General features: G+C 66.4%; 52 protein-coding genes and 1 riboswitch (2 of these 53 running past the window's edge). Of the genes, 38 read left to right on the top strand and 14 right to left on the bottom strand.

Annotated elements, in window-relative coordinates:
- From tssC to M673_RS17550, 8 genes are all read right to left on the bottom strand, one after another.
- Positions 1-403 carry the start of a type VI secretion system contractile sheath large subunit gene (gene tssC, locus M673_RS17515; RefSeq protein WP_061978003.1) on the bottom strand. The gene continues 1,088 nt to the left of window position 1, outside the view, so 403 of the gene's 1,491 nt are visible here — the first part of the coding sequence; its start codon is at positions 401-403; its stop codon lies beyond the left edge, outside the window.
- Positions 403-918 carry a type VI secretion system contractile sheath small subunit gene (tssB, locus tag M673_RS17520; protein ID WP_061978004.1) on the bottom strand — a complete coding sequence of 172 codons (516 nt, stop codon included), beginning with the start codon at positions 916-918 and terminating at the stop codon, positions 403-405. Before tssB ends, tssC begins: the two co-directional genes overlap by 1 nt.
- Before the next feature lie 23 nt (positions 919-941).
- Entirely contained in the window at positions 942-2,213 is a 1,272-nt protein-coding gene (gene tssA / locus M673_RS17525) for a type VI secretion system protein TssA (RefSeq protein WP_061978005.1), read from the bottom strand.
- Positions 2,213-2,833: a DUF6931 family protein gene (locus M673_RS17530; protein ID WP_061978006.1), complete on the bottom strand. Its 621-nt coding sequence runs from the start codon at positions 2,831-2,833 to the stop codon at positions 2,213-2,215. Before M673_RS17530 ends, tssA begins: the two co-directional genes overlap by 1 nt.
- A 2-nt stretch (positions 2,834-2,835) precedes the next feature.
- Entirely contained in the window at positions 2,836-4,905 is a 2,070-nt protein-coding gene (locus M673_RS17535) for a type VI secretion system Vgr family protein (protein ID WP_061978007.1), read from the bottom strand.
- Positions 4,906-4,948: 43 nt separating this feature from the next.
- Positions 4,949-5,422: an Hcp family type VI secretion system effector gene (locus tag M673_RS17540; RefSeq protein ID WP_061978008.1), complete on the bottom strand. Its 474-nt coding sequence runs from the start codon at positions 5,420-5,422 to the stop codon at positions 4,949-4,951.
- A 40-nt stretch (positions 5,423-5,462) separates the two neighbouring features.
- Positions 5,463-8,150, bottom strand: a complete 2,688-nt coding sequence (gene tssH / locus M673_RS17545; protein WP_061978009.1) for a type VI secretion system ATPase TssH — start codon at positions 8,148-8,150, stop codon at positions 5,463-5,465.
- A 235-nt stretch (positions 8,151-8,385) separates the two neighbouring features.
- Positions 8,386-8,721 (bottom strand): STAS domain-containing protein, encoded by a 336-nt coding sequence (locus tag M673_RS17550; protein WP_148640173.1) that lies wholly within the window; start codon positions 8,719-8,721, stop codon positions 8,386-8,388.
- A gap of 134 nt (positions 8,722-8,855) precedes the next feature.
- On the opposite strand from M673_RS17550, the gene M673_RS17555 reads away from it, so the two are divergent.
- The 10 genes from M673_RS17555 (at position 8,856) to M673_RS23735 (ending at position 21,788) form a co-directional block, all read left to right on the top strand.
- Positions 8,856-9,893, top strand: coding sequence for an ATP-binding protein (locus M673_RS17555; RefSeq protein WP_187301348.1), 1,038 nt, complete (start codon positions 8,856-8,858; stop codon positions 9,891-9,893).
- A gap of 63 nt (positions 9,894-9,956) precedes the next feature.
- Entirely contained in the window at positions 9,957-10,340 is a 384-nt protein-coding gene (locus tag M673_RS17560; protein ID WP_061978012.1) for a PAAR domain-containing protein, read from the top strand.
- Positions 10,341-11,420 (top strand): methyltransferase domain-containing protein, encoded by a 1,080-nt coding sequence (locus M673_RS17565; protein WP_061978013.1) that lies wholly within the window; start codon positions 10,341-10,343, stop codon positions 11,418-11,420.
- A 248-nt stretch (positions 11,421-11,668) separates the two neighbouring features.
- Positions 11,669-12,301, top strand: a complete 633-nt coding sequence (locus M673_RS17570; RefSeq protein ID WP_187301349.1) for an FHA domain-containing protein — start codon at positions 11,669-11,671, stop codon at positions 12,299-12,301.
- Between the two features lies 1 nt (position 12,302).
- Complete coding sequence (gene tssJ, locus M673_RS17575; protein WP_187301350.1) at positions 12,303-12,812, top strand: type VI secretion system lipoprotein TssJ; 510 nt, start codon at positions 12,303-12,305, stop codon at positions 12,810-12,812.
- 70 nt (positions 12,813-12,882) lie between these two features.
- The gene (gene tssK / locus M673_RS17580; RefSeq protein WP_061978016.1) at positions 12,883-14,217 is read left to right on the top strand and encodes a type VI secretion system baseplate subunit TssK; all 1,335 of its coding nucleotides are present in this window, start codon (positions 12,883-12,885) and stop codon (positions 14,215-14,217) included.
- 3 nt (positions 14,218-14,220) lie between these two features.
- Positions 14,221-15,813 (top strand): type IVB secretion system protein IcmH/DotU, encoded by a 1,593-nt coding sequence (gene icmH / locus M673_RS17585; RefSeq protein ID WP_061978017.1) that lies wholly within the window; start codon positions 14,221-14,223, stop codon positions 15,811-15,813.
- On the top strand, positions 15,810-17,594 hold the full coding sequence (locus tag M673_RS17590; RefSeq protein ID WP_061978018.1) for a type VI secretion protein IcmF/TssM N-terminal domain-containing protein: 1,785 nt from the start codon (positions 15,810-15,812) through the stop codon (positions 17,592-17,594). The genes icmH and M673_RS17590 overlap by 4 nt, the downstream gene beginning before the upstream one ends.
- On the top strand, positions 17,591-21,085 hold the full coding sequence (tssM, locus tag M673_RS17595; RefSeq protein ID WP_061978019.1) for a type VI secretion system membrane subunit TssM: 3,495 nt from the start codon (positions 17,591-17,593) through the stop codon (positions 21,083-21,085). The genes M673_RS17590 and tssM overlap by 4 nt, the downstream gene beginning before the upstream one ends.
- Positions 21,086-21,644: 559 nt before the next feature.
- Positions 21,645-21,788: a DUF1127 domain-containing protein gene (locus tag M673_RS23735; protein WP_082639802.1), complete on the top strand. Its 144-nt coding sequence runs from the start codon at positions 21,645-21,647 to the stop codon at positions 21,786-21,788.
- A 195-nt stretch (positions 21,789-21,983) separates the two neighbouring features.
- On the opposite strand, the gene M673_RS17600 is transcribed toward M673_RS23735, so the two are convergent.
- Positions 21,984-23,156 (bottom strand): Gfo/Idh/MocA family protein, encoded by a 1,173-nt coding sequence (locus M673_RS17600; RefSeq protein WP_061978020.1) that lies wholly within the window; start codon positions 23,154-23,156, stop codon positions 21,984-21,986.
- 13 nt (positions 23,157-23,169) lie between these two features.
- Positions 23,170-24,093, bottom strand: a complete 924-nt coding sequence (locus tag M673_RS17605) for a sugar phosphate isomerase/epimerase family protein (protein ID WP_061978021.1) — start codon at positions 24,091-24,093, stop codon at positions 23,170-23,172.
- Between the two features lie 93 nt (positions 24,094-24,186).
- Between M673_RS17605 and M673_RS17610 the strand changes: the two genes are divergently transcribed.
- The 4 genes from M673_RS17610 to M673_RS17625 all read left to right on the top strand — a co-directional run bounded on the left by M673_RS17610 (position 24,187) and on the right by M673_RS17625 (position 30,536).
- Positions 24,187-25,200: a LacI family DNA-binding transcriptional regulator gene (locus M673_RS17610; protein ID WP_244493125.1), complete on the top strand. Its 1,014-nt coding sequence runs from the start codon at positions 24,187-24,189 to the stop codon at positions 25,198-25,200.
- Between the two features lie 271 nt (positions 25,201-25,471).
- Complete coding sequence (locus tag M673_RS17615) at positions 25,472-27,385, top strand: sigma-54-dependent Fis family transcriptional regulator (protein WP_061978023.1); 1,914 nt, start codon at positions 25,472-25,474, stop codon at positions 27,383-27,385.
- Positions 27,386-27,539: 154 nt separating this feature from the next.
- The gene (locus M673_RS17620) at positions 27,540-28,613 is read left to right on the top strand and encodes a zinc-binding dehydrogenase (RefSeq protein WP_061978283.1); all 1,074 of its coding nucleotides are present in this window, start codon (positions 27,540-27,542) and stop codon (positions 28,611-28,613) included.
- A gap of 81 nt (positions 28,614-28,694) precedes the next feature.
- On the top strand, positions 28,695-30,536 hold the full coding sequence (locus tag M673_RS17625; protein WP_061978024.1) for an NAD(P)/FAD-dependent oxidoreductase: 1,842 nt from the start codon (positions 28,695-28,697) through the stop codon (positions 30,534-30,536).
- A 56-nt stretch (positions 30,537-30,592) separates the two neighbouring features.
- Here M673_RS17625 and uppP read toward each other — a convergent pair whose 3' ends face one another.
- On the bottom strand, positions 30,593-31,465 hold the full coding sequence (gene uppP, locus M673_RS17630; RefSeq protein WP_061978284.1) for an undecaprenyl-diphosphatase UppP: 873 nt from the start codon (positions 31,463-31,465) through the stop codon (positions 30,593-30,595).
- Positions 31,466-31,758: 293 nt separating this feature from the next.
- On the opposite strand from uppP, the gene M673_RS17635 reads away from it, so the two are divergent.
- The 12 genes from M673_RS17635 (at position 31,759) to M673_RS17690 (ending at position 44,125) form a co-directional block, all read left to right on the top strand.
- A complete protein-coding gene (locus tag M673_RS17635) occupies positions 31,759-32,319 on the top strand; it encodes a sigma-70 family RNA polymerase sigma factor (protein ID WP_244493124.1) in 561 nt (186 codons plus the stop codon).
- Positions 32,309-33,079, top strand: a complete 771-nt coding sequence (locus tag M673_RS17640) for an anti-sigma factor family protein (protein ID WP_061978025.1) — start codon at positions 32,309-32,311, stop codon at positions 33,077-33,079. The genes M673_RS17635 and M673_RS17640 overlap by 11 nt, the downstream gene beginning before the upstream one ends.
- A 259-nt stretch (positions 33,080-33,338) precedes the next feature.
- Positions 33,339-34,094: a LysE family translocator gene (locus tag M673_RS17645; protein WP_274534681.1), complete on the top strand. Its 756-nt coding sequence runs from the start codon at positions 33,339-33,341 to the stop codon at positions 34,092-34,094.
- Positions 34,095-34,154: 60 nt separating this feature from the next.
- Positions 34,155-34,736, top strand: coding sequence for a curli assembly protein CsgF (locus M673_RS17650; RefSeq protein ID WP_082639804.1), 582 nt, complete (start codon positions 34,155-34,157; stop codon positions 34,734-34,736).
- A 35-nt stretch (positions 34,737-34,771) separates the two neighbouring features.
- Entirely contained in the window at positions 34,772-35,968 is a 1,197-nt protein-coding gene (locus M673_RS17655) for a CsgG/HfaB family protein (protein ID WP_061978027.1), read from the top strand.
- 839 nt (positions 35,969-36,807) lie between these two features.
- Positions 36,808-38,328, top strand: coding sequence for a hypothetical protein (locus tag M673_RS17660; RefSeq protein ID WP_061978028.1), 1,521 nt, complete (start codon positions 36,808-36,810; stop codon positions 38,326-38,328).
- Positions 38,329-38,395: 67 nt separating this feature from the next.
- Positions 38,396-40,084: a hypothetical protein gene (locus M673_RS17665; protein WP_061978029.1), complete on the top strand. Its 1,689-nt coding sequence runs from the start codon at positions 38,396-38,398 to the stop codon at positions 40,082-40,084.
- A gap of 79 nt (positions 40,085-40,163) precedes the next feature.
- Positions 40,164-40,664, top strand: a complete 501-nt coding sequence (locus M673_RS17670) for a hypothetical protein (RefSeq protein WP_061978030.1) — start codon at positions 40,164-40,166, stop codon at positions 40,662-40,664.
- A 39-nt stretch (positions 40,665-40,703) separates the two neighbouring features.
- Positions 40,704-41,435 carry a hypothetical protein gene (locus tag M673_RS17675; protein ID WP_148640174.1) on the top strand — a complete coding sequence of 244 codons (732 nt, stop codon included), beginning with the start codon at positions 40,704-40,706 and terminating at the stop codon, positions 41,433-41,435.
- Between the two features lie 10 nt (positions 41,436-41,445).
- The gene (gene csgH / locus M673_RS17680) at positions 41,446-41,814 is read left to right on the top strand and encodes a curli-like amyloid fiber formation chaperone CsgH (protein ID WP_148640175.1); all 369 of its coding nucleotides are present in this window, start codon (positions 41,446-41,448) and stop codon (positions 41,812-41,814) included.
- Between the two features lie 103 nt (positions 41,815-41,917).
- Positions 41,918-42,661 carry an SH3 domain-containing protein gene (locus tag M673_RS17685; RefSeq protein ID WP_061978033.1) on the top strand — a complete coding sequence of 248 codons (744 nt, stop codon included), beginning with the start codon at positions 41,918-41,920 and terminating at the stop codon, positions 42,659-42,661.
- A gap of 345 nt (positions 42,662-43,006) precedes the next feature.
- Positions 43,007-44,125, top strand: a complete 1,119-nt coding sequence (locus M673_RS17690) for an ROK family protein (protein ID WP_148640176.1) — start codon at positions 43,007-43,009, stop codon at positions 44,123-44,125.
- Between the two features lie 487 nt (positions 44,126-44,612).
- On the opposite strand, the gene adh is transcribed toward M673_RS17690, so the two are convergent.
- Positions 44,613-46,124 carry an aldehyde dehydrogenase gene (adh, locus tag M673_RS17695; protein WP_061978035.1) on the bottom strand — a complete coding sequence of 504 codons (1,512 nt, stop codon included), beginning with the start codon at positions 46,122-46,124 and terminating at the stop codon, positions 44,613-44,615.
- Between the two features lie 191 nt (positions 46,125-46,315).
- On the opposite strand from adh, the gene M673_RS17700 reads away from it, so the two are divergent.
- From M673_RS17700 to M673_RS17750, 11 genes are all read left to right on the top strand, one after another.
- Entirely contained in the window at positions 46,316-47,389 is a 1,074-nt protein-coding gene (locus tag M673_RS17700) for a sigma-54-dependent Fis family transcriptional regulator (RefSeq protein WP_061978036.1), read from the top strand.
- Positions 47,390-47,595: 206 nt separating this feature from the next.
- A riboswitch (SAM-I-IV-variant riboswitch) is annotated at positions 47,596-47,703 on the top strand.
- Positions 47,704-47,741: 38 nt separating this feature from the next.
- A complete protein-coding gene (locus M673_RS17705) occupies positions 47,742-48,653 on the top strand; it encodes a homoserine O-succinyltransferase (protein ID WP_061978037.1) in 912 nt (303 codons plus the stop codon).
- Between the two features lie 234 nt (positions 48,654-48,887).
- The gene (locus tag M673_RS17710; RefSeq protein ID WP_061978286.1) at positions 48,888-49,454 is read left to right on the top strand and encodes a YceI family protein; all 567 of its coding nucleotides are present in this window, start codon (positions 48,888-48,890) and stop codon (positions 49,452-49,454) included.
- 122 nt (positions 49,455-49,576) lie between these two features.
- Positions 49,577-49,969 carry a COG4315 family predicted lipoprotein gene (locus M673_RS17715; protein ID WP_061978287.1) on the top strand — a complete coding sequence of 131 codons (393 nt, stop codon included), beginning with the start codon at positions 49,577-49,579 and terminating at the stop codon, positions 49,967-49,969.
- A 6-nt stretch (positions 49,970-49,975) separates the two neighbouring features.
- The gene (locus M673_RS17720; RefSeq protein ID WP_061978038.1) at positions 49,976-50,482 is read left to right on the top strand and encodes a sigma-70 family RNA polymerase sigma factor; all 507 of its coding nucleotides are present in this window, start codon (positions 49,976-49,978) and stop codon (positions 50,480-50,482) included.
- Positions 50,483-50,487: 5 nt separating this feature from the next.
- Positions 50,488-51,249 carry an anti-sigma factor family protein gene (locus M673_RS17725; RefSeq protein WP_148640177.1) on the top strand — a complete coding sequence of 254 codons (762 nt, stop codon included), beginning with the start codon at positions 50,488-50,490 and terminating at the stop codon, positions 51,247-51,249.
- Positions 51,250-51,262: 13 nt separating this feature from the next.
- Positions 51,263-51,826, top strand: a complete 564-nt coding sequence (locus M673_RS17730) for a cytochrome b (RefSeq protein WP_061978040.1) — start codon at positions 51,263-51,265, stop codon at positions 51,824-51,826.
- Positions 51,827-52,487: 661 nt separating this feature from the next.
- On the top strand, positions 52,488-53,447 hold the full coding sequence (locus tag M673_RS24705) for a hypothetical protein (RefSeq protein WP_061978041.1): 960 nt from the start codon (positions 52,488-52,490) through the stop codon (positions 53,445-53,447).
- A 168-nt stretch (positions 53,448-53,615) separates the two neighbouring features.
- Positions 53,616-54,311 carry an EAL domain-containing protein gene (locus tag M673_RS17740; RefSeq protein ID WP_061978042.1) on the top strand — a complete coding sequence of 232 codons (696 nt, stop codon included), beginning with the start codon at positions 53,616-53,618 and terminating at the stop codon, positions 54,309-54,311.
- A gap of 362 nt (positions 54,312-54,673) precedes the next feature.
- Complete coding sequence (locus tag M673_RS17745) at positions 54,674-55,141, top strand: Rrf2 family transcriptional regulator (protein ID WP_061978043.1); 468 nt, start codon at positions 54,674-54,676, stop codon at positions 55,139-55,141.
- Entirely contained in the window at positions 55,131-56,027 is an 897-nt protein-coding gene (locus tag M673_RS17750; RefSeq protein WP_061978044.1) for an NAD(P)/FAD-dependent oxidoreductase, read from the top strand. The genes M673_RS17745 and M673_RS17750 overlap by 11 nt, the downstream gene beginning before the upstream one ends.
- A 214-nt stretch (positions 56,028-56,241) precedes the next feature.
- On the opposite strand, the gene M673_RS17755 is transcribed toward M673_RS17750, so the two are convergent.
- Positions 56,242-56,751: an Lrp/AsnC family transcriptional regulator gene (locus M673_RS17755; protein ID WP_443111189.1), complete on the bottom strand. Its 510-nt coding sequence runs from the start codon at positions 56,749-56,751 to the stop codon at positions 56,242-56,244.
- Between the two features lie 90 nt (positions 56,752-56,841).
- Between M673_RS17755 and M673_RS17760 the strand changes: the two genes are divergently transcribed.
- On the top strand, positions 56,842-57,249 hold the full coding sequence (locus M673_RS17760; protein ID WP_061978046.1) for a DUF2000 family protein: 408 nt from the start codon (positions 56,842-56,844) through the stop codon (positions 57,247-57,249).
- A 60-nt stretch (positions 57,250-57,309) separates the two neighbouring features.
- Here the strand turns inward: M673_RS17760 and M673_RS17765 are convergent, their stop codons facing one another.
- Positions 57,310-57,671: the 3' end of a LysR family transcriptional regulator gene (locus M673_RS17765; RefSeq protein WP_061978047.1), read on the bottom strand. 535 nt of this gene lie beyond the right edge of the window; only the last 362 of its 897 coding nucleotides appear in the window; its start codon lies beyond the right edge, outside the window; its stop codon occupies positions 57,310-57,312.

Below are 57,671 nucleotides of genomic sequence, written 5' to 3' on the forward strand. Positions count from 1 at the left end.
TCTGGTCGAACTCGGCCGCCTTCGCCAGATCCTTGCTCAGCTCCTTCTTGGAGATGTTGAGCAGGCGGATCTTCAGGTTGGCGCTCGTCTCGGTGTTCTTGACGAGATAATTCAGCCCTCGCCACGAGCCCTCGATCTCCTGGAACTCGGGATGGTGCATGATGGCGGAAAGCTGCTTGGAGATCTTGTCGTCGATCGCCGCGATTGCCTTCTGGAAGGTCACGGCGAGGTTCTTGTTGAACGTCACCGTGCCCTTCATGGCCTCCTGCGTCAGATTGCGCAGAAGATCCTGAACTTCGTTGGCGTCCGTGTTGCGCGTCGCGCCGATCGCCTGGTCGAGCAGGCTACCGGTCTCGACGGCGGCTTCGGCTCCAGTGGCAGACTTAAGCTGGGTCTCGCTCATCACTCGTCTCCCTTGCCGGAATCCGTGCCGAGCTGGCTGGCCAGGGCCTGGATCTGGTCCGTGTTCTTCAGAACTTCCTCGAGAAGGCTTTCCAGCTCCTCGGAGCGGTCGACCTTGGTCATGAGATCGCGCAGCTTGTTGCGCGCCTCGAGCAGCTTGCGCAGCGGCTCGACCTGCTGGACCACGGCGGCGGGCTCGAAATCGGCCATCGACTTGAACCGCAGATCGACCGCGATTTCCGAGCCGTCGTCCGACAGGGTGTTGTCGACGCGGAACTGCGCACCCGGCGTCAGGCGCTGGAGCGTCTCGTCGAAATTGTCGCGGTCGATCTGCGTGAACTTGCGGTCGCGCAAAGGCTTCTGCGGCTCATAGGACTTGCCCGAGAAGTCGCCGAGCACGCCGACCACGAAGGGCAGTTCCTTGCGGACCGCCGCACCTTCCGTCTCGACGTCGTAGGTGATGTGAACGCGGGGCTTACGCACCCGGTTCAACTTATGCTGCAAGCTTTCGGACATGGCCCTCTCCAATATTGAAGCAATTACCACCCATCGTTCGGCCTGGGATTGTTCTCGCTGTAACTGTTGTCGTAGCTGGGCGACGACGAAGAAGCGACCGGTTGAACGTGGGTAATCTCTTCCTTGCCTTCGATGCGCATGCCCGCGGCAAGAATAAATCGGCTGATATGCGATGCGTCGGTTGTAAGCTCTTGAAGCAATTCGGGCAACGACATTCGCGCCCGGCGCACCGCTTCGGTCAGCGTATAGGAAATAGGAGCTTGCGGTTCGGTCAGGCGGAAATACTCCGCCAGTTGCAGTACCGCGTTCAGCGCGTCTTCGCGATTGGCGAAACCGCCGGTTCTGGGCGCCGCCGCATGGCCAACGGCAAGCGGCGCGCCGCCCCCTGCGGGCGCGCCCCATCCATCGCTCCCAGCGCTGGCCCCGGCACCAGCCTCTGCGGGTGCCGGAGCCGCGACGGGCGCGGTGGCCTCCTGCCTTTCGCGGATCTTCTCCTGCGCGGCGAGCTTTTCGGCACCGAAATGGCGGATCGAGCCGGTTATGTGTTCCAGAAGCTCGCGCAGCGGCGTGAAGGACGGCGCGTCGTAGCCGGCCACCCGGTCGAGCGACGTGCCGAGCGCGGCCAGCGCGGCCAGCGCCTCGTCGATCGTCGCGAGCAGATCGGCGAGATCGCGCCCCGCCGTTTCGGCCAGACTCTCGCGGAACGTCTCCAGCGAAACCGCGCCTCCGGCGATGCGGGCCGCCCGCCGATCCGGGTCGGTCAGCTTGCCGAGTTCCACCGCCTGGTCGTAGTTCCAGATGGAGCGGGGCTTGGCGAGGCCGACGAGGGGGAGGGTGCGCAGCGTCTGGGCGAGCGTTCCGGCCGCGCCCGCTCCGCTCAACGCGCCGACCGCCGTCAATCGCCCCTCTATGCCATCCTCCTCGTCGGGCAGGGGATGGACCGTGTCCCAGAACCCATCCACCAGCGAGGTGAGCAGTCGCAGCCCGTCGCGGAGTCCGGCGAAACCTTCCAGCCGCACCAGGGCTTCCGTCGTCCAGGCGGCGACTTCGAGATCCTTGGCCTGCGAAGTCAGCAGCGCCAGCCCGCTTTGCAGGACGATGTCCCAGCTCTCGGGAGGCGGCGCATCGGCGTCTACATTGCCGCGCTCGGCGGCGCGGGCGGCGCCGCGCGCATCCTTGACGCGATAATAGAGCGACTGGGCCGAACCGTCGGCGCGCGGATCGCCGCCCGACGGAGCGTCTTCGCCGATCGGCTGCGAAAGGGCGTCGAGATCGATCACGGACGGAAGCGACATCAATTGGACCCTTTGGGGAAGAAGGACGGCGAGGCGGAGGGCTGGCGCCCGTCTCCGCCATTGCCGATGTCGATGCCTCGACCGATCGCGTCCCGGAAGAGTTGATCCGACCGCCTGGGATCGCCCGCCGCGACGGCGAGCAGGATCGAGGCCGCGATGCCCGTCGGCGCCAGAACCGGATCCGGCGGCACCTCGGGCAGGCCTTCCGGCGCCATGCTGCCGCCGGACCAGAAGGCCGCGAGTGCGGCATAGGCCCCCGGTGTTGCCGACTGGACGCTTTCGGCGGCCTGCAGGCAGAGGAAGCGGCGTTCGTCCGTGGGCTCGTAGACCCAGTCCTGCGCAGCGTTGTATGCCGGATCGGGATCGGCCGAGGCTGCGCCGGGAATGGCGATCCCCGTCATGCAGGCCCACCAGACGCCCTCGCGCACCGGAAGCGCGAAGGCCAGGAAGCGCACGGCGTCGGCGAACAGGCCGCTTCGGTCCAGGAGCGTCAGGAGGCCCTGCGGCGACAGGCTCGGCGTCAGATAGGCCTTGGCTTCGGCCGAGAGGGCGACGCGGCCGCAAATTTCGGCCGCCGTGGCGCCGCTGATCTTTCGGATGGGAGCGAGCGGAACGGCCATGGTCAATTGATCTTCACCAGGCCGCCATTGATCTGCGTCATGCCCGATCCCTTGACGTCGACCATCAGGCCGGACAGTTCGGCCTTCCCGGTCGCCTGCGCGGTGACCATAGGCCCCTTGATCATCACGCCCTGCGGCGTCACCTCGATCGTGCTCTGTCCGCATTTCAGCGTAATGCCTTGCAGCGCCTCGATCGTCACCTTGCCGGCGGCGCATGTCTGGGAGAGATTGCCGGCCTGCAACTCGACGCTCATGTTGCCGCCCTGCAGCGCGATCGAAAGATGGCCGCTGCCGAGTTTCAGTGCGTCGTTGCCCTGGGTCAAGGTCACGGTGCGGTTGCCCTGGGCGATGTCCAGCGTCTCGTTACCCTGCGAGAGGGTTTCGGCCCGGTTGCCCTTCGAAATCGTCAACGTGTCATTGCCGTCAGTGATGGTCGTGGTGCGGTCGTTCTTGATCGTACGGGTCTGGTCGTGACCGATATCGACGACGTCGTCGTTCTCCACCACGCGCTTGAAATCCTTTTGCGCGTGGAAGAGCACCTGCTCCTTGTCTTTCGTGTCGTCGAAGGACAGTTCGTTGAACGTCGCCGTGTCACCGGATTTCGTGCTGCGGGTCCGCAGCCCGCTCTTGTTCATCTCGCCCGGCAGGGCGAAGGGCGGCGTGAAATCGCCGTTGTAGAGAGCGCCGGTCACCAGCGGCTGGTCGGGATCGCCGTTCAAGAAATGCACGATCACCTCCATTCCGACACGCGGAATGAACTGCATCCCCCAGCCCTTGCCCGCCCAGCCCTGGGCGACGCGGATGAAGCAGGAGCTTTGCTCGTCCTTCTTGCCGAGCCTGTCCCAATGGAACTGGACGCGCACCCGGCCATGCTGGTCCGTGTAGATCTCGGAACCCGAGGGGCCGACCACCGTGGCGGTCTGCGGTCCATGGGCGCGGTGCTTGGCGGTGTGGATCGCCGGCCGCGCCGTCCGCCCGGCGGGAATGGCGCGGAAACGATTGGAATAGGTGGCAACGCCGTCCTGCTTCGGCCGACTGTTGAAATAGGACGGGTCGATCAGGCGATGCTCGATCGTGGTCACGACCAAGCTCTCGCCCGATAGCTGCGCGCCGTCTAGAAGAGCGACGTCGTCATGCGAACTGCTCTGGATGGAGAATTTGCGCCCGGGAACGAGCGAGACGGCTGTCGATTGCCCGTCGAGTTCTTCGGTCAGCGCGTCGGCCGCGTCGACATTGCGAGTGGCGGCGGCCTTCTGCTGCGCGTCCAGCGCCTCGCGCTCGCCATAGGCGAAATGCTCCCAGCCGCTCCAGGCGCTGGTAAGCGAAAGACTGGACTCGCTGGACCCGTCGATCGGCGTCGAGGGTGCCGTGAAATCGAACTGACGGAAACCCCATTTCGTGTCGGCCATCCGCCGATGAAGCGAAACGGACTGAACGAGGCGCTCTCCCTCGACGCTCCCTTCGGCATGGCGCAGCGCCGCGCCCGAGGCGGCGGCATACTTCACCGCGCTGTCGCTGACGACGAGCGTGTGCGCGCTGTCCGTATGTTCGAAGAAGAAGAAATAACCCTCTTCCTCGAAAAGGCGGGACACGAAGTCGAGATCGGTTTCGCCGAACTGGACGCAGTAGGGACGAGGCGTCTTGGCCCCCACCACATCGAAGCGGAAATCGTTCACCTTGCGCTCGCCGAAGATCGCGGTCGCGATGTCCACCACGCTCTTTTCCTGGAAAATTCGGTAGTTCGAGGAGTGGCGGAGAACGGCAAGGCTGGGCTCGACGTCGATCTCGCAGCGCCGATAGCCGCTTCGCAGCAGTGGGCCGAAGCGCAGGCCCGTGACGATCCCATGGATCTGCCGCGTTTCGCCCGCGAAGCGCGCAAGCGTAAGCCCCACCGCCTGACCTAACAGGTCGGCTGGAGCGAAGGTCCGGCTGCACAGCCCGCGAAGCCGGAACGAGAAGAGCCGCGACAAAGCTTCGCGACCCTCCATTTCCTCGACCACGAGCACATCCTGGCCGAGCGGCGTTTGCAGCCGCAACCAGCGCTGTTCCTGCGACAGGGAAACCGTCGACATGGAGACCTTTCAGGACGATGTCGGAGACGATGCGGGATCGGGATCAGGCGTTCTTGCGGGTAGACATATCGTAGGTCGTGGTCTGCGACTCGCCCGTGTTGTCGGCTTTGGCGACCGAGTTCTTCATCATGACCTTCGTGAAATTGAAGGATAGAGTTTCTTGCGGGCGGTCGCCGCCGGACGAGATGGAGTAGCCCGACGTCATCGTATTGCTCAGTTCATAGCGAAGAAACTCTTCCTCACCATCCTTCTTGGTGCGCGTAAAGGCGACCTCGACTTTGACAGGCAGGCCGTAGAGGGCCTCTTCCAGCATCTTATGGGAGATTTTGTCGAGTTGCTTGCTCACGGTAATTTCGCTGACCGAGGCAGCGGAGCTTTCGCGTACGCCCGAAGTACCGTCCGCTGAGCCGATGCCACGGCCGACGCCCCACTGGAAGCTATTCAGTTCGATCCATTTCTCGAAACCAACGGCGGTGACGTTGCCTTCGAGGGCGTCATATTTAAGATAGATGGCCATGAATGCGTTTCCTTGATGGAAGACTGTTTGGACGACGCGGTTATTCTGCCGCGACCGGTTCTTGGGCCGGGTGCGAGTCCCCCTCCGCCGCGTCGGCGGGGGTGAAGGTGAAACTGCCGTCGGAATCGAGCGCGATCCGCACGTCGGGCACCTCGCGATTGTCCGCGATCCAGGCGAGAACCTGGGCGGAGAGTTGCGGCAGGAGGCTGCGCGACAGAATGTATTCGATGTTGCGCGCGCCGCTCTCGACCTCGGTGCAGCGCGCCGCGATGGCGGCCACGAGGCCGTCGTCCCACACGAGCCGCGCCTTGTAGGTTTCGGCGAACCGCTTGGCGATGCGCTTGAGCTGAAGCTCCACGATCTGCCGGATCACGTCGTCCGCCAGCGGGAAGTAGGGGATCACCGAGCAGCGGCCGAGGAAGGCCGGCTTGAAGCTCTTCAGAAGTTCGGGCCGCAGCGCATCGGCCAGCTCTTCCGGGCTCGGCCGCGTCGCCGGATTGGCGCAGAGGCGATGAATCAGATCCGTGCCAGCGTTCGACGTGAGAATGATGACGGTGTTCTTGAAGTCGATGTCGCGGCCTTCGCCGTCGCGCAGCATGCCCTTGTCGAAGACCTGGTAGAACACGTCCTGGACGCCGGGATGGGCCTTCTCGACCTCGTCCAGCAGGATCACCGAATAGGGCCTCCGCCGCACCGCCTCGGTCAGCACGCCGCCCTCGCCATAGCCGACATAGCCGGGAGGCGAACCGACGAGCATCGAGACCTTATGCTCCTCCTTGAACTCCGACATGTTGATGACGGTGAGATTCTGTTCCCCGCCATAGAGCAGCTCGGCCACCGCGAGCGCGGTCTCGGTCTTGCCGACGCCGGACGTGCCGACCATCAGGAAGACGCCGATCGGCTTGCGAGGATCGGACAGCTTGGCGCGCGAGGTGCGGATGGTTTCGGCGATTGCCTCCAGCGCCTGCGGCTGACCGATGACGCGCTCTTCCAGCTTCGGCTTGAGGTTGAGCACGGTCTTGATCTCGTTGGAGATCATGCGGCCGACCGGAATGCCCGTCCAATTGGCGATCACCTCGGCGATGGCCTGGCTGTCGACCGTCACCCGCATGAGGGGATGCTCGCCCTGCAGCGCGGTCAGCTCGTCGCCGAGCTGGCGCAGTTCGGCGCGCAGCGCGTCCGGGTCGCTCGTCCCGGCCTCGCCGTCCGCCGCGCCGCCCAGGGTTTCATGCAGGGCGCGCATCTGATCGACGATCGCCTTCTCGCGCTCGAACTGGCCCTCCAGCTCCCCAAGCCGCTCCTGCGTCGTCGCGCGCCGCTCCTCGAGTTCGGCCATGCGTGCGGCATGGTCGGCACCGATGCGGGTCTCGCGGCCGAGAACCGCCAGATCGGTGTCGAGCATCTGAATCTGGCGCCGCGCGTCCTCGATCGCGGCGGGCGTCGAATTGCTGGCGACGGCGACGCGTCCCGCCGCCGTGTCGAGGAGGCTTACCGCCTTGTCGGGCAACTGGCGGCTCGGAATGTAGCGGCGCGACAGGCGCACCGCGTCCTCGACCGCTTCCGACAGGATGCGCACGCCGTGGTGCCGCTCCAGCGTCGGCACGAGGCCGCGCATCATGGCGATGGCCGCCTCGTCGCCCGGCTCCTCGACCTTCACCACCTGGAAGCGGCGGGTGAGAGCGGGGTCGCGTTCGAAATATTTCTTGTACTCGGCCCAGGTCGTGGCGGCGATGGTGCGCATCTCGCCGCGCGCCAGCGCCGGCTTCAGAAGGTTGGCCGCGTCGTTTTGGCCGGCCGCGCCGCCGGCGCCGATCAGCGTGTGCGCTTCGTCGATGAACATGATGATCGGCTTGGGCGAGGCCTTCACGCCCTCGATCACGTTCTTCAGGCGGTTCTCGAACTCGCCCTTCATCCCGGCGCCGGCCTGGAGCAGGCCGAGATCGAGCGAAAGCAGCTCCACGTCCTTGAGACTGTCGGGAACGTCGCCGGCGGCGATCTTCAGGGCGAAGCCCTCGACCACGGCCGTCTTGCCGACGCCCGCCTCGCCGGTGAGGATCGGGTTGTTCTGGCGACGGCGCGTCAGGATGTCGATGATCTGGCGCGTTTCGGCGTCGCGGCCGAGAACGGGATCGATCTGTCCGTCGCGAGCCCGCGCCGTGAGGTTGACGGTGTATTGGTCGAGCGCCGCGGAAGCGGCCCCCGTCGGCGCTCGCGGCCGGGGCGTCTCGCCCGTCGCAACCGATCCCTGCGGCGCTTCGGAGCTGGAGGCCGTGATCGTCGCCAGCGTGGCCTTCAGGTCTTCGCCCTTGATCTTGGCGAGTTCGCGGGAGGCGTCCCTGGCGACGGCCGAGAGCGTGTCGTCATCCATCAGGGCGGCGAGGAGATGTCCGCCGCGTACGCTCGCCTCTCCCGATTCCAACGAGGCCAGGAGCCAGGCTTCGCGCATCAGCCGGACGACGTTCGGCGCCAGCGAAGGTGCGCGGCTATTGCCCGTCTTGAACCGATCGAGGACGCGGGTCAGATCCGCCTGCAATCGCGCGAGATCGACCCCGAAATGACGAAGGATCGCCGCCGCATCGGTGTCGGCGGGCTCCACCAGCTTCGTCAGCCAGTGTTCGATCTCGACATTGTAGTGGGTGCGCGAGAGGGTCAGGCCCACCGCAGCTTCAAGGGATGCGCGGGTGGGCGCATTGAGGCGCCCAACCAGAACCTGCAGATCCACGGCCAATGAACTCTCCCCATGCCTTCGCGAGGCGTGCGGGCTGGTCTTTTCCGGTTCGTTGGAACCGAAAGTCCTGCACCGCGTTTGCAAGAGACGTACACCGAGATTACGTCTTGGAGCGAGCCCGACGAGGCCCCGAGACTTGGCTCAGAGTCTCAGAAGCCTCTGAATTGTCCAACGGCTTCGAATGGGCGATTTTTGCGGGTCGCACGCCGTGCGCTCAGGCCGCAATCCCGAGGCGTCAGGGCTGCGCCACCGCCTCGTCGACATGGGCGAAAATCGGAAACAGACGCAGAAATCCGCTCATCTCGAACACGAGGCGGATGCGGCTGTTGAGCCCCGAGAGGGCAAGCGAGCCGCCGGGGATAGCCTTGATCTTCTTGGCGGCGGACAAAAACACCGATAGGCCCGTGCTGCTGACATAGTCTATGCCGGAGAGGTCGAGCACCAGCCGCGCGTCGCCCCGCTGGATCACCGCCGACAGATGCCGGTCCAAAAGGGGGGCGGTGTTGCTGTCGAGGCGACCGACGGGCGCCACGACAAGCCGATCGCCGCGCCGAGCTTCAGTGATATTCATGGCCTGATCCTGGAAAAACGCGCCCCGATGGAAAGTCGTCAAGGCTTCGTCAATGCAATTTCTATGTTCTATTCATCGGACAGCTCTCTTACAAATGCGTTTCCATGACCGCTCCGCCGCCGACGTCGCATTCCATGTCGCCTGATGACCGGCTCGCGGCCGAGGTCGCGCGCATGTTGCTGCCGCAGCGGTTTCCCCACCGGCGCGACCTCGAGCTTTCGGGTCTCGCCGGGACTTCGGCGGAGGCCTGTTCCTTTTATGATGTCTTCTGGCCGCCGGGCGGTCTTCTGGCTCTGTGCGCTGCTTCCGTCCCGCGCGCCGGGGCATCGGGCGCCTTGCGGGCTGCCGCCTTGCAAAAGCTCGTGAGGGCCGGGCTCGGCTTGTCTCTTTCCGCTGACGAGACGCTCGCGCTGGTCGGGCGGGCCTACGCGGCCGAGTTCGAGGAGGAGCCCTTCGATCTCGCGCTCCTGACGCTGGACCCGGCGAGTGGCCGGTTCGCCGGCGCCGGACAGGGGCGTCATATCGCGGCAATCGGCGCGCGGGTCTCGCCCGGCGACGGCGTGCTACCGATCGGCTCGGTTCTCTGGCTCGCCGCCGGCGCGCAGGCGCTGGGCGAACCGGCGGGAGAGGGGCCGGACCTTGGGCTTGACGATCTCGCCGCGCGTCTTCTCGATACGATGGCGCCGGGCGTCGCCCTGGTCGGAGTGACGTTGCGGGCGACGGGCCGGAAAGCCTCGTACGATTTCTCGATGGCGAACGAACTGGCCGCGATCGCGGGCCTCGTCTCCGGCGTGGAGGCGACCCTGGCGCGCGAGGGCGTACCCGAGCCGGTCGCCGCAGGGCTGGGCCTCGCGCTCGACGAGTTGCTGACCAACACCGTGAGTTATGGTTATCTCGACGGCGGTTGGCACGAGATTCTTGTGGAACTGGACGTTGCCCCCGGCTGCGTCGACGTGTCCGTGCGCGACGACGGCCGTGCCTTCGATCCGCTCCTCGCGCCCGAACCCGATCTCGCCGTCGAGCTGGAGGAGCGTCAGGTCGGCGGGCTGGGCATTCACTTCGTTCGCACGCTCGCGGACGAGATCAGCTACGAGCGTGAGAGAGGATGGAATGTTTTGAGACTGAGGAAACGATTCGACCCCGAAGCCGGTCTTGAATCGTCTGGCGGTTGAGCCCACGGGCAGGTAAACAGAAATCCTTCGTTCTGGCGGTCTTCGCCTGCCCAAGGTCTCCCTATGCCGCCAGCCGCCCGAATGACCGATATGGTGCTGCAGGATGCACCGCATTGTCATGCGCCCATTCATCCGGCGGCGCCTGTGCCCACCGCCGTTCCCCACCCCGCCATGCCCCTGCCCATCGTGAAGGGCCAGCCCAACGTCATGATCGGAAACCTGCCGGCGGCGCGGCTGACCGACATGACGCAGCCGTGTCTTCTGGCCGGCTGCGTGCCGGGCGGGCCGGGGATGCTGGCCAAAGGGTCGGCGACGGTGATGATCGGCGGTATGCCGGCGGCCCGCGTCGGCGATCTGACCATGCATCCGGCCTGTGTCGCTCCGATTCCTAGCCCCACGGGAAAGGTGCTTCCGCCCGGCTGCGCGACCGTCATGATCGGTGGCTGAATGCGGCTCGGCCATTTTCATGCCCTGAAACCGGTCTGTGTGGCGTGCCGCCTGAAAGGGGTGCTGGCGCCGCTTTCGCTCGCCTGTGTGGAAGAAGAACGGCACGACGACGTTCGCGCCGGGCAGCTTCATTGCGACGCCTGCGGCCTGCGCTATCCCATTCTGGACGGCCTGCCCATCCTGGTGCCGGAGCTCGGCCGCTTCCTGTCCGACAATCTCTTCTACCTGACGATGCGCCGCGATCTTTCGCCTGGCGTCGCCGATCTCCTGGCCGAGGCGACGGGACCGGGCGCCGGGCTCGACGCGATCCGCCAGCACGTCTCCTCCTATGGCTGGGATCACTGGGCCGGCCATGATCCGGCCGAGGCAGGCGGCGAGCAGGTCGAACCGGGGCAGGCGGCGCGGCTCATGGCGCGGCTTCTGGACGCCCTGCCGGCGGCGCCTCCGAGCGGGCCGGTGCTCGATCTCGGCTGCGGAGCCGGACGCACCGTGGCGGAGCTCGCCGAGCGCACGGGACGGCTGGTGCTCGGCCTCGATCTTTCCGTACCCTTAGCGCGCATCGCCCAGGAGGCTGTGATCGGCGGGCGGGTGGTCTACGACCGGCGGCGCAGCGGGCTGCATTTCGAAAGACGGGCCTTCGCCGTGCCCGCCCATCCCCAGGCCGACATCTGGATCGCCGACGCGATGGCGCTGCCCTTCGCGGACGAAGGTTTCGCGCTTCTCACGGCTCTCAATCTTCTCGATTGCGTGGCCGATCCCAAAGGAGCGCTGGCCGAGTTCGGCCGCGTCCTGTCACCGGACGGCGCCTGTGCCCTGGCGACCCCGTTCGACTGGAGCGGCGCGGCCACGCCGCTGACGCATTGGCTCGGCGGACGCTCCGCCCATGCAGCCCATGCTGGCCTGCCGGACCGGGCGCTGGATGCGCTTTTGTCGGACGGACCGCAAGCCGCCGGCCCTTTGCTTCGCAGCCGCGCGAGCGAGGAGGCGGATTGGGAGATCCGCCTTCACGACCGCTCCGCCATGCGCTACCGCACGCATCTGTTCTGGTCCGCCAAGCGCCGCTCGGAGCTGGCGGCATGAGCGGCTCGCCCGCGCGCTTGGCGCGCCCCGCCGCCGTCCGGCGCAGCGCTTCGGCTGCATCCGGCGCGCGCGTCCGCTCCACGGCGCTCCGCCGCACCCCTTCGTTTCGTCTTTCTTGCCACAAGCCTGTTCGGGTGGGCCTGACCGCGCCTTGGCCCGACCACGATCGCCGGGCGGCACGCACCATGCGTCTCACGTTGACCCTTCAAGGACCTGCGCGCCTGATGGGCGCCGCGCCGACTCGAGTCTTGACCACGGGGAGCCTTCTGATCGGCCGGTCGCCGGTCTGCGACTGGGTCCTGCCCGATCCCGACCGGGTCGTGTCCGGTCGCCATTGCCGGATCGATAGCGAGACGAACCGCTTCGTCCTGACGGATCTGTCCACCAACGGGACGTTCGTGGACGAGGCGAGCGAGCCGCTCGGCCCCGGCGCTCATGTCACGCTGCGCGACGGTCAGGCGCTCCGCCTGGGAGACGCGCGCGTTCTCGTCCAGCTCACGGGCGCGGCGTCCTCCGTTTCGTCCGCCCCGGAGACGGAAGCACAGAGCGCTCTGATCGCCGATGATTGGTTCGCGTCGCCCGGCACCTCGAGTGCGGCTTCGCCCGTCGGCCCGGACTTCGGCGAGCTTCTGACGTTGGAACTGGCCGAGCCCGCCCTTCAGGGCGTAGCGGTTCCAGCCTTCGCGGGCGAGCCGCCGCCAAGCCTCGCCTCGCTCTGCGAGGGGCTGTCGGGTCGTGACGTGCTGGCGGCGTTGGAGGAGGTGGCGGCGCGCTGGGAGCCGGAGCTGGCCGCCCGGCTGAAGCGCGATCTGGCGTTTCGCCTCGACCTCGCGCAGCGGCAGGACCCCGCATTCCGTGACCGCGAGGCCGGCGGTGCGTGACGTGACTCTCAGCCGCCGTTCCCTTCTCGCGCTTGGGCTCCTCCTGCCGGTGGCGGGCTGCAGCCTTCTGAAGAAGGACCCGCCGCTCGCCAAGGAGATCGAGATCAAGAAGCCGGCCGACGGCGCCAAGATCGATTTTCTCGCCACCGCCTCGCCCCTGGTCAATCCAGGCCGGGACGGCGTGCCGTCGCCGATCTCGGTGCGGCTTTACATCCTGTCCTCGCCCGACCTCTTCACCGAGGCGAATTTCTTCGAATTATGGGAAAAGGACGAGGCGACACTGGGGGCGACGCTGCTCGGCAAGAAGGAGCTGTTCATGACCCCGAGCGACGTACAACGCATTTCCGCGCCCTTGGCGCCCGATGCGCTGGCCGTCGGGGTCACGGTCGGCTTCGAGGAATTCCAGAAGGCCAAATGGCGCGCGATCATTCCGCTGCAGGGCGAGAAGACTTTGAAAATCCGCGCGAAGATCGATAGCGAATCGGTCACGCTCGGACCGCAGGACGATTGAGAGCAGAGCCTTCCGTTGCGCGGTCAGGGCCGCGACATCCGGGGGCGAAGAGGGTTGGGACCGGAACGTCATGGCATTTGCGAACAGGGTCGTCTGGTCCGAGGGCATGTTCATTCGCGCCCAGCATTTCCAGCAGGACGCCCGCTACATGGAGCGGCTCGTGCGCGGCCGCGCGGCGGGGCTTCGTGGCTATGGCTGGGGGCTGCTTGAACTCAAGCTCAATCACGAACTGCTGTCCACCGGCCGGTTCGCGGTGGAGCGCGTGGCGGGCGTCTTCGAGGATGGCACGCCCTTCGTCCTTCCCGACGATACGCCCCATCCCGAGCCGCTGCATCTGACGGAGGCGACGCGCAACTGCATCGTCTATCTCTCCGTGCCGATCAGCCAGCCGGGCGGCTTCGAGGCCGCCGGCCCGAACGGCGAGGCGACGACGCGGTTTCGCGTCGTGGAGCGGGACGTGCCCGACTCCAACGCCGGCGAAACCGCGCTCGCACCCATCCAAGTGGGCGAGCTGCGCCTGTCCTATACGCTGGAGAGTTCCGAGCGCAACGGGTTCCACCATATCGGCCTCGCCCGAATCCTGGAGGTGCGCGCCGACAACAGCGTCGTTCTCGACAACAACTACATTCCGCCGCTCCTCGACAGCGCCGTCTCGCCCTATCTCGCGGCGCTGCTGAACGAGGTGGTGGGCCTTCTCAACCATCGCGGCGAGGCGATCGCCGGACGGCTCGTTGCGGGTGGCGGGGCAGGGACCCTGTCGGACATGACCGACACGCTGATGCTGCAGGTGGTCAACCGCTGGCAGCCGGTCTTCGAGCATCTGGCCAGTGCCTCCATCGCCCATCCCGAGACCGTGTTCACGGCGGTCGCCTCGCTTGCGGGGGAGCTTTCCACCTTCACCAGCGCCGAGCGGCGGCCGCGCTCCTTCCCGGCTTATCGTCACGATCAGCTCCAGCTGACCTTCATGCCCGTGGTGACGGCTCTGCGACAGGCCTTGTCGACCGTCCTCGACCAGGGCGCCATGGCCATCGCGCTGACGGAACATCGCTACGGCATCCGCGTCGCGCAGGTGCCGGAGCGCTCGATGTTTTCCAAGTACAGCTTCTTCCTGGCGGCCAAGGCCAACATGCCGGCCGATGTGCTCGTGCGCGGTCTGGTCGGGCAGGTGAAGATCGGCCCGGTCGAGCAGATCCGCGAACTGGTCAACACGGCCCTGCCGGGCGTGCCGCTGCGAGGCCTGCCCGTCGCGCCCCGGCAGATCCCGTATCACACGGGCAAAGCCTATTGCGAACTCGATCGATCCTCGCCGCTCTGGCGTCAGTTCGCGACCTCGAGCGGCATGGCGCTGCATGTGGGCGGCGACTTTCCGGGTCTGGAGCTTGAACTCTGGGCGGTGAAGGACTGAGCCGTGCAGACGAGGCCGCCCAATCCTTTCGCTCCCGATCCGACGGAAAGCTCGGGGTTCGATCCCGACGCGACGGTCCGCCGTCCGCTGCCGGGACCATCGCCCTATGGCGCGCCGGGCGGCTCGTCTGCCTATCAACCTCCCTATGGATCGCCGACCGGCGGGGCGGGCTTCGGCGCGCCCCCGGCTTGGGATGCGCCGGGTGCGGGTTTCGCGCCGTTCGGCGGCTCGCAGAAGCCCGATCCGTTCGGCTTCGCCGGTGGCGGTCGCGATCCCCTGGATTTCGGCTTTTCCCCCGATACGTCTTTTGGCGGTGCGCCCGCCATGGCGCGGACTGATTTCGGCTCCCTGGCCGGCTCGATCCGCCTTGGCCCCGACTCGCACGTGGAACAGGCCTTCGAACTCGCCGCGCTCAATGCGCTCGTGGCGGTCGCCTCTCCGCTCCTGTGGCTGGCCGCGCGCTTGAACGAGAGCCTGCCGGTGGACGACGTCGCGCAGTTTCGCGCCCGCGTAATGGAAGACGTCTCGCGCTTCGAGACCCGTGCGATGACGCGCGGCGTCGCGCCGCGCCTTGCCCGTGTCGCGCGCTATGCGCTCTGCGCGACGCTCGACGACATTATCCTCAACACCAGTTGGGGCGGACAGTCGGACTGGCCGATCAAGGGCCTCGTCAGCACCTTCTATCAGGAGACCTGGGGCGGCGAGCGCTTCTTCGATCTTCTCGGCCAGCTCTATGCGCAGCCGGAGGAGAATATCGACGCCCTGGAGCTGATGGCGCTCTGCCTGTCCATCGGCTTCGTCGGCAAGTACCGCGTGATGGAGGGTGGTCTGGCCCATCTCGCGCGCCTGCGCGCGGAGCTGTATCGCACGATCCGCCGACTGCGGGGGCCCCACGAGCGGCGCCTTTCGGCCGCTTTCGCCCCGGTGGATGCGCCCTATCGTCCGCCGGCGCGGATGATCTGGTTCTGGGTGGCTTCGGCCGCCGTCCTGGCCGCGCTTCTGGTTCTCTATCTCGTGCTCGGGTTTCTCCTGTCGTGGCGGGTGGACGCGGCGGCCGAGCGCATCGCCGCCCTGCCGCCGGCCATGCCGGTCTTCGTCGGAGCGCCGGACGTGCCCGCCATTCCCGAACCCTTCGCGCCGCAGGCACAGACCCAGCTGCAGCGGATCCAGAGCGCCCTGACGTCGGACATCACCAATGGCGAGTTGGAGGTCGTGGCGGATGGCGGCGACATCGTGGTGCGGCTGCTGCGCGCCTCCTTCCCGACCGGCGGAACGGCCTTGAGCGAGAGCGAGGCGCCCATGCTGCGCCGGATCGCGGCCGCGCTGAATGCGGAACCCGGCCCGATCACGGTGATCGGCCACACCGACAATGTCCCGATCGCCAATGCGTCCCCGACCCGCAACAACGACACGCTGTCGCGCGATCGCGCCGCCTCGGCCGCCGCCATGCTGCAGCGTTTCCTCGGCGAGCCCGCACGCATTTCCTTCCTTGGTCGGGGGGATGGTTCGCCCATCGCGTCGAACGCCACGCCCGAGGGCCGGGCCCGCAATCGGCGCGTCGAATTCCGCATCCCGACGGAGGACGTCGCACCGTGACGCCGCGCCACCTCGCGGCCTGGAGCCTCGGCCTCGTTCTCGCGCTCGGCGCCGGGCTCGTCGTCTGGCGCCTCGCGCCGGTGGCCTCGGACGATGCGCGCTTCGTCCTGTCGGCGGTGCCGGTCGTCGTCTGGGCCATTCTCCTGTTGCTGTTCGGCGCGCGTCCGGTACGGCCGAATGCGCCCGCCACCGTGCCCATTTCGCAGGAAGGCGCGCGGGAATGGCGCTCGGCTCTGGCGGCGCGCCGTCTGGCGGGGCCTCACCAGCGATACCGGCTGCCGCTCTTCGTGCTTCTCGGCCCGCCCGGCATGGGCAAGTCGCAACTCCTGGAGCGCTCGGGCCTCGATCTCGATGCGCCGGTGGAGGCGGATGGCGCCCGCTGGTGGCTGGGCTCGGAGGCGATCTTCGTCGAGATCGCGAGCGAGCCCACCGCCGTGGAACGCTTGGCGGCGTTTCTCCAGCGTTTTCGCCCGGCCTGTCCGCTGAACGGCGTCGTCCTGGCCGTCAGTCCGGCCGATCTGACGCTCGCCGATGCGCTGGAGCGTCGCGAGATCGGGGAGGGGCTGGCTGCAAGCCTTGGCGCGCTGGAGGCCCGGAGCCGCTCGCGCCCGCCCGTCTATGTCGCACTGACCAAGATCGACCTCGCACCGGGTTTTCTCGAGGGGTTCGAGGCGCTGGAACCGGGCGAGCGGCACCAGTCCTGGGGCTTCTCCTTTCCTCTTTCGCTGCGCGACGGAGCCAAGACCGCCGAGGTGGTGGACGCTTTTCATGCCGGCGTGCGCAGCCTCGTGGAGGCGACCCGGGCGCGGCTTCTGGACGCGCTGGCGCGGGTGAACGATCCGTTGCGCGGCGGTCGGCTCATCGGCTTCGGCGCCCAGGTCGCCGCCATGGACCCGATCGTGGATACGGTTCTGCGGCCGATTCTCCCGTCCGATGTCCGCCGGCGTAAGGGCGCCTTCCTGCGCGGCATCTATCTCACCAGCTCGCAGCAGGATGCGCTGACGATCGACGCGCTTCTGCCCGAGTTGGCGGCGCGATACGCAATGCCGCGCAGCGGCACGCTGCCCGATATCGACATGGGCGATGCCGAACACGGCTTCTTCGTCGCCGGCATGCTGCGCGACGCGGTGATCCGCGAGGCGGGCCTAGTGGGCATGGCGCGTCCGCCCTGGTATCGCCGCCCGGTCTTCGGCCTTCTCGTTCTGGCCGTCTGCCTTTGCTTGTCGCTTCTCGGCGCGGCGGCGCTGCGCCTCGGCTTCGACCGGGCCGAGGCGCAGATCGAGCGCCTGGAGACCCAAGTCTCCCATCTCGACACGGCGGCGCTTTCGTCGCGCGAGGCAAGTCTCGACGCTTTGAGCCGCGTGGCGGAGGCGACGGATCGCATTGGCCGACTGGAGGCCGAGGATGGGTTGGGAGGGGTCTTTCGCCCGTCTTCCGCCACCGATCTTCGTCAGGCGATCGAGGCGGCTCACGACACCGCTCTGCGCAACAGCCTGAGCCCGCATCTGACCGCCCGTCTGGCGGCCGATCTCACCGATCTCGACGCGGAGCGGGACGCCATCGCGACCCGACTGGCGGCCGCCGCTCCCGAGGCGAGCGACCACGCCGAGGCGCTCGCAAGGTGGCTTGAGGAAACGGTCACGCGCCTGCCGGAGGCGGGCGCCCGGGCCTCCCTGCTGCACGAGGCGCCAAGGGCGCTGACGCTGATGCCCGCACGGCCGGAGCCTGTCTATCTCGACGCGGCGCGGCGCATTCTCGCTTGGGAGGACAGCCAGCCATGAGCGGGCCTTCCTCTCCCGGCCGCCTCCGGCGCTTCCTCGCCCATCCGCTCACCTGGATCACGGTCGCAGCGCTCGTCGCCGCCGCTCTCGTCTGGTTCGTCGCGCCGCTTCTCGCCTTCGGCGACATCCGCCCGCTCGGCGACGCGACACCGCGTCTCGCCCTTCTTTTGGGAATCGTGCTCGCCTGGGGTGTCGCGGCGGCAGTGCTGGGATGGCGCAAGGGGCGGGAGGACCAGCGCCTCGTTTCGGCCCTCAGGGTGCAGCAGGTGGAGAGCCACGCCAACCAGGATCGGCACCGGTCCGAGGTCGAGCGCCGCTTCGCCCTGATCCGTCGCAAGACCGACGAGACGCTGGCCCGGCTCGGGCGCGATGGCGGCCGGGGCCGCATCGGACGGCGCGCCTTTCGCCTGCCCTGGTATCTCGTCATCGGGCCGGAGGCGTCCGGCAAGACGGCGCTGTTGCTCAACGCCGATCTCAGCCTTCCCTTCGGCCCGCCGCAGGGCGCGGGCGGCCCGACGGAGGATGTCGACTTCCTGTTTGCAGAGAACGCCGTGTTCCTGGATCTGGCCGGCCGCCTGACCGGGGCGGGGGGCGAGGTGGCGGACGGTCAGGTCTGGTTGCGGCTGCTGGACCTCGTGCGGCGGCTGCGCCGTCGCCAGCCCGCCTGCGGGATCGTTCTCGTGCTCGATGCGGCGAATTTTTCGCGAATGGGCGAGGAGGCGCGACGCTCGCTCGCCAAGACGCTGCGGCTGCGGCTGGACGAAGCCGGCGAGCGGTTTCGGGCCCGGCCGCCCGTCTATCTCGTCTTCTCCAAGCTCGATCGGCTTCTCGGCTTCTCCGCCTTTTTCGAGACCACCGACCGCAGCGAGCGCGAGGCGGTCTGGGGCATGCCCTTCCTCGCCTCGGAGGACGAGCGCGAATTCACGCCGGACGAGCGGTTCCGCATCGGCTTCGCGGAGTTGGCGCGACGGGCGGCCGAATGGCGCCTGCCGCGCCTTCAGGAGGAGCCCGACGCCAGACGCCGTGCCCTTGTCTACGAGTTTCCCGAGCAGTTCGCCGCGTTGGGCGATCTGGCCGCACCCTTCGTCCAGATCCTCGCGGTGCCGCATCGATTCGACCGTCCGCCCTATCTGCGCGGCGTGTTCTTCGCCTCGGCCCGGCAGGGCGGGCCGGTGATCGATCTCGTCGGCCTGGCGGCGGGCGAGGGCTTCGCCGCGCCGTCCGGCCTGCCGCGCCCCGGCGAGCCCGACCCCACCCGGTCACGGCCCTTCTTCCTGCACGAACTCCTGGCCTCGCTGGCACCCGGTGAAGCGCTGCGTGGCGGCCTGTCCGCGACGGCACGGCGCGTCACGCAAAGCTGGCAAATGGTGGCGGCCGCCCTTCTCGTTCTCCTGGCGCTCGGCCTGACCGCCCATTGGATCGCCCGCCATCAGGCGGCCTCCGCCTATGCGCAATCAATGCAAAACGACGCGGCCGCTTTGCGGGATCGGTTGTCGGGCACGCGGTTCGGCCCCCGTCTACCGCCTTTCCTCGATATCCTTCCGACGCTGAACGGCTTGCGCACGCTGGAAGGGCGCGAACCCGGGAAGGAGGCGGAGCGCGTCGCCGATGTGCCCATGCTTCAGAGCGAGGCCGGGCGCGCCTATGCGACAGGCCTCGACCGGCTCTTCATGCCCTATCTCACCGAGGGGCTGCAGGCGACCCTGGCGAGCGAAGCGACCAGCGCGGCCGATCTCTATCGGGGTCTCAAGCTCTATCTGGCGCTGTCGGGCCAGCGGCCGCTCGATACGCTCGACCTGCCGCACCTTGGCGCATGGCTGGCCCAGGTCTGGTTGCCCAGCTATTCCGAAGCGGACCGGGCCGCCTTCGCAGCGCATGTCGCAGCGCTCGGCAGCCATGACGTCGCATCCCGATCCGCAGACGCTTCCCTCGTCGCCGACACGCGGCGGCGCATCGCCGCCTACACGCTGTCGCAACTGGCCCTCGATCTCGCGAAGGCGCGTCCCGAGGTCGCGGCGCTCGCCCCCTGGCGGCCGAGCGACCATGCCGGTCCTTCGGGACCGCTCGCCTTGGCGAGGCTAGACGGCGGCTCGCTCTGGGACGGGCTCCCGGCCTTCTTCACCGCTGGTGCGTTCCGGACCGTGGCCTTGCCGGCGCTGCAAGCCGGGGCCGCGGAAATCGAGCGTGACGCCTGGGTGCTGGGGTCGAGCGATGGCACGGCCTCGCGCGACATTCTCGACGGCACGCTCGGCCTTTATTCCGCCGAGGCGATCCGCCTGTGGGATGGGCTCCTGTCCGACCTGACGGTCCGCCCCATGCCGACGGCCGCCGATGGCGCCCGGCTCCTGTCGCTTCTCGTCACCGCACCCTCGCCCGTCACCGACCTCCTGGCAGCGGTCGCGATGGAGACCGACTTCTCGCCCCCGGCGGCGCAGGCCGCCGTGGCGGGCGCCGTCGCCTCCGCCCTGGCACCGGCCGCCGCTTCGCTCGGCCTTGCCGCGCCTGTCGATCCCGGCCGCGCCGTCACTGAGGCTTTCGCTTCGCTGCGCCGGGCGACATCCGCGGCGGAGGGAAGCGCCTCCCAGGTGGCCGGCGTTCTGGCGGCCTTCGAGCCGCTCTACCGCCAGCTCAACCACATCGCCAAGGGCGGCAACGTTCTCGAACTCGGCACCGAGCCGCAGACTGTGTCCGCACAGATCGACCTTCTCGTCGCGGCTCTTCCGCCCTCGCTGCAACCGTTCTTCAAACGTCTGCAAACCGCCGCCATGGATCTGATTCAGGGCGCGTCGGGCGAGCGGCTGCGCGAGGTCTGGAACACGACGGTCCTGCCGGCCTGCGAAGCGGCGACGGTCGATCGCTTTCCGTTCAGCGCGCGCGCCGCCCGGGACACGCCGTTCGAGGATTTCAAGTCGGTCTTCGGTCCTCAGGGGCAGATTGCCAGCTTTCGCGACGCCTATCTGAAGCCCCTGATCGACACCAGCGCGCGACCCTGGGCATGGCGGCCGGGGCGCCCGGCGGATCTGTCGATCGACGAGACGGCGTTGAAGGGTTTCGAGCAGGCGGACGCCATCACGCAGGCTTTCTTTCCCGGAGGCGAAGGCCCAGCCGCCCGGTTCTCTCTCTTGCCCATCAGTCTTGATCCGAAGGCTCAGGCCGCGCGCTTCGATATCGGCGGCCAAACCCTGCGGTTCGCCCATGGGCCGGCGGTGCCGGTCAGCGCGCAGTGGCCCCCGGCTTCGCCCAATGCGCCGGCTGCCTTGACCATGACGCCGGAAATCGACGGCGCCCGCAACATGGCGATGGGCGAGGGGCCATGGGCTCTGTTTCGTCTGGTGGACCAAGCCGTCTCCCGCCGTCTCGTTGACGGCAACGCGCTCCTTGCCAGCTTTTCCCTCTCCGGTCGCAGCTTCGTCGTCAAGTTGACGCCGGCCAGCACTCGCAATCCGTTCGAGCTGAAAATGCTCGACAACTTTCGTTGTCCGCGTCTTTAAAATTTTCGAGCTCTGGCTTGGAGAGGTCGTCTTGTTCGCCGTTCCACGATGGGCGCAATCATTGATGTCGACGCCGACGGGGATCTGATCGCCACGGCTGACAGCACCCTTCATCTCGCCCAGAAACGAGGTCGCAACCGTTTCATGGTGGAGAAAGGGGCGTCCGATCTGGCGCGAAACGGCGCCTGGCGGGAGGCAGGTGTAGAGCCTGCATCCAGAAAAACCCAACGAATCCGAGGTGTTTCAGCAGATTGGAGCTTCTGTCATCGTAGCGACCCTTGTTCTCGCATTGTAGTCGCCTCGGCGTGCTCGGAGGATCGAAACGCCCCGATCGACTTACCCGAGGAACACTCAGGTTCGCCTTTGTCTCCATCGCGCCTCCAACCTATGCGCTTAGCGCATGCCGCCGCTGCGAGCCGCCGATAGCGAAGCGGCGCAGGGCTCCCCTTCAAGCTTTGCGCTCCTCATCTTTGCTGACGGAGCCTATGGTCCGGTCATCGAAAGAAAACGATTACGCCGGCCGCCACCGACGAGAGGCCGGACCCGAAAGGAAACTCCCATGAACATCGCTCGCTCCTTCAACGCCTGGCGCCAGTATCGCAACACGGCCACCAAGCTGAACCGCCTGTCGCAGCGCGAACTCTCCGACCTCGGCATCTCGCGCTCCGAGATCCCGGCTCTCGCCCGCCAGTCGGTGCGCTAAGCTTCTGGTTTTGTCGCATTGTCCGACGGCAAAGCGTATCCGCTTTGCCTGGAAATGCTCTGACCCATTCCCCATCCGTCCCGGCCGGTCCTCCCCCGGTCGCGACGTGAGAGCCGAACGGTTCCTCCCAACCTTCGGCTTCCCCATGACGCCCTTGCCGGTCCTCCCCCGGCAGGGGCGTTTTTCGTTTGCGGCTCAGGCGTAATCGACCCAAACGCCGCCCCGGTCCGCCGAGCGCACGCAAGCTTCCACCCAGCGCACGCCTTCGACCCCGGCCCGAATGTCGGGATAGCGCAGGCCCGCGAGGCGATCGGCGTCCCCTTGGTCGGTCGCTTCCATCGCGATGGCGAAGCGGGCATAGAGGTTGGCCCAGGCTTCGAAGAGACCTTCGGGATGGCCCGCGCCGATGCGGTCGTCCGCCAGGGCGGCCGGATGGAGATAGGGCATGCCGCGCTCGATGATCCGCGCCGGTTCGCCCTGAACCTCGAAGGAGAGCTGGTTCGGGCGCTCGTCCCACCACTCGATGCTGGCCCGCGAGCCGACGATGCGGACCTTCTGCCCGTGCATGGAGCCGGCGTTCACCGCGCTCGACCAGACCGTGCCGAAGGCGCCGTTGTCGTATTCCATCAGTGTCACCGCGTTGTCCTCCAGCGGCGCGCGGCTCCGGACGAAGCTTTGCCGGGCGCAGAGAAGCCGCTTCACCTTCAGATGCGGCAGGATCACCTCTGAAATGTAGAGCGGATGCGTGCCGACGTCGCCGAGCACATAGCTCGGCCCCGCGAAGGCCGGCGTCACGCGCCAGCGGGTGGCCGGGTTGGTTTCTTCCACGGCATCGGAGTGGAAGCCGTGGGCGAACTGGAGATTGACGATCCGGATCTCGCCAAGCTCGCCCGCCGCGACCATGGCCCTCGCCTGCTCGATGAGCTGGTGCCCGGCATAGCCATAGGTCACGCCGACGATCTTGCGCCTGGCAATCGAGAGCCGTTCCAATTCTTCGGCTTCGGCGAGCGTGAAGCAGAGCGGCTTCTCGCAGACGACATGGAGCCCATGCGCCAGTGCGGCCTTGGCGATGGGATAGTGGGTGTTGTTCGGCGTCGCGATCGAGACGGCCTGGATACCGTCCGGCAGCAGGGCTTCGGCGGCGAACATCGCGGCGTAGTCGGAATAGCAGCGGCGGGACTCGAGCCCGAGCTCGACGCCGAAGTTTCGCCCGCGCTCGGGATCGAGATCGAAGGCGCCGGCCACGAGGTCGAAGGTCCGATCGCGAAGCGCGGCCGATCGGTGGATATAGCCGATCTGGCTGCCCCGCCCCCCGCCCACCATCGCCCAGCGGATCGGGGCCGCCGTCCTGCGTTCGCCATTGATCATCGCTCGTCCTCCCTTAAAAATCGACGCTCGTCAGATAGTCCCGGCTCGCCTTGACGTCGGCGAGACTGCCGCCGGCATGGCGCGGGTCGCGCTCCTGCTCGACCGTGATGAAGCCGGCATAGCCGAGGCGCGTGAGAACCGATCGGATGGCGGGATAGTCGATCGCGCCGCGACCGATCGGGCACATCACGCCCTGCGCGCAGGCCTCGAAGAAGCGGATGCGCTGGCCCATGACGCGGTCGAACACCGCGCGGTCGATATCCTTGAAATGGAGATAGTCGAGCCGGTCGGCGTAGCGCTCCAGTGTCTGCGCCGGGTCCATGCCGGCATAATAGAGGTGGCCGGTGTCGAGGCAGAAGCCGGCCACGTCTTTGGGAATGTCCCTTGCCATGCGCGCGATTTCGTCTTCGAATTCGATAAAGCCGCCGGCATGGGGATGGATCACCGCGCGCACGCCGTGGCGCTCGCGCGCGAGGTCGGCAATCGCCCGAATGTTGGCGACCATGCCGGCCCAGGCCTCCTCCGAAAGGCGCGGCGCCCGGTCCGAATGGCCGGCGGCATAGTCGCGCTCGTCGTGCCCCCAGTCCATAACGGTGAGGTAGGGCGCGGGAAAGCGCTGGCCCGGCGCCTGGGGCGGGGGCGGCAGGCGGGTGATCAGGGCGCAGATCTCGTCGGTCTGCCGAAGCAGGTTGTCGCGGTTTCCGGGCGAGATGAGATCGTCGAAGATCGTGCCGGCCACGATGAAGAGGCTCCGGCTGCGAAGAGCTTCGGAGACGCGCATCTGGTCCAGCGGCACATAGCCGTAGGGACCGAGCTCCAGCCCGCCATAGCCCGCGGCCGCGGCCTCGTCCAACACCTGCGTCCAGGGCGGCAGGTTGGGATTGGCGACATCGTCGACGCCCCAGCAGCAGGGCGCGGTCGTGATGGTGATCGTCATGCGGATGCCTCCTCCCGGCCTCCTTGCATAAGCCGGTGCAAGCCTCTTCCGTCAGCGTGGATTTGATGGGATTCCATCAAGGAGGGATGCATCATGGCGCGCAAGACGACGATGACGGACGTGGCGCGGGCGGCGGGGGTCTCGCCGGCGACGGTCGACCGCGTCCTCAACCGGCGCGGCGGCGTCGACGCCGCCAAGGAGGCGCGGGTTCTGGCCGCCGCGCGCCGGCTGGGGCTCGACCGCGCGCTGTCCTTTCGGCCGCACAGGATGCTGCGGGTCGCCGTGCTGATCCAGGCGCCGCGCAATCCGTTCCACGCCGCGCTGCGCGAGGGGATTGAGACGGCGGCGCGCCTCCATGCCGACCTCAACATCCAGTTCCTCGTCCACCATATCGACCCGAACGACCCCAAGGCGATCGTCGCGCTTCTCGCCCGGCAGGGAGCGAAGGCCGATGGGCTCATTCTCACGCTGCCGGACGAGCCGCGCATCGCGGCGGCGGTCGGGGCGGTCGCCGCGAGCCGGCCGGTCGTCACGCTGGCGACCGATCTGCCGGCAAGCGGGCGGGCCGCCTATGTCGGGCCGGACGATCGCCGCGCCGGCCGCGTCGCGGGTGATCTCATGGGCCTGTTTCTCGGTCCGCAAGGCGGACGGGTGCTGCTCATCGCCGGCCGCAGGGACATCGCCGGCCAGCGCGCCCGTGAGAAGGGCTTTCGGCAGATCCTGGCGGAGCGCCATCCCACGCTCGCCGTCGCGCCCCTCGCGGAAAGCGGCGAGGATGGCGAGCGCGCAGGCCATATCGTGCTGGAAGCCCTGGCGGCGGACGCGTCCATCCGGGGCGTCTATCATATGTCGGCGGGCGCCCGGCCCGTGGTGGATGCGCTGCGCAAACTCGGTCGCACGGGCGACACCGCCTTCGTCACCCATGAACTGACGGAGGATCGGCGCGCCCTCCTGCGCGAGCGGGCGATCGCCGCCGTGATCGACCAGCAGCCCGAACTCGAAGCGGGGATCGCGGTGGAAACCCTGGCTCGGCTGCTCGGCCGCCTGGAGGGTCCGACTGGCTCCACGGAGACGAAGTTCGTGATTCACATGCCGGAGAACGCCTGAGCGGTATGCGGACTGAAGCGGCCGCCTGCTGCGGCGTTGCTCCGCGCGGTCGAAGCATCGCAGCGCAAATTCCTATCGCATCGCAGCAATAGATAGGGTGGATGGCAGGCGGTTACTGCAAAGCAGGCGATTGAGGAGATAAGTTTCCAAAGGAATGCTGCAAGCCGCTTCGATGGACATAGGATCGGCCAAGTGCAAGACTTTGCTTGGGATGGAAACGGGACGGCCGACCGACGATCGAGGGCGGTGCTGGACGTCGGAAAAGGTCGTCATGTCACTGGCAGCTCCACATCGGCACATCCGCGAGATCGAGACCGTGGCTCTCGGGGCCCGGTCCGATCGCGATCCGGCGGTGCACCGGTCGTGGCTGCGCTGCGTGGAGACCTATCGGCTCGATCCCGCGCGGGCGGTGGAAGCCTATATCCTGCCCGACACGCGGCTGCGCGAGCACCGGCAGCGCTCGGAAGGGCTGATCCGCACCGCGCGCTCGGGGCTCGAGGCCCTCTATCGCCAGATGGCCGGGCATGGATACGTGCTTCTGCTGTCGGACGAAGCGGGCGTCACCGTCGACTTCGTGGGCGATCCGACGCTGAATAATCGCCTCCGCAGCGCCGGTCTTTATCTTGGCTCGGAATGGTCGGAGCCTCGGGCCGGCACCTGCGCGGTGGGCTCCTGCATCGCCACCGGCGAGCCCCTGACCATCCACCAGGACGACCATTTCGACGTCACCCACACGCCGCTGACCTGCTCGGCGGCCCCGATCTACGACACCGACGGTCGGCTCGCCGCCGTGCTCGACATTTCCGCGCTGCGCTCGCCCGATGCCAAGCGGAGCCAAAGTCTGGTCCTGCATCTGGTGACGGAGACCGCACGGCGCATCGAACTCGCCAACCTGATGGCCAAGTCGCGCGGGGAGTGGGTGGTGCGTTTCTCCCGCTCGTCGGACTTTCTCGATGTCGATCCCGACGGGGCGATCGCGCTGGACGCCTCGGGCCGTGTGTCGGGCCTGACTCATGCCGCGCAAAAGCTTCTGGCGAGCACGATCGGCGCGGACTGGCGCGATCCCGCCCCGCTTCTGGGGCGGCCGATCTCGGACTTCTTCGATCTCGACCTCGATGCCCTGCCACGGCTGACGCGGGCTCAGCCTTGCGAAAGCCGGCTGCTCACCGCGCGGGACGGTCTCAGCGTCTTCGCCCATGCGATCGCCCCGCCGAGCCCGGCACCGCGCGCCCAGCGGCCGGCCGAAGGCGCGCTGCCCCAGGCCCTCGCCGGCCTGACGGGGGGAGACCGCACCATGGCCGCGCTCCTCGGCAAGGCCGCGCGCCTGGCGCCGACCGCCATTCCAATCTGCCTCCATGGCGAAACGGGAACGGGCAAGGAGGTTCTGGCGCGCGCCATCCATCGCTGCGGCGGCACCGAGCGCCCCTTCATCGCCCTGAACTGCGCGGCGCTGCCCGAGAGCTTGATCGAGGCGGAACTCTTCGGCCATGCACCGGGCGCGTTCACCGGCGCTGGGCCCAAGGGCCGGCGCGGGCTCATCGAAGCGGCCAATGGCGGGACGCTGTTTCTGGACGAGATCGGCGACATGCCGCTGGCGCTCCAGTCGCGCCTTCTTCGCGTTCTGGCGGAGCGCGAGATCGTACCCGTCGGCGCGCATCGCCCCGTCGCCCTCAATCTGCGGGTTCTCTCGGCCTCGCATCGCGACCTCGCGGCGCTGGTCGCCAGCGGGGCGTTCCGGGAAGACCTCTTCTACCGGCTGGCCGGCGCGACCTTGCATCTTCCGGCGCTGCGCGAGCGCTCCGATCTCGGCTGGCTTCTCGACCGCCTCCTCGGCGAGACGAGCGGCGATCTCCGGATTGAGCCGGCGGCCCGCGCGCGGCTTCTGGCCCATCGGTGGCCCGGCAACGTGCGCGAACTCAAGAACGTCGTCGAACTTCTCGCGGCGCTCGCCGAGGATGGTGTGATCCGCCTGGGCGACCTGCCGGACGCGTTCGCCCCCGTGGCGCCGGACCGGCAGGACAGCGCGGTGCCCGCGATGGCCGACGCCCCGCCCGAGGCCGCTGAACTGCGCGCGGTCTTGATGGAATGCCGCTGGAACGTGTCGCACGCGGCGCGGCGCCTCGGCTGCGACCGCACGACGGTTCACCGGCGCATGCGTCGCTGGGACGTGTCGCAGCCGCTGTGATGTGTGGCGCCTCACCTGCGGCGGCGCCGCCACAAGTGCGGCGCCTCGCCGGGGCCCGGGGCTAGGCTCTATCCGAAGACCTGCGGTCGCCGAAGGGGCTGCATGAATTGGCATCGTCCTTGCAGAAGTCCGAGCGGGAGGACCATCGATGACCATGCAAGCACTGCGTTTCCACGCCGCCAAGGACCTGCGTCTGGAAACGGTCGAAGAACCCGGCCGTCCGGGGCCGGGACAGGTCCGCATCCGCAACACGCGCGTCGGCATCTGCGGCACGGACCTTCACGAATATGCCTATGGCCCGATCTTCGTGCCGACCGAGCCGCACGCCTTCACCGGCGTCTCGGGCGTGCAAATTCTCGGCCACGAGTTCGGCGGCGTCGTCACCGATGTCGGCGGGGGGGTGACCAAGGTCGCGCCGGGCGACCGGGTGTCCGTGCAGCCGCTGATCATGCCGCGCGAGAACGAATATTACGCCGATCGCGGCCTGTTCTTCCTGTCGGAGAAGCTGGCGCTGGCTGGCCTCTCCTGGCCTTGGGGCGGCATGGCCGACTATGCCATCCTCAACGATTACAATGTCTACAAGATACCGGACGCGATGAGCGCCGAGGAAGCCGCGCTGGTGGAGCCGACGGCGGTCGCCATCTATGCCTGCGACCGGGCGGGCGTGCGGGCCGGCTCCAGCGTCCTCGTGACGGGCGCGGGGCCGATCGGTCTCCTCACCGTCCTGGCGGCGCGGGCGGCGGGCGCGACGCGCGTTTTCCTGTCGGACCCCAACCCGACGCGGCTCGAACTCGCTCGCTCCATCGACCCCGATCTCGTCACGATCGACCCGACGAAGACACCGGTGGGCGAGCGCGTGCGCGAGGGAACGGACGGACGGGTCGGCGCCGACGTGGCGATCGAGGCCGTTGGCAACGAGCGCGCCTTGGGCGACTGCGTGGATGCCGTGCGTCGGCAAGGCGTCGTGGTGCAGGTCGGCCTTCATCCCGGCCCGTCCAAGCTCGACTGGTTCGCCGTGACCTGCAAGGACATCGACGTTCGCGGCTCCTGGGCCTACCCCACCACGTCCTGGCCGCGCGTCATGGATCTCATCGCCTCCGGCCGTCTGCCGGCCGCGAAAGTCGTGACCAAGCGCATTCGCCTCGCCGACGCCGTGCACGAGGGCTTCGACGCACTGCTCGATCCCGCCGGCAACCATCTCAAGATCATGATCGACCTCGAAGGCTGACGAGGCCGAGCCGACCATCCGGCGGGCGCGCCGGCTTCTGCGCCCCGCCGTCCGACGAACTCTGGGAGGAGACCTGACAGCATGAGCGAGACCCTGGAACGCCCCGTCCCCGCGAACCCGGCCCCCGGCGAGGCGCCGAGCCCGGCTCGGCAAGCCGCGCAAACCTGGCTGAACACGTTCGAGGCCGCCCTGGCGGCGAAGGACGCGGGCGCCGCCGCCGCCCTTTTCGGGCAGGAAAGCTACTGGCGCGATCTCGTGTCCTTCACCTGGAACCTTCGCACCGTGGAGGGGCCGGACGGCGTGCGGGACATGTTGGAGCATCAGCTGCCCCATGTCTCGGCATCCGGCTTCGAGCTGGACGAGGAGCCGACGGAGGAGGGCGGCGTGGTCACGGCCTGGTTCCGCTTCGAGACCGAGGTCGGGCGCGGTCGCGGGCTGGTGCGGCTGCGCGACGGCAAGGCCTGGACCTTCCTGACGACGCTGCACGAGCTGAAGGGCTTCGAGGAGCCGATGAACGAGCGCCGCCCCAAGGGCGCCGAGCACGGCACCGCCGCCAACCGGCGCTCCTGGCTCGAGAAGCGCGAGGCGGAAGCCAGGGAGCTCGGCTACACGCGCCAGCCCTATGTGCTGGTGATCGGCGGCGGCCAGGGCGGCATCGCCCTTTCGGCGCGGCTTGGCCAGCTCGGCGTGCCGACGATCGTGATCGACCGGCACGAGCGGCCGGGCGACCAGTGGCGCAAGCGCTACAAGTCCCTCTGCCTGCACGACCCCGTCTGGTACGACCACCTTCCCTATATCGATTTCCCGAAGAATTGGCCGGTCTTCGCGCCCAAGGACAAGATCGGCGATTGGCTGGAAATGTACGCCAAGGTCATGGAGCTCAACTACTGGGGCTCCAGCACGGCGAAATCGGCGCGCTACGACGCGAGCAAGGGTGAGTGGGAGGTCGTGGTCGATCGCGGCGGCGAGGAGGTGACGCTTCGGCCCCAGCAGCTCGTCCTGGCGACGGGCATGTCCGGCAAGGCGAACTGGCCGAGCTTTCCCGGGATGGATCGCTTCAAGGGCGAGCAGCACCATTCCTCGCAGCATCCGGGGCCGGACGGCTACCAGGGCAAGCGCGTTGTCGTCATCGGCTCCAACAATTCGGCGCACGACATCTGCGCCGCTCTGGCGGAAAACGGCATCGACGTCACCATGGTCCAGCGCTCGACCACTCATATCGTGCGCTCGGAATCCCTGATGGAACATGGGTTGGGCGATCTCTATTCCGAGCGCGCGCTGGCCAATGGCGTGACGACGCAGAAGGCCGATCTGATCTTCGCCTCCTTGCCGTACCGGATCATGCACGAGTTCCAGATCCCGGTTTACGAGAAGATCGCGGAGGTGGACGCCGACTTCTACCGCGACCTGGAAAAGGCGGGGTTCCGGCTCGACTGGGGTGCCGACGGCTCGGGCCTGTTCATGAAGTACCTGCGCCGGGGCTCGGGCTATTACATCGATGTCGGCGCCAGCCAGATGATTATCGACGGGCGCATCAAGCTGAAGGCCGGTCAGGTCGACGAGATCACCGAGGACGGCGTCAAGCTGGACGACGGGACCGTGCTCCCGGCGGACGTCATCGTCTATGCCACGGGCTACGGCTCGATGAACGGCTGGGCCGCCGATCTCATCAGCCAGGAGGTCGCCGATAAGGTCGGCAAGGTCTGGGGCCTCGGCTCCGACACGCCGAAGGATCCCGGCCCCTGGGAAGGCGAGCAGCGCAACATGTGGAAGCCGACCCAGCAGGATGCTTTGTGGTTCCACGGCGGAAACCTGCACCAGTCCCGCCACTATTCGCTCTATCTCGCGTTGCAGCTGAAGGCGCGGATGGAGGGCTTGGCAACCCCGGTCTACGGGCTGCAGGAGGTCCATCACCTGCGATAGCATGGTTCGTCGTGGCGCTCTTTGCGAGGGGCGCCACGCCATGCCGCGCGATGGCGTCAGTTCATGAAGCCCGTCGCCGCGCTGGCGAGAAGGAAGAGGCCGAGCGCGAGGCGGTAGTAGACGAAGGGCCAGGCCGAGAAGCGCTCCATGATGCGCATCAGGCTCCAGATCGCGACGAAGGCGGAAAGGGAGGCGGTGACGAGGCCGACGCCAAGCACCATCCAGCCCTCGGCATCGAGGCCGGCATGGTGCAGTTCCACGACTTCCTTCAGACCGGCGCCCAGAATGGCGGGCAGGCCGAGAAGAAAGGAAAAGCGCGCCGCGTCGTCCCGCTTCAGGCCGAGAAACAAGGCCATGGTCAGGGTCGAGCCCGAGCGCGACACGCCGGGGATCAGCGCGCCGACCTGCGCGAGGCCGACAAGAAGGGCGTCCTTTAAGGTGATCTGGCTGAAGTCGCGCGCGTGTCGGCTGGTCCATTCCGTCGCGGCCAGAAGCACGGCCATGACGACACAGGCGAGGCCGATCACCCAAAGCTCGCGCAGCGACGAGCCGCAGGCGTTCAGGACATCCTTGAGAAGAAGGCCGCCAACCACGATCGGCAGCGTGCCGAGGAGAATGCCAAAGCTCAGCCGAAGAGGCGGCGCATCGAAGCGCCGCTCGCGCAACGCCGTGAGCGATCCGAACACGAGGTCCAGAACGTCCCGCCGGAAATAGGTAACGACCGCCACCAGAGCTGCCATCTGCATGGCGGCCGAGAAGGCGGCGCCCGGGTCCTGCCATCCGAGCAGGGCGGGGATGATGCGCATATGCGCGGTCGAGGAGATCGGCAGAAGCTCGGTGATCCCCTGGAAAACCCCGAGGATCGCGACCTTGCCCATGCCGAGGGCGGTGAAGCCGGTATCGATGCCATTGGTGCAGACGGCCGCCAAATTCACCTCCTGATCCAGCCGACCCGCTCGCCCGACGCTCTCCGAGGGAAAGGAGGCGAGGCGAACGGACGGCTGAATGTTCACGCGTTCGTGAGACGGGGTTTGGTGCAGGGCGCGTCGTTATGCAACGCCGCATCGCCTTCGCCCGGCTTACAAATTCGTAAGGCTCCTCGAACGCGGCTTGCGCTTCGCTCGGCTCGCCGCAGGTAGAACCTGGGATCATAGAGCGGCCATTGTCTTGCGGCGCTCGGTCCGCTTAGATGGCGGCGTGTGCGAGGCCAGAGCGGTGCGCCGTGGATGATCCCGTGACCGCGGACAGGGCGGCAAAGTTCGATCGTCTGGTTCTACCGCGCCTTGGCGACGGATTCCGGCTGGCCCGGTGGCTCACCGGCAACCAGGCCGATGCCGAGGATGTCATGCAGGAGGCCGCGCTGCGCGCCTTCCTGGCGATGGACCGGCTGGTGGAGGACAATGTCCGCGCCTGGTTCCTGACGGTTGTGCGCAACACCTGCTATTCCTGGCTCGCCAAGAACCGGCCGGGAATAAACCTCTCGGTCGAGGAGTTGATACCGCAGGACAAGGATTTGATGGAGCGCGGAGGCCTGATCGCCGAGCCCGTGGCATCGATCGAGGAGGCGTTGATCGCGAAGGATCGGGCCGCGTGGCTGACACGCGCGATCGACCGTCTCCCGCTGAGCATGAAGGAGGTCGTGGTCCTTAGGGATTATTACGACCTCTCCTATCGCGAGATCGCCGAGGTCAGCGGCGTGCCCATCGGCACCGTCATGTCGCGGCTCGCGCGCGCTCGCCAACATCTTCTCAAAGCGATCGAACTGGCCGACGATGACACCTGACGACAGCGATCATCTCATGTTGGCGGCCTATCTCGACGGCGAGCTTTCGCCGGGGGAAACGATCGCCATGGAACGCAGGCTGGAGGCCGATCCCGAGCTTCGCCGGTTGCGGGACGCCTTGTCGAACCTCTCCGGCACCGTCCACGACCTCGTGGCCGAAACGCCCGTTCCCCCCGACCTTTCCGCGCGGGTTCGCGGGCAGATAGCCAAGGCGCAAAACCTCCCCCCGCAGCGGGAGACCCCGTCATGGCAGCGCATCGCAGCGGCGCTCGTCGTGGGGCTTCTCGTCGGCGGACCGCTCGGCTACGGCCTTTCCCAAGTCGCCGCCCCGCCGAGAAGCAACGCCATCGAGGACGCGATCTTCGCCGGCCATCTCCGGGGCTTGGCTGCGCCGCAGCCCTTCGACATCGCGTCGTCCGACCGCCATACGGTGAAGCCCTGGTTCAACGGGCGCACGGCGATCGCGCCGGATGCGCCGGACCTCGCCGCGCAAGGCTTTCCGCTGGTCGGCGGGCGGGTCGATATCGTCGCCGGCGAGCCGGTTCCAACGCTCGTCTACCGCCGGCGGCAACATGTCATCAGTGTGACCGTCGTCCCCCGCAGCGAGGTCGGCGCTCCCGGCCGGGATCGGCGCAAGGGGTCCGGCATCGAGCGCTGGACCACCGGCGATCTCGGCTATTTCGCGACGTCCGATCTCAATTCCAAGGAACTCGGCGAATTCGCCAACGCCTTCCGTGCCGCAACGGCGCCCGCAGGCTGACCGCCCCTTTCCCTGCCTCTGAAAGTTTCCCGAGCGCCGTGGAATAAACGCCCCTGCGATCCGGTTCCCATTCCAGCGATTTCACGGTTTGGGAGGGGAACGTGGGAGGTAGAGCGCTTGTCGCGAAAGGTCGAACGCGCCGGATGCGAAGCACCTGCCAGAGCGGTGCTCGGACTTTGCCGACCTGCCCTGCGCCGGCCGCGTTCGTCGTCAGGCCATGACCGTCGCGCAGGCGTTCTGCCTTCTCTCCTCGGAGGTCATGCTCCGCTTCCTCCTAAGCGTGCTGGTGCTTCAGCTCTCGCCTGGGCCGGACATGCTGTTGATCCTCAACAGAGGCATGGTCCATGGCCCGAGGATCGCGTTTTCCACCATTGCTGGGATCGTGGTTATCGCCGGCGCGGTGCAGCTCGGACTTCTGGTCCTGGGCCTTGGAACGCTCGTCGCGACGCATCCGGCGGCGATGCCGATGCTGCAGGTCTTGGGCGCTCTCTATCTCCTGTATCTCGGCATCCGAATGATGACGACGACGCTTTCGCAGAGCCAGCCCGGAACGGCGTGCTCTCTAGGAGCCAGGCGGGCGCTCGTGGAAGGGGCGTTGAGCAGCCTGACCAACCCGAAGTCCTTCCTGTTCCTCTTCGTCGTTCTGCCGCATTTCGTCGATCCGTCCGTCGGGCCGGTCGGGGCGCAGATGTTCGTCCTCGGTTTCCTGCACAAGCTCGCCGGTCTGCTGACCTTGAGTTCCGTCGCGCTCGCCGCCAGCCGGATCGGTGTCTGGACGCGCCGCTGGCCCGCGCTCCTCTCGCATCAGCGCCGGGTCTGCGGCCTCCTGATGGTGGCGATCAGCCTCTCGCTTGCGGGCTCGTCCCTGTTCGACGCATCGCATGTCACCACGTCGAACCGAGACAAGACTATTGCTGCGATGCAAAAGAAAGCTTGTAAGGAAATAGATACGATATCGACGGAACCGTGGCGGGAAGGTCGCAGTGGACATGTTTCCGCAAGGTCCGGTCCGTAAGTTCTTGCGATGATGCCGGCGGGATGGCTAGCGTTGCCCACGTTTCCTAAAGGGAAAGCTATGTCCATTAACAGTTTTAGAACCTTAGCATTCCTTTCGATTGCTTCGCTCAGTATTGGATCAGCCGCTGCGGGTGATCTCGTCTACACGCCGGTCAATCCCTCGTTCGGCGGGAGTCCGCTGAATTCCGCCCATCTCCTGTCCATCGCCGGCGCGCAGAAGAACGCGACGGCAAGCGACTACAAGAAACCGGTGGACTCGACCTCCGCCGGCACCACGGGCTCGGGCACGAAGACGCAGTCCGATGCCGACCTGTTCGTCCGCCAGCTTCAGGGGCGCCTTCTGTCGGCGCTCGCCAGCCAGGTGACGGATGCGATCTTCGGCGAGAACCCGCAGGATTCGGGCACCGTGCAGTTCGGCGACACAAAGGTGACGTTCGACCGGACGCTGACCACCATCCGGCTGCGCATCGAGAACGCGACCGATGGAACGGTCACGGACATCGTCGTTCCCCAGCTCGTCACTTCGAAGCCCGCCACCACCACGGCATCGACGGCGTCTTCTTCGGCCTCCGCCAGCCAGTTGAGCACCGCCACGCCCGTTCTCAGCGGATCGGCCCTCACCCCGTTGAGCATCAATTAAGCCAGGCGTTGAACCGGCTTTGTAGGAAGAGTCTGATGTCCCTGCGTTTCCGCTTGGCGCTCATCTTGCGCGCGTCCCTTCTTGGCGCCAGCGCCGCGGCCTTGTCCGGCTGCGTCACCAACGAGTCCGCGCTCGATCCCGCGCCCGTTGTGGCGCCAGTGTCGAAGCAGAACGACCTGCTGCGCGACCTTCCGCCGCCGCGCGAGAAAACGGTGGTCGCGGTCTATGACATCGAGGATCTGACGGGCCAGTTCAAGGAACGCGAGAACGTCCAGTCGCTTTCCCGCGCGGTGACGCAGGGCGGCGCGGCTATTCTGATCAAGGCGCTTCAGGATGCCGGCGAGCGGCGCTGGTTCACGGTGCTGGAACGCAAGGCGCTGGAGAACCTCCTGCGCGAGCGCCAAATCCTCACGGAAATGCGCCGGATCTACAAGAACGAGAACACGATCAACGCCTCGGCGCTGCCGCCGCTTCTCCATGCCGGCATCATCATCGAAGGCGGCATCATCGGTTACGACACGAACATCACGACGGGCGGGGCCGGCGCGCGCCTCTTGGGCATCGGCGGCGACGCGAAATATATCAACGACGTCGTGACCGTCACCCTGCGAGCGGTCTCCACCAAGACGGGCGAGGTTCTGGCCAGCGTGACGACGCGCAAGGCGGTTGTCTCCTACTCGCTGACGGGCGGCACCTTCCGCTATGTCAAGCTCGACAGTCTGTTGGAAGCCGAAGCGGGCGTGACCTACAACGAGCCCAAGCAGATCGCCGTCCAGTCGGCGATCGAGCAGGCCGTCCTGTCACTGGTCATGGAGGGCGCCGAACTCCGGATCTGGTCCTTCGCCGATCCTCAGGCCGGCGCGAACGCGATCGCCGCCTATCGCGGCGCGAAATACGGCGATTTCCTCGACCCGACCGCGCCGCCGCCGCCGCGGCCGGTGACCGAGAACGCCGCTAAGATGATGGCGACCGTGCCGTCTCGCCCGCCCGAACTCGCCGTGCGCCCCTTGTCGGCTGGGCCGGTCACGAGCACCACGAGGCCCGTCTCGCGCGCCGCGCCACAGCCGGCCGGCCAGTCTGGCATCCGGCAGGTGCCGGGCGTCGGCCCCGTGCCAGCCGAAGAGAACCAATCGCCGCAACTGCCGCCGCAACTGCCGCCGGCCCCGACGCCGGGCGAGCCGTCGCTGGGCTCGATCAAGCTGCCGGACACCCACAGCGTGGCCAGCCTCTAAGAAAAGCCGAGGCCGTCACGGGGACACGGCAGAAGCGAGGGACGAACGGGAATCGGATGTCGAACCGTGGAGCGCTTCCCACGAAGGGTGGCCTAAACCTCGCTTGGCTCGATGATGAGCCAAAGACCTGACCGTGACATTCGAACGTTTCCCAGCCCCGGCGCACCATCGCCGGGGCTTTTTGTTGCTCACTCAAAAGTAATGCGCGCAAAAATTGGGTGATTCTTTGCAAGCCGCAAGGCTCGCCTGCTCCCTCAACCGCATCTCGTCCGGCTTGGAAGGGCGCAAAGGTTTTTCCAAGGAAAGCTTACAGAGCCAGCTTTGCCGAAGCTTTCGGTGCCAAAGCACAGATTGATGAGTACGAATTTACAGTTGCATTTTAATGATAAGGGCGCCGTAGGGTAAGGCGGCCTCTCTCAGACATTAACGTTATGATTTCGTTATTCGCTTGCCGCTTGTTCTCCGCATTGACGCAAGGGCAGACGACATTGTAAACGAATCCTTAAGACGACGACTTAAAGGCGCCTTGCTTCCATAGGTTGTCGATCGAATGGCTCTCCAGCGAGGCACCGACCCGTTCCGGCCTCCGAAAGCGGAATTCGAAACCGGGGGCGGTCGTTGCGAGGGGGGGAAGCGCAGACACCGAAGATGTCCGGGGCAAGCTCTTCTGAGCGCGCCGAGCTCCAGGCTTGTGCCGAACGGGTCATCTCAACAATTTGCAACGCTCGATTGCAGGGCGTTGCCATGGAAGGCCGGCGCGTTCATCCGAAACGCCGGGAGGAAGCATTCATCTTGCCTGAAGCCCGAGGGCCGGCGAGGTCGATCATCAGGGGTGACACATGACGGTTTTCAAGACGACGCTTCTCGCCGCCACGGCGCTGACGCTGCTCACCGGCGCCGCGCTCGCCGGCAGCAACAACGAGACCTTCATCTACCAGGGCGATGGCGCGGGTCGGGGCGTGGCCGTCAGCGGCAACAGCGCCGTGGTTCTCCAGACTGGCGATAGCAATAAGGCCGGTAGCGACGCGCAGAACCTCCTGCAGAACGGCACCGACAGCACGATCACCGTGAAGCAGTCTGGCAATGAGAACAGGGTCGGCCTCGAGGGCGTCGGTGTCGAACAGTATGGCGCCAACAACACCCTTTCGGTGACGCAGACGTCCAACGGGAACAACGTGGGCCAAGTGGTGCAGAATGGCGCGACGGGCGGTGCGGCTACGCGCAACGTGCTGACGATCACCCAGGGTGGGGAAGGCTCGAACACCGTTGAACTGGTCGGTCAGGCCAAGGACCAAACGGGCGAAAAGAACAGCGGCACCATCCAGCAGGCCGGTAAGGGCAATAAGGTAAGCGGGCTGATCCAGTACGGCGCTGGAAACACGGCTACACTGACGCAGTCGGGCGTTGAGGGTGCTGTCAACGTTTACCAAGAAGGTCTCGGCAATACGGACACTGTTACTCAGGCCGGAATCAAAAACGTGGCTGTTTCCACGACGATCGGCGACGGTAATACGACGACCGTGCGTCAGGACGGCAAAGGTGCGAACGCAACGATCTTCACGAACGGCAACAAGAACAAGATCGGCATTACGCAGGGGTTTTGGGGCACAAAAGATGTAGCCTCTGTCGAGCTCTACCGCAGCGACAGCAACTCTCTCAATGTCACGCAGTTTGGCACGAATACCGCGAGCATCAGCGGTGCGGATATTTCAAATAATATCATTAGCGCTACACAAATTCAAAACAATACACTCAATATAGACCTGAAGAGCGCGAATGGTAACGTCGTTAATTTAGGTCAGCTTGGTACGAATTTGGCGAGCGTGACGATCTTGGACAGCGGATCCAATGATGTTTGGTTCACCCAGGATGGCTCGAGCAATCAGTTCGATGTTATCGCCAAGGGATCTGCGAACTCAAACAATTTGGCTTCGCAACAGTTTGGTGCGAAGAACATCGGAAATATTACGTTCCAGGGCGGCGACAAAAACACCTTGAGCACCTTCCAAACTGGACCTCACAACCAGATTACCGCTCTTCTCGAAGGAAGTGAAAACAACGCGAAAACATCGATTGACCTCGGTAATGCGTCCGGTTCGTTGAGCGGCTACACCAAAGTCACCTTCACGAAGGGCGCCTTGTTTCAGAGCGGAACCAACAACGTCGTTGATTTGAACGTCGCGGGCAGCAAGAATGCCTTTGCCACCGTACAGGTCGGCGACTTCAATAAGATCGACGCCAAAATCGGCGGAAATCGCAATGCGGCCGTGGTCGTTCAGACGAGCAACTTCAACTCGGCTTCGTTCCAGCAGAATGGCAATGGCAACACCGTCGCCGTCTTCCAGGGCAACGTGAAGTAATCTTCAGAAATCAAAGATCGGCCGCGCGGAAGCGCGGCCGATCTTCTTCCGTTCGGAGTGCGCGCGTATGAGCCGTCAACTCGCCTTGTGGGGAAGCGTCTGTCTTCTGGCTTCGCTTGCATCCGCTTGCGCTGCCTTCGCGCAAAGCGCCGCGACGGACACCGGCACGGCGTCGAACGAGGTCTTTCTCGGCCAGACCGGCGACACCAACATCCTCACCGTGACCCAGACCGGCAGCGGCCATCTCGTTGGCGGAAACGGCGAGACCTTGCGGCTCAACCAGCTTGGCAATCTCAACAAGGTCGATATTTTCCAGGTCGGTGCCGACAACGGCATCGGGCGCGAGAACATGATCGGCCAACCCGGCGGCCTGACCGGGATCGTGGGAACGGCGACTGGACTGTTCCAGCACGGCGACAGCAATTTTCTCGACATTATCCAGCGCTCTCATCGCAATACCGAGGGAAGCCAGATCGGCGCGATCGACCAAAGGGCTCAATCGGCGAGCGGACTGATCCCCTCCGACGGCAGCGCCAACCGCGCGGTCATCCGCCAGACCGGCGGCGCGTTCCTTCCCCTCGTCAGCGACAGGGGTGAATCCACGGGCGCGGCGCGCCACGTCATCCGCGAGATTTCCCAGGTCCATCGCCCGACCCGATCGAACGCCGCCCCCAATTCCTTGGAGGTCTCGCAGACCGGCGAACGGCAGGAAGCCGGCCAACTTCGCCAGAGCGGTGTCGGCAACAATCTGACTTTGACTCAGGAAGGGCTTGCCAACAGCCTCCGCCTTGGCGAGCAGACGGGCGAGAACAACAAGGCCACCATTGTCTCGATGGGCGAGCGCAACACACTCGGCAATGCCGAACAGCACGGCACGTCAGATCAAATGAGCCTTCGGCTGGACGGCACGGGGAATTTCATCGATCAGGTCGTGCAGGCCGGGCTCGGGAGCCAGGGCGAAGGGCGCGGCAACAGCGTTTTCGTGTCGGTCATGGGCAACGACAATGGCGGCGAAGGCATTGGCGGCTATAGCGCCGTCAGCTCGCAAAGCGCAGTGTCGGGCGCCTTTGCCTCTTCGCTCGAGCAGTTCGGCGAAGGCAATACGTTGTCCCTGACGATCGGCTCGGACGGGAGCGGGCGCGCGGACGGCAATTTCTTCTCCTTCGTGCAGCGCGGCTTGGACAACGCGGCCTACGCACTTCTAACCGGCGACGGGAACGAGTTCGCCTCGTCCCAGCAGGGTGACGGCAATCGCCTCGACATCGTGCAGGCGAGCAGCGCTATTCGAGCGACCGGCGATAACCAGCGCGCCGGAAACACGGCCTTGCTCCAACAAACCGGCGACGCCAATCTCGCCGACATCCGCCAGGCCGGCGCCGGCAACGGGCTCGATATGACCGTGATCGGCGATCGGAACCTCTTGGCCGTGTCGCAGACGGGCTCGGCCAACCGGGCCGACGTTCGGATCGTCGGCAACGACAATCTGCGTCCCGCGCCGCGCGGAGGACGCCTGCCCTCCACGACCGATGCGCTCGTGAAGACGATCCTGCAGGATGGCACCGGCCATCGTGCCTCGCTCGATCTGGTCGGCAACGACAATGTGGTTTCAGTGCTTCAGCGTGGGGCGCAGGATATCGCGAACGGCATCGTGCGCGGCGATGGAAACCTCGCTACAGTCCGACAGGAAGGCGAAAAACAGACATTAAATTTCATACAAATGGGCGAATCCCAATCCCTTTTCGTTCATCAACAATAATAGACAAGTGTAGATAAATAGAAACGGGCAATAATCCGAGATCTAGATTGCGGGTCGACACGTCAACGTGGAGAATCCCGTGCGCTTTCTCGCCGCTTCCATCGCATCCCTGCTGGTCGCCTCGCCCGCCTTGGCCGGTTCGTCCAATGTGCTCACGCTGTCGCCGAACCAAGATGCATCCAATCGCATCGAGCTGTTGCTGACCGGCAACGACAATCAACTCAGCCTGTCCCAAACCTCGTCCGCCTCCTCGCCAAGCGGCAACAGCATGACCATCAACGTCCAAGGCGATCGCAACGGCGGCAAGCGGTCTTCTTCGAAGCTGACGCCGACGCTGATCGCCGATCTTCCCTGGGGCAGCCTCTCGCAGACCGGTCATTCGAACGCGATGGACATCTCGGTCTCAGGGTCGGACAATCTGTTCGCGGCCGTTCAGCAAGGCTCCTCCAACGTCATGCGGGGGTCGATTGTGGGGAACGGCAACGGCGCTGCGGTCAGTCAGTCCGGACAAAATAATTTGGCGTCCTTTTCTCAGATCGGGAAAGGGAATATGATTTCGATCACGCAAAGATCTTGGTAAACGACTATTGGTCGTGACATGACGCTAAGGGAGACGAACATGCCTTCGCCGCTATACAGGATGCTGGCTGTCGCTCTTCCCATGGCGATCTGGCCGATGGCGCAAGCGGTGGCGGAGTCGAATGTCCTGTCGATCGTGCAGGATGGTGGCGAGAACAGGTTGACGGTCGATCAGTCGCAAGCATCGAACAGTCAGGTCGGCGGTTTGGAGATCGGCGCGCCCACACTCCAGACGTTCACTCTTACGCCGAACGCCGAGACCTCTCAAAGCGAGGACACCCTTCCCGAGCAGGTTCGGCTGAATGTTTTGAGCGCGGAGCGCATGCGTGGGCAGCCGGCGCGCCAAATGGGCGGCGGAAACAGCGCCGACATCAAGATTTCCGGGAACGGCGGTTTCGTGGGACTTCTTCAGAGTTCTCCCTCGCCCAATCTCGGCAATCAGGCGAATGTCAACTTGGCGGGCGGCGGCCGAGCGCTGATCGGACAACTCGGCGGCGGCAACAAGGCCACGGCGATGCTTGGGGCCGGAGCCCTCGAAGGAACCATTCTCCAAAAGGGCGACAGCAACGTCGCAGACCTCAGCGTGACGGGCAAAGGCTCGAGCGGCAGCATCAGCCAATATGGCAGCGGACTGAACAACAGTTTGGCCGTGTCCGGCGCGGGCACGAGCGCGGCGCTGATCTCCAATGGCGTGAGCAACGGAACTGCGGGAACACCCATAACCGTCCAGTCGAACGGCGCTTCGGTTACCATCACTCAGAGCAAGATGTGAGGTCTCGGCCATGCGTTTTGCCGCAGCCTCCTGTCTCGTCGGAGCGCTTCTGATGGGCGGCCCCGTTCATGCGCAGGACGCGCCAATGGCCATCGCCTCGATCGTGGTCGAGCCCGGCGCGGGAACCGTGCGCTTGACCGGGCGTGCGCTCGGCTTGTCGAACGGGCATGTCGAGGCCCGTATGATGATCGAGAAGAGCGGTCCTTCTGGCCGGACATCGACGACGCAAGGGGGCGAGTTCGAGCTCTCGGTCGGCCAGGACGCGGTGGTGGCCACGGTCGGTCTTTCCTTAAGTCCCGGCGACAAGCTCGATGTCGATCTGGTGCTGACAAACGGCGAGCGCGAGATTTCCCGCAGCCGGCTGAACGTTGGCTCCTGATCGCAAGACCTGCATCCCCACCGAATTCCAACGACCCTTGGCCGGTGAAGCGTCCCAACCGTGGGGCAACCTATTGGGCCAATCGACCTCCAAAAGGAACATCATGGGCAAGACGTTTGCCGCGCTGATCGCTATAGGGGCCGTGACGCTGGCCGCGCCCGCTCTCGCCCAGAGCGAATCCGATTTCGTCAAGGCGTTTTCGGGAGAGTGGCAGACGCTCGATCCCGCGCTCTCCGCCGGCGGGGCCTGCCAGGTCGCGCTTCAGACGGCGCCGAGCGAAGGCAGCTACCAGCTACAGACGTCCCATTGCGGAGGCGCCCTGTCAGGCCTGTCGAAATGGAAGATCGTCGACAACCAACTGGGCTTCCTATCCGCCGATGGTGCGATCCTGGCGCGGCTCGGCGGCAACCAGAATCGCGTGAGCGGACAATTGACCAACGGCAGCACCGTGGTGCTCGAGCGGCTGGCGCCGGGGTCGGCTGCCTCCGCGGCGGCGGTGACGGCGGGCCGAAACGGCTGCGTCTTCTACGGCTACACCGCCAGCTGCGCCAAGAGCGAAGCGCGTCAGTCCCCCATGCCGAGCGGCAGCGACGAGAAGGCGCGTGCGTCCGTCCTGGTTCAGCTCAACGCCCGTGCCGAGGCTCGGCCGGATGCGCCGGTCGTGGCAACCATTCCGGCGGGGACCTGTGTCGTGATCGATCAGTGCACCACCGCGTCCGACGGAAACTGGTGCCGGGCGTCGATCTCCAACTTCTCGGGCTGGATCAGGCAGCAGGCCATGCGTGGCAACCGCTGGCCCGTGCTGACCTACGCCCCCGGCTGCGCCTCGCCGCAAGCTCAGCGCTGACGAATACTGCTACTGCTCGATGTCTCAGGGAGGATGAGGACGACCGGGCAGATCCGTTCGAGCTGTGGGCATCGATCGGATTTGCCCGGGACTGTGCAGCGAACGCGGGCCAGACGCCCGCGCTGCCCCTCACGCCGAGATAGGGCGTGAGGAAACCAGCGTAGTCGTCTGTTGTCGTGACGAGTTTCCTTACCCAAAGCGATCTGCCTCACCCGAATGTTGCAGGGCTTCGAAGTCTCGAAGGGGGCACCCATTCCCGCCAGACTGCCCTATCGCCTTGCGCCGTCCAAACGCGGTAGGAGAGCGAAAGCGAAAACGAGGTCGGTCGCGCATCGGAGGGGACGAGTGGCGAGCATCGACAGGGCGGACGGAAGGCTTGGGCTCTCGCAGGAGAGCGGAACCCCGCCGCAGTCCGACCGGAGGGACGCCGCGACGGGGCTTAATCTGGTGCAGGCGGGCGACCACAACATGCGCGTCACGCTGGAAGCGCTGCGACGCGGCGGCGCGCGCACGCGGCTGGAACTGGCCGAAACCACCGGGCTCACCGTTCCGGGAATTGCCAATATCCTGCGCCGCTTGACCGCCGACGACCTGATCGAAGGCGAGGGTGGCCTTCGCTCGCAAAGCTTCGCGATCCGGCCCGGCGGCGCCTATGGGATCGGTGTGGATCGCACGGAGTCCGGCACCTTCCTGCTCGCGGTGGATCTCTTGGGGACCGTGCTGTTCGAGGAGCACCATGCCGCCACGGGGACGCGGGAAACCGCCGATGTGGTTCGCGCCAGCACCGAACGCGCCGCTCGTCTGGCGCCCACGGGGCGGCTGGTCGGGATCGGCCTCGGAGCCGATCCGCGCTCGCAGGTGCTGCGCGAGGCGCTCGCGCCCCTGCCGGTAACGATCGAGCGGGACACTGTGGCGGCGGCGATGGCCGAGCGCCAGTTCGGCCGAGCGGGCGCCGACGACAGTTTCGTCCATATCCTGCTCGGTCCCAGCGTCCAGGCCGGCATGGTGATCGGCGGCGCCGTGTTCGACGGCGCGTCCCATCGTGCCGGGCTGGTCGGACGCATGCGGACGGGCACGGACGGCCGCTTCTTGGACGACGTGGCCTCGACCCGGCTTCTCCCCGGCTCCGATCCCGAGGCGCCCGCGGTCGCTCGCTGGATCGACGATGCGGCCGAGCACCTTACCGACATGATTATCGCCGTCTCGGCCTTTCTGGGACCGCGCCTCGTGACGGTCGGCGGGCGCCTCGGCGAACCGCTTTTGAATGCGTTGACCGCGCGGCTCGTCCGCTGCAGGGCCGAGCGGATGGGCGGACCGACCCAGCCCTACTGGCTGCCGGATCTCGCCCGCGCCAGCTTCGGTGAGACCGGCGTCGCGTTGGGGCTCGCTGCGCTTCCCCTCGTAGAGGCGCTCTTGCCCGATCCGCGCCGCTCTTTCCGAGCCGGCGCTAGAGCGTTGGATTGATTGAAAATGCTTAAGGCTCAAGACCTGTCGGTCTCGTTTGATGTGTGATGTCGTTTGCCTGATCTGCGTCTGTTGAGCGAGCGGCCGATGGCGCGGATCGCGCCGCGCTTCCCACTGGCCCAACACTTGTCCGGGTGGAAGACCAACGCTTGGTGAACGGCACCGTGTGCCTGGTCCGCAGCGGCCTTCAATGTTGAGGACGCCACCGGCTTACGGACCGCACAAGATTTGGTCCATGTGATTTATCCGATCGAACTGGCTTAGTGTTTTCGACTGCATCTTTGAGCCTGGGAAGACGAAGGCCCAAGACGGGAGCGCATCATGACCAATGCCCCACATCTGAAGGCGCACTGCACGGAGGCTATCCTTCTGAAAGAGGGGTGGTTCCCCGACGCGCAGGACGCGCGAAATAAGGGTCGTCCGAGTGAGACGGCAGGCGCCGTGCGGATGATGGACCCATCCGCACGGCGCTTGAGTTGGCTCTTGCTCAGAAGAAGCCGAGCTTCTTGGGCGAATAGCTGACCAGCATGTTCTTGGTCTGCTGGTAGTGATCGAGCATCATCTTGTGCGTCTCGCGCCCGATGCCGGATTGCTTGTATCCACCGAAGGCGGCATGCGCGGGATAGGCGTGGTAGCAGTTCGTCCAGACCCGGCCCGCCTTGATGGCGCGGCCCATGCGGTAGGCCCGCGTGCCGTCGCGCGTCCAGACACCGGCGCCCAGGCCGTAAAGCGTGTCGTTGGCGATGGCGAGGGCGTCTGCATCGTCCTTGAAGGTCGTGACGGAGACCACCGGGCCGAAGATTTCCTCCTGGAAGATGCGCATGCGGTTGTGCCCCTGAAGCACGGTGGGCTGAACGTAGTAGCCGTCGAGCCCGTCGAGATGCGCGCGGCCGCCCCCTGTCAGAACCTTCGCCCCTTCGTCGCGGCCGATCTCGAGATAGGAGAGGATCTTCTCCATCTGCTCGCCTGAGGCCTGCGCGCCGACCATCGTGGCCGGGTCGAGCGGATCGCCCTGGATCATCGCCTCGACGCGCTTGACCGCCCGCTCCATGAAGCGGTCGTAGATCGATTCGTGAACCAGCGCCCGGCTCGGGCAGGTGCAGACCTCCCCCTGGTTCAAGGCGAACATGGCAAAGCCTTCCAGCGCCTTGTCGAGGAAGTCGTCATCTTCCGCCGCCACGTCGGCGAAGAAGATGTTGGGGCTCTTGCCGCCGAGTTCCAGCGTTACCGGAATGAGGTTCTCGGAGGCATATTGCATGATGAGGCGACCGGTCGTCGTCTCGCCGGTGAAGGCGATCTTGGCGATGCGCCTGGACTGGGCGAGCGGTTTGCCCGCTTCGAGACCATAGCCGTTCACGACATTGACGACGCCCGGCGGCAGAAGATCGCCGATCAGTTCCATCAGGACGAGGATCGAGAGCGGCGTCTGCTCGGCGGGTTTCAGCACCACGCAATTGCCGGCGGCGAGCGCGGGCGCCAGCTTCCAGACGGCCATCAGAAGCGGGAAGTTCCAGGGAATGATTTGGCCGACCACACCCAGCGGCTCGTGGAAATGGTAGGCGACCGTGTCGTAGTCGATCTCCGACAGGCTGCCTTCCTGCGCGCGCAGGCAGCCGGCGAAATAGCGGAAATGGTCGATCGCCAGGGGAAGATCGGCGGCGCGCGTTTCGCGGATCGGCTTGCCGTTGTCCCAGGTCTCGGCCGTGGCGAGCTGGTCGAGATTTTCCTCCATCCGGTCGGCGATGCGCAGAAGCGCGAGCGCGCGCTCAGCGGGGCTGGTTCGGCCCCAGCTCTCGGCGGCGGCATGGGCGGCGTCGAGCGCGCGCTCCACATCCTCGGCCCCGCTGCGGGCGACTTCGCACAGAATCCGCCCGTCGATGGGGGAGTGGTTCTGGAAGGTGCGCCCGTCTGCGGCGTCCGTCCAGCGGCCGCCGACGAAATTGCCGTAGCGCGGCTTGAACGGGGCCGAGCGGGTGGTGATCGGTAGCTGGATCGTCATGGAACCTCCTCATTCCTCGCGATGAGCAAGAGAAGGTTCCGCCCCATCGGGCGGGCGCGCAAGCAACGGATGGACCGCGCGCCTCGGATGTGGTGAAATTTCAAGGCCATCGTTCAAGCATTCGATGCAGCGTGCGACAGTAAAAGGCACCGGTGTCGCAAAATGCGACAGTGGGACGAAGCGGAGCGATCATGGAACAGAGCGATATGACCTCGGCACGGCACGCCTTCTTCCAGGAAGGACAGTTGCCGAGTGCTGCGGTGCGACATTCTGTACTGCGGTCTTGGTTGCGGTGCAGCGATCTTGGCCTTGCCGAAGCACGCGCGCCCACTCTCCAGCCGCTGACGGCGTCCGAACTTCGCCTGCTGCACCAACGTCACGACGCTCTGCGACGCCTCTGCCGGCCCGAACTGGAAATGATCGCGGGCGAAGCGCGGGACACGGGCAGCGTCGCGATCCTGACGGACAGCGAGGGCATGATCCTCGACACGATCGGCGACGCCGGCTTCGCCTCACGCGCGGCCGAACTGGCGCTGCGCCCCGGCGTTTCGTGGAAGGAGGCCAGCACCGGCACCAACGCCATCGGCACGGCCCTGGCCGAGCGGCGCGCCATCGCCGTCAACGGTTCCGAGCACTTCTTCTCCGATCACCGCGTGCTCAGCTGCGCCGCGACGCCCATCACCGATCCGCGCGGCGCCCTTATCGGCGCGCTCGATCTGACGGGATCGTCCAGCCGTGGGCACGGCCATGCGCTCGGGCTGATCAGGCTGGCGGTCGACCAGATCGAGCATCGCCTGTTTCGCCGCTATTTCGAGGACTGCCGCCTTCTGCGCTACCACAGCGACCCGGCCATGCTCGGAACCAGCCGGGAGGGCATTCTCGTTTTCCGCGAAGACCGGTTGGTCGCGGGCAACCGGCGCGGCTTGTCGCTGGCCGGCCTTTCGTGGGACGCGCTGGACGAGGTGCTGTTCGAAACGATCCTTTCCGTCGAGGAGCCGCGACGGGGCGGGCTTCTCCTGCGCCTGTCCTCCGGCGCCTACGCCGTGGGCCATTGGGATGCGGACCATGCCTTGCCGCGCGGCGGCGATCTCGGCCTCGGTGCCAGCCCGGCGGGCGAGGGGGCCGCGACGACGCTGGAGGAGCGCGAGGTCGAGGCGATCGCGGCCGCGCTCGCCGCCGCAGACGGCAATATCAGCAAGGCCGCCCGCCATCTCGGCATCCACCGCAGCACGATCCACCGCTACCGCAAACAGGGCCTGATCTGACCAGAGAGCGAAGGCTCGCATCGGCTCGATCTATTCGAAAGCCTGCGGTTCGGCCATCCGGCGCTCACTGATCTCGGTTCGACGAGGAGTTGGGAGCCCGGCATCCTCGTGACGCAAAGCCGCCATCCGACGCAGACGTGGTGAAGCGGCCGTACCGTCTCCCCGATAGCGGACATTGCCGGACCCGGAATTCCGCGATAAGCATCGCTCCGCATCAAGAGTTGGGGCGACGCCCGACGCCAACCTGCCGATCCGGGCAAGGTGGCACTCCCGCAAGGGAGGATGTGGCCGATCCGGCAATCCCACGGACCTCAGCCACTCCAGTCGTCCCCCGAAGAGAGGACGACGACGCGTGCCGATCAAAATTCCCGACCATCTTCCTGCCCGCCGGACTTTGGAGGCGGAAGGCGTCGCGGTGATGGGCGAGACCGACGCGGTGCGGCAGGACATCCGCCCCTTGCGGATCGGTCTCCTCAATCTCATGCCCGACAAGATCGGCACGGAAACGCAGATCGCCCGGCTCCTTGGCGCGACGCCGCTGCAGATTGAGCTGACGCTCGTTCGCATCAGCGACCACGTCGCGCGCCACACCTCGGCGGACCACCTGTCGGCCTTCTACAAACCTTGGAGCGAGGCACGGGCCGAGCGCTTCGACGGCTTCGTCATCACCGGGGCGCCGGTGGAGCATCTGCCGTTCGGCGAGGTGCGCTATTGGCCCGAGCTGCGCCAGATCCTCGACTGGACGCAGACCCATGTCCACGCGACACTGACCATCTGCTGGGCGGCGCAGGCGGCGCTGCAGCATCTCCACGGCATACCCAAGCACCCGCTCGCCGCCAAGGCCTTCGGCGTGTTCGCGCAAGCCAACCTCGCGCCCGCCTCGCCCTGGCTGCGCGGCTTTCCCGATCGGTTCGACGTGCCCGTCTCGCGCTGGACCGAGGTGCGGGAGGCGGATTTTCCGGCGGAGGGCGGCCTGGTCACCCTGGCCCGCGCTCCTGAGACGGGCCCCTGCCTCGTCAGCGATCCCCGCCACCGGATGCTGCACATGTTCAATCATCTCGAATACGAGACCGACACGCTTGCCAAGGAGTACCATCGGGACGGCGCGGGTCCTTTGCCGGTGGGCTACTTCCCGAAGGACGATCCCGCTGGCGCGCCCGAGAACCGCTGGCGGGGCCACGCGCATCTTCTGTTCGGGAACTGGATCAACGAGATCTATCAGACGACGCCGTTCGACATCGGCTTCATCGGTGCGTCGTCCTGATTTCCCGTAGGACATAAGACTTGTCGGTTTCGCCTGGCGACCGGTGAGGGCAGTCACGGACATCACCACGCGGCAGGATCAAGCCGTTGATGGGATCGAACTCGGCCAGCGTCCGCATCCCGGCTCGCGAAGCGGCAGGGTGCGTCAGGGGCGCACGCGGCGGGATGATTTCCGCCTCGCCGGTGTTGTCCCCGATGCCGGTCGAATGAACGACCGCCGACACGGGAGTTGTTCATGCTGCGCACCCTATCGCGCTTTTCGCTGATCGTTCTGGCAACGTTCGCTTCGTCCGGTGCCGGGGCGGCCGTTGCCGACGGCGGGAGCTACCGGATCGCGCCCACGTCCTCCATCGGCTTTCATGTCGGCCAGGTCGGAGGCGGCGGGATCGATGGCACCATCAAGGAGGTCTCGGGACAGTTCCGGCTCGATCCGTCCGATCCCGCCCGCGCCAGCGTCTCGATCGATCTGAAGGCCGCCAGCGTCGCCACGGGACAGCCGCGCATCGATGCGTTTCTACAGTCCGAGGCCGTGTTCGACGCCGACGCGCATCCCGACATCACCTTCCGCTCGACCCGCGTGGTTCAGACCGGGCCACGGACGGCCCGCATCGAGGGGACCCTGACCGCCCACGGTGTCAGCCGGCCTGAGACGTTTCAGGCCGAGCTGACGAATCAGGAGAAGGGCCGCTTCGTCTTCCATGTCGTGGGCGACATCTACCGCACGCCCTATGGCATGGGGGTGGGAACGCCGATCTACTCGAATGTCGTGAACTTCGACATGCGGCTCGAAGGCCAGCGCTGACCTTTTCGGAACTTTTCGAAAAAAGCGGGGAAGAGAGGGATGAAAGCGACGCGGCAGGTGTTTTCAGCCGCTGTGGGTTTCCGCTCGGAACGCCCCACCATCGACCAAACAGGAGGATGACCATGCTTTCCCGTTCGCTACTCGTCGCAGGCCTGATGACACTGGCTGCCGGGCCGCTTGCCCATGCCGAGGACTATGCCGGCGGCGCGGTGAAGGAAATGAAGTCCGAGAAGGGCGAGATTCTGACCGACGCCAAGTCGATGACGCTCTATACGTTCGACAAGGATTCGGGCGGCGTGTCGGCCTGTTACGACGACTGCGCCCGCAAATGGCCGCCGCTTCTGGCGTCCAGCGACGCGAAGGCGGACGGAGAGTTGACGCTGGTCGAGCGCAAGGACGGCACCCGGCAATGGGCGCACGAGGGCGAGCCGCTCTATCTCTGGATGAACGACAAGAAGCCGGGCGACATGACCGGCGACGGCGTCGGCGGCGTCTGGCACGTCGCCAAGGACTGATCCGACATGGCAGACCCCCTGGACGAGATCGCAGATGCGGTTCCCGCGCTCCGGCGTTATGCCCGCGCCTTGACGCACGACCGCAGCCAAGCCGACGATCTCGTTCAGGACTGCCTGGAGCGGGCGGTGCGCAAGATCGACCTCTGGAAACCCGGCGGGTCGATCCGCGCATGGCTCTTTCGCATTCTCCTCAACATCTTCCGCAACGATCTGCGCGGTCGCCGGCGTCGCCCGGCGACCGTGTCGTTCGACGCCTTGACGCAAGAGCTTTCCACCCCGGAAACGCAGTTCGGCCGTCTGGCGCTCGCCGAGCTGGCGCGGGCGATCGAGGCCTTGCCCGCCGACCAGCGCGAGGCCTTGCTTCTCGTGACGGTGGAAGGATTTCCCTATGCCGAGGCGGCGGCGATCCTCGACATCCCGATCGGAACCTTGATGTCTCGCCTCGGCCGGGCGCGCGCGGCGATCCGACAGGCCACCCAGGAAGACGGGCCGAAGCTGAGAGCGGTGAAATGACCAGGGTGAACAGTCCCATCACGTCCGACGACCTCCAGGCCCTCGTCGATGGCGAACTCGACGCCGAACGGAGCCGAGCCGTCGAGGCCTATCTGGCCGAGACGCCGGAGGCCGCCGGGATCGTTTCCGACTGGCGCCGACAGGCCGACATGCTGAAGGCGCTCTATGGCGGGCCATCGCGCGAGGAAACGCCCGCGCGCCTCGATCCGTACCGCCTTGCGCGCCAACGCCGCAGCGTCGCCCCGGCCTGGCGCAATGTCGCCGCGGCCGTCGGGTTTCTCTGCCTCGGCACGGGGCTTGGTTGGGGCGGGGCCAGCGCCCTGTCCTCTCGCGAACCGGCCTTGGACTCGATGGTGACCATGGCGGTGGAGGCGCACCATCTTTATTCCGACGATCGGGTGCGCCCCGTCGAGCTTGACGCCAGCCAGAGCCCTGTTCTGCAAAAATGGCTGTCGCGCCGTCTCGATCGAACCATCAACCTGCCGGACCTTCGAAGCTTCGAACTGCAGTTCGTGGGCGGACGCCTCCTGCCGAACGGCGACGGCCCCGCCGCGCAGCTTATGTACGAAGACGCCACGGGCCGCCGCGTCACGCTCTATGTCGCGCCCAATGCCGGCGAGGAAGAGACCTCGTTTCTCCATGCCAATCTCGACCGGCTCGAAGCGGTCTTCTGGAACGACGAGACCATTCGCTGCGCCGTGGTCGGGGATCTCCCGCTCCAGCGCCTCCAGACCATCGCCAAGGCGGCCTATCGGCAGTTGATCTGAGGAGGGGAACGAGATGCGGTTTGAGCGATCGAACACCTATGGGCCGATGGCGATCCTTCTCCATTGGTCCGTGGCCCTCCTGTTCCTGATTCAGATCCCGCTCGGCTTCGCCATGACGATGCTCGACCGAAAGCCGGCGCTCCAGTTCGCCCTGTTTCAGTGGCACAAGTCGCTGGGTTTCCTGACGCTGGCGCTGGCGTCGGCCCGCCTCGTCTGGTCGCTGGCGCATCGGGCCCATGCCGCGCCCGAGGGCGTGACGCGTCTCGAATGGCGGGCGGCGCGCACTGTCCAGTTCGCTCTTCTGGCCGCGACGCTCCTCATCCCGCTGACGGGCTGGGCGGTGGCCTCGTCCTCGCCATTGCGCATTCCCAGCTACGTCTTCGATCTGTTCGTGGTTCCCGGCCTGCCCATCGCGGTGTCGGACGCGGCGGAGACCTTCTGGTCCTCGCTGCACGGCTGGCTGGCCTATGGCACCGCCCTCCTGATCCTGCTCCATGGCGGAGCGGCGCTGTTCCATCATCTCTATCGAAGGGACTCTGTCCTGCGGAACATGCTGCCTTTCCTGGCCGATCGCTGAACCCGCCGAGCGTTCGGAATGCGTCGGCCGAGAGCTATAGTTTTCAGTTCGAGATAGGCCTCGATGCCGTAACGGGAGCCCTCGCGGCCGTTTCGCCGAACGCGACCGTGCCGCCGAGCGGGCGCAAGCGCTTGACGCACCCGGCATCATCCCAGACTTCGGCGGTGAGGAGCTTACCGTGACGCCGGTGTAGGCCCGAAGCCTTCAAACGAATGTTCGGTTCTGGACGCCACATCACCATAGGCTAGGCCTAAGCTGGGATGAAAGCTTGGGCAACCGAAGTCCGCCTACGGGAAAGCATTCCGACGATGGAAGCGGTCGGAAGAGTGGAAGCGATCCGTTCGGTTTCGTTGGGAAAGCCGGACGTTCACCCCGCTGGTCGGCGTGTGGCGAACGTCGCCTCCACGCGCCGATGTGGATGCTCAAGGGCCTTCTCCAGAGTGAATTCCCGCGTCAACTCTCGGTTAAAGTTGAAGCGGGGCAATCGTGGCATTTATAACCTGAAGCTATTGCAATGCACTCGAACAAGTCTGCTGCACGCTGTAACTTTTTCGAAAGCATATATCTCTTATCATTTTAAGGCACTGAAACTTCGGGCTCTTTTGACCGTCTCTTCTGCGCAGGTTCACTGCGATCGCCATTCGGGCCAGGGAGACGTTTCATGAATAGAGTTCAGATTTTCGCTTCCACCATGCTTTTGGGTTGTGCCGTCACGATCGCGGGACCCTCCGCCGTTTACGCTCAGTCGCTCGGCGGCGGCCTCGGGGGAGGGGTCGGTGCCTCGGTCGGAGGTGCCGGTGGCGTTTCTGCCGGCCTTGGCGGCGGGCTCGGCAATGGCGGGCTCGGCGGCGGCATCGGAGCGTCCGTCGGCGGCGCGAACGGCGTGGGTGCCGGGCTTGGTGGGTCGCTGGGCGGCGGGTCGGGCGTCAACGCCGGAGGGGGTGCGTCCGTCGGCGGCTCCAATGGCGTCGGCGCAGGCGTCGGTGCCTCGATTGGCGGGTCAAGCGGCGGGTCGGGTGGCGTCAATGCCGGCGCAGGCGCTTCGATCGGCGGCGGCAGCGGCGTCAATGCCGGCGTTGGTGCGTCGGTGGGTGGTTCCAGTGGCGTCAATGCCGGGGCCGGCGCCTCGCTCGGGGGCTCCAACGGCGTCGGCGCGGGCCTCGGCGCTTCGCTCGGCGGGGGCCAGGGCGTCAATGCCGGGGCCGGCGCATCGGTCGGCGGCTCCAACGGCATCGGGGTCGGCCTGGGCGCCTCGCTCGGCGGATCGCGCGGCAATGGGATTGGCGGGTCGCGCCCAGGCACCGGAGGCTCGCTTCCCGGCCGCGCCGACGGGCCCTCGGGCGGCTTTCAACCCGGCAATCCCGGCGTTCCCGTGATCGGCGCGCGGCCGAACGGCCCGGGCGTCGCGACCACCGCTCCCGGCATGGTGGGCCGTCCGCGTGGAGTGATCCCCATCACGCCCGGGATGAACCGCCGGGTCGCGACCGTCGCCACCGCCTTCAACCAGATGAGCCGCAGCGATCGGCGTCAGATGCAGCGGCAGTGCGGCAGCATCCTGGCGGACCCCAATGCCAACGATTGGGGCCTCGTGCAACTCTGCAAGATCCTGCGCGGCTCCTGAACAGACGAGCGGGTGCCGATCCATCGGGATCGGCACCCGCCCATTTCGGCCGATCGGGCCGCCAATCGCAACGCCCGCTGCCCCCGCCATCCGAGCCCTCCCATCCTGTGGAGTGAAATGATGCAGTGCCTGGTCCAGGCTTCCGCCCCGCGAGAGGCTCCCAATGCGATGCAGCGCCTCAAGCGGGGGCGCATCCGGCAGATCATCGCCTATCATGCGTATCGCACGACCTATCAGCCGCTCCTGCGCCTGTCCGACGACCGGATCGAGGGCCGCGAATGCCTGACGCGCTTCGAGCTCGAACCCTATCGCTCGCCGGATCAATGGTTTCAGGATGCGAGCGAGGTCGGCCTGGGCCTGGACCTCGAATTCGAGACCATGGCGGCGGGGCTGAAAGGGCTCGCCGTCATGCCACCTTGCGACTACCTCGCCCTCAACATCTCGCCCGAAGCGCTCCGTGATCCTCGGCTTTCCGCGCTTCTGGCCAGGGTGGACCTGCGCCGGATCGTGCTGGAGCTCACGGAGCACGCGCCGGTCAGCGACTACGGTCCGATCCTGCGGGTGCTTGCGCCGCTGCGCAGCCGGGGCCTGCGCGTCGCAGTCGACGATGTCGGCGCCGGCTACGCCAATCTGCGGCATATCCTGTGCCTGAGGCCCGACATGATCAAACTCGACATCAGCCTCACCCGCGACATCCAGCATTGCCCAGCCCAGATCGCGCTTCTCGCCGGCCTCGTTCCCTTCGGAAAGGCGATCGGCGCCCGCATCGTGGCCGAAGGCGTCGAGACCGTGCCGCAGCTTCGCCAACTGCGCGGCCTCGGCGTGGACGTGGCACAAGGCTATCTCCTCGGACGCCCCATTTGACAGCATGTGCTTTGCACAGGAGGTGCAACTTGGAGCTCAGGCGCCTTTCGTGCGCTCGATGGTTCGGGGGGACGGAATTGACCCGGTGATCCATTCCACCGGAGAACGGAGAACATCCCCCTTCGAGACGGCTGGCCATACAGGCCAGATTAATGCTTCCGCCTGTCGTGACCTAGACGGCGGGACGGCGGACCTTGGTATGGTCGTCGATCCTGATGGGCGTGAGGGAGAGGCGCGTCCGAACGAAGACATGTGGTCAAGTCCGGCGCGCGGGCTCGCCCGAACCTCATAAGGCATCGCGCGGTCCGCACAGGGTCGACCGCATCTTGACAGGTCGCGCTTTACGCAACAAATGATGTTGCATGAAACGAGACAGCCGATTGTCGGGCGTTCTGCACGTCCTCCTCCACATGGCCGAGACCGATGGTCCGGTCACGTCCGAGCATCTTTCCAAGGCGATGCAGACGAATCCCGTCGTCATCCGCCGGATCATGGCGGGCCTTCGCGACCAGGGCCTCGTGCGCTCCGGCAAGGGGCACGGTGGCGGCTGGACCATCGCCAAGGATCTGGCGACCGTGACGCTGCGCGATGTCTACGACGCCCTCGGCTCGCCCGGCATCTTCGCCATGGGCAACCGGACCGAGGCGCCGGGCTGCCTCGTCGAAGAGGCCGTCAACGCGGCGCTCGACGACACGTTCACGCGCGCCGAAGCGCTGCTTCTGGAGCGGTTCGGCGAGGTGACGCTGGGCATGCTCCATGCCGATTTTCACGCGCGGATGAAGCGCCGAGCCAGCCATTGCGAATTCAAGGACGAACCTCATGCGGCATGACGCGATCATCATCGGTGGCAGCTTCGCCGGCCTGTCCGCCGCCACCTACATCGCCCGCGCCCGCCGTCGCGTGGCGGTGATCGACGCGAGAGCGCCGCGCAACCGCTTTGCGGCGCATTCCCATGGCTTCCTCGCGCAGGACGGATCGGAGCCGCGGGCCATCCTCGCCACGGCCCGCACGCAGCTTGCCGCCTATGCCGAGGTCTCGCTGGTCGAGGCGACTGCCATCGACGCCAGTCCGATCGAGGGCGGCTTCGCGGTGACGCTCGGTGACGGACGGGTCCTGGAGGCGTCGAAGCTGGTGCTCGCCTTCGGTGTCGCCGACACATTGCCGACGCTTCCGGGCCTCGCCGAGCGCTGGGGGCGCACGGTGCTCCATTGTCCCTATTGCCACGGCTACGAGTTCGCCGGGCGGCGTCTCGGCGTCCTCCAAACCGCCTCCCATTCGGCCCATCAGGCGATGCTCATTTCCGAATGGGGCCCGACCACCCTCTTTCTCGACGGTGGGGACATGCCGGACCCGGACACGCGCGACGCGCTGGCACAACGCGGCGTCGCGATCGAACCGCGCTCCGTGGCCCGGCTCCAAGGCGAACTTGGTGCGCCGCTCGACATCGTCTTCGAGGACGGCGGGCATGACTCGGTCGCAGCGCTCTTCATCGCCGCCCCCTGGCGGCTGAGCAGCGACCTTGCCGAGCGGCTGGGCTGCGCCGTCGAGAACGGCCCGCTGGGGCCCGTCATTCGGACGGACGATCTGAAGATGACGAGTGTCCCCGGCGTCTACGCCGCAGGGGACATCGCGCGCGCTCCGCATTCGGTGACCTGGGCCGCAAGCGACGGGGTCACCGCCGGCGTTGCCGTTCACCGTGCGCTGGCGTTCGGCTAGGCGCGAGGTGCTTGGTGCGTTGAGCCGCCACGATCGTTGACGAAGTGGGCCGGCGGTCGCGCAATTGTTCCGGCTGGTGCGACCTGCGTCAGTCGACGGCCGCTATGCCTGGATATCCCGGTTCGGACTATCGACCACGCCCACACGAACATCGAGATAGTCGCCGCGCGCACGCCTGCCTGCGCGCCAAGACCCACGCTGAACACCCGTCGGTTTATTCGCTCGCGACCGGGCTCGGGCCGCGTTCGAGATAGGTCGACAGGGCGATGTAGCTTCTCGTTCCCTTGAAGCCTTCGATGGAATGGATGCGCTCCAGCAGGTCTTCCAGCGCCTGCGTGTCCCGCGTCCTGACCTTCAGAAGCATGGCGCTTTCGCCCGTCACCGTGTGGATCTCCTCGACCTCAGGCAGTTCCTTCAGGGCGAGGAGATGACGGGTCACCGCCCAGCTTGTCGTGTCGACATGCACGAAGGTCAGGAGCGGGCGTCCGAGCTTGGCCCCGTCGAGCACGGCCACGTTCGCCTTGATGACACCTTCCTGCCGCAGGCGCTTCACGCGCTCGTGGACGGCGGGCGCCGAGAGGTGGAGACGCTTTCCGAGATCGGCGTAGCTGCGGGAGGAGTCCTCCGCCAGAAGGCCTAACAGCGTTCGGTCCCTGTCATCCAGGCGAGCGGGCGGCGCGTGCCTTTGCCGAACGGGGTTCGGTTCTTCGCTCAACGCTCCGATCCTCCTTGGCGGTGAATGATGTTCGGCATTATCAAATTCCGATCTTACCCAATGCGGCATTATCGCCGTATGCGTGCCTTGAGGTAAAGCATGTTCGACACGAAGGCCGTCATCCTGGTTCTGGACGATCTGGCGATCTGGCAGAAGCTCAACGTCACCGCGTTTCTGGCGACCGGCCTCGCTTCGGCGGCGCCGGAAGCCATGGGGGCGCCGTATGAGGACGCTTCGGGGCGAGTGTTCGCCCGTCTCCTCGGGCAGCCGGTGCTGGTCTTCGCGGCGACGCCGGAGGACCTTCGCCGCGCTCACCGCGTCTCCGGCGAGAAGGGGCTTCTCACGGCTGCCTATGTCCGCGCGATGTTCTCGACCGGCCATGACGCGGCGAACCGCGAGGCGTTCAAGGCGGAGCCCGCCGACGCGCCCGATCTGGTCGGCATCGCCATCCGCGGCCCGAAGAAGGATGTCGACAAGGCGACCAAGGGCGCGAAGCTGCATCCATGACGGCCCTCCTTCAGCTGATCCCGCCTTCGTCGTCTCGATCACGCCCGGCAAAGGCGGCGATCAGGCCTCGACATAATTGGCCAACTCGTCGGGCGTCCCTTTCGGAAACGCGTCCTTCAAATGGTCGAGAAAGGCCGAGACGCGGGCGCTGAGAAGCCGTCGGCTCGGGTAGAGCGTCCAAAGGGCGATCTCCGGCCCTTCCACGTCGCCCCAGAGAACCAGCCGCCCCGAGGCGAGATCATGGCTGACGAGGGAGATCGGCAGCCGGGCGACGCCGACCCCCATGCGGGCCGCATCGCGCACCATGACGAGCGACGACAGGCTGAGCATGGGCTCGACGAGGATGCTCGTTTCGCCCTCGTTCGTCGTCATCCGCCAGATCTCCGGCGGGCGGGTGGCCGCGCCCCGAACCACGGCGGGAA

This window comes from Aureimonas sp. AU20, assembly GCF_001442755.1.
In the GTDB taxonomy this organism is placed as follows: domain Bacteria; phylum Pseudomonadota; class Alphaproteobacteria; order Rhizobiales; family Rhizobiaceae; genus Aureimonas.

Excerpts from the sequence above, each read along its gene's own strand:
- M673_RS17645 (WP_274534681.1), top strand. The coding sequence starts at position 33,339 with ATGCTCCGCTTCCTCCTAAGCGTGCTGGTGCTTCAGCTCTCGCCTGGG.
- tssM (WP_061978019.1), top strand. The coding sequence starts at position 17,591 with ATGAGCGGGCCTTCCTCTCCCGGCCGCCTCCGGCGCTTCCTCGCCCAT.
- M673_RS17750 (WP_061978044.1), top strand. The coding sequence starts at position 55,131 with ATGCGGCATGACGCGATCATCATCGGTGGCAGCTTCGCCGGCCTGTCC.
- M673_RS17660 (WP_061978028.1), top strand. The coding sequence starts at position 36,808 with ATGACGGTTTTCAAGACGACGCTTCTCGCCGCCACGGCGCTGACGCTG.
- M673_RS17650 (WP_082639804.1), top strand. The coding sequence starts at position 34,155 with ATGTCCATTAACAGTTTTAGAACCTTAGCATTCCTTTCGATTGCTTCG.
- M673_RS17760 (WP_061978046.1), top strand. The coding sequence starts at position 56,842 with ATGTTCGACACGAAGGCCGTCATCCTGGTTCTGGACGATCTGGCGATC.
- M673_RS17745 (WP_061978043.1), top strand. The coding sequence starts at position 54,674 with ATGAAACGAGACAGCCGATTGTCGGGCGTTCTGCACGTCCTCCTCCAC.
- M673_RS17600 (WP_061978020.1), bottom strand. The coding sequence starts at position 23,156 with ATGATCAATGGCGAACGCAGGACGGCGGCCCCGATCCGCTGGGCGATG.
- M673_RS17605 (WP_061978021.1), bottom strand. The coding sequence starts at position 24,093 with ATGACGATCACCATCACGACCGCGCCCTGCTGCTGGGGCGTCGACGAT.
- csgH (WP_148640175.1), top strand. The coding sequence starts at position 41,446 with ATGCGTTTTGCCGCAGCCTCCTGTCTCGTCGGAGCGCTTCTGATGGGC.
- M673_RS17720 (WP_061978038.1), top strand. The coding sequence starts at position 49,976 with ATGGCAGACCCCCTGGACGAGATCGCAGATGCGGTTCCCGCGCTCCGG.
- M673_RS24705 (WP_061978041.1), top strand. The coding sequence starts at position 52,488 with ATGAATAGAGTTCAGATTTTCGCTTCCACCATGCTTTTGGGTTGTGCC.
- M673_RS17710 (WP_061978286.1), top strand. The coding sequence starts at position 48,888 with ATGCTGCGCACCCTATCGCGCTTTTCGCTGATCGTTCTGGCAACGTTC.
- M673_RS17675 (WP_148640174.1), top strand. The coding sequence starts at position 40,704 with ATGCCTTCGCCGCTATACAGGATGCTGGCTGTCGCTCTTCCCATGGCG.
- adh (WP_061978035.1), bottom strand. The coding sequence starts at position 46,124 with ATGACGATCCAGCTACCGATCACCACCCGCTCGGCCCCGTTCAAGCCG.
- tssB (WP_061978004.1), bottom strand. The coding sequence starts at position 918 with ATGTCCGAAAGCTTGCAGCATAAGTTGAACCGGGTGCGTAAGCCCCGC.
- M673_RS17620 (WP_061978283.1), top strand. The coding sequence starts at position 27,540 with ATGCAAGCACTGCGTTTCCACGCCGCCAAGGACCTGCGTCTGGAAACG.
- M673_RS17555 (WP_187301348.1), top strand. The coding sequence starts at position 8,856 with ATGTCGCCTGATGACCGGCTCGCGGCCGAGGTCGCGCGCATGTTGCTG.
- M673_RS17540 (WP_061978008.1), bottom strand. The coding sequence starts at position 5,422 with ATGGCCATCTATCTTAAATATGACGCCCTCGAAGGCAACGTCACCGCC.
- tssA (WP_061978005.1), bottom strand. The coding sequence starts at position 2,213 with ATGTCGCTTCCGTCCGTGATCGATCTCGACGCCCTTTCGCAGCCGATC.
- M673_RS17565 (WP_061978013.1), top strand. The coding sequence starts at position 10,341 with ATGCGGCTCGGCCATTTTCATGCCCTGAAACCGGTCTGTGTGGCGTGC.
- M673_RS17655 (WP_061978027.1), top strand. The coding sequence starts at position 34,772 with ATGTCCCTGCGTTTCCGCTTGGCGCTCATCTTGCGCGCGTCCCTTCTT.
- M673_RS17700 (WP_061978036.1), top strand. The coding sequence starts at position 46,316 with ATGGAACAGAGCGATATGACCTCGGCACGGCACGCCTTCTTCCAGGAA.
- M673_RS23735 (WP_082639802.1), top strand. The coding sequence starts at position 21,645 with ATGAACATCGCTCGCTCCTTCAACGCCTGGCGCCAGTATCGCAACACG.
- M673_RS17535 (WP_061978007.1), bottom strand. The coding sequence starts at position 4,905 with ATGTCGACGGTTTCCCTGTCGCAGGAACAGCGCTGGTTGCGGCTGCAA.
- M673_RS17685 (WP_061978033.1), top strand. The coding sequence starts at position 41,918 with ATGGGCAAGACGTTTGCCGCGCTGATCGCTATAGGGGCCGTGACGCTG.
- M673_RS17615 (WP_061978023.1), top strand. The coding sequence starts at position 25,472 with ATGTCACTGGCAGCTCCACATCGGCACATCCGCGAGATCGAGACCGTG.
- tssK (WP_061978016.1), top strand. The coding sequence starts at position 12,883 with ATGGCATTTGCGAACAGGGTCGTCTGGTCCGAGGGCATGTTCATTCGC.
- M673_RS17530 (WP_061978006.1), bottom strand. The coding sequence starts at position 2,833 with ATGGCCGTTCCGCTCGCTCCCATCCGAAAGATCAGCGGCGCCACGGCG.
- M673_RS17625 (WP_061978024.1), top strand. The coding sequence starts at position 28,695 with ATGAGCGAGACCCTGGAACGCCCCGTCCCCGCGAACCCGGCCCCCGGC.
- M673_RS17715 (WP_061978287.1), top strand. The coding sequence starts at position 49,577 with ATGCTTTCCCGTTCGCTACTCGTCGCAGGCCTGATGACACTGGCTGCC.
- M673_RS17665 (WP_061978029.1), top strand. The coding sequence starts at position 38,396 with ATGAGCCGTCAACTCGCCTTGTGGGGAAGCGTCTGTCTTCTGGCTTCG.
- M673_RS17610 (WP_244493125.1), top strand. The coding sequence starts at position 24,187 with ATGGCGCGCAAGACGACGATGACGGACGTGGCGCGGGCGGCGGGGGTC.
- M673_RS17740 (WP_061978042.1), top strand. The coding sequence starts at position 53,616 with ATGCAGCGCCTCAAGCGGGGGCGCATCCGGCAGATCATCGCCTATCAT.
- M673_RS17550 (WP_148640173.1), bottom strand. The coding sequence starts at position 8,721 with ATGAATATCACTGAAGCTCGGCGCGGCGATCGGCTTGTCGTGGCGCCC.
- M673_RS17640 (WP_061978025.1), top strand. The coding sequence starts at position 32,309 with ATGACACCTGACGACAGCGATCATCTCATGTTGGCGGCCTATCTCGAC.
- M673_RS17560 (WP_061978012.1), top strand. The coding sequence starts at position 9,957 with ATGCCGCCAGCCGCCCGAATGACCGATATGGTGCTGCAGGATGCACCG.
- M673_RS17730 (WP_061978040.1), top strand. The coding sequence starts at position 51,263 with ATGCGGTTTGAGCGATCGAACACCTATGGGCCGATGGCGATCCTTCTC.